The sequence below is a fragment of the Bacillus sp. AFS053548 genome, from assembly GCF_002575105.1.
In the GTDB taxonomy this organism is placed as follows: domain Bacteria; phylum Bacillota; class Bacilli; order Bacillales; family Bacillaceae_G; genus Gottfriedia.
In genome coordinates this window covers 114,631-172,301 of record NZ_NUHI01000006.1, presented here as the reverse complement: position 1 = coordinate 172,301, position 57,671 = coordinate 114,631, and the positions used below count along the sequence as shown (strand labels likewise).

66 protein-coding genes and 2 riboswitches (1 of these 68 running past the window's edge) are annotated in these 57,671 nt (G+C 32.2%); of the genes, 12 read left to right on the top strand and 54 right to left on the bottom strand.

Features of this window, described 5'->3' with window-relative positions; all coding sequences use genetic code 11:
• The 3 genes in view from CN946_RS04675 to CN946_RS04665 are tightly spaced (at most 9 nt apart) and all read right to left on the bottom strand, a layout consistent with a single transcriptional unit that may run on beyond the window.
• Nucleotides 1–19: the beginning of a CPBP family intramembrane glutamic endopeptidase gene (locus CN946_RS04675; protein WP_098860099.1), read on the bottom strand. It extends 566 nt beyond the left edge of the window; the window shows 19 of its 585 coding nt (coding positions 1–19); it begins with the start codon at nucleotides 17–19; its stop codon lies beyond the left edge, outside the window.
• Nucleotides 20–28: 9 nt separating this feature from the next.
• The gene (locus CN946_RS04670; protein WP_098860098.1) at nucleotides 29–1,546 is read right to left on the bottom strand and encodes a RecQ family ATP-dependent DNA helicase; all 1,518 of its coding nucleotides are present in this window, start codon (nucleotides 1,544–1,546) and stop codon (nucleotides 29–31) included.
• The gene (locus CN946_RS04665; protein WP_176547207.1) at nucleotides 1,533–2,606 is read right to left on the bottom strand and encodes a YpbB family protein; all 1,074 of its coding nucleotides are present in this window, start codon (nucleotides 2,604–2,606) and stop codon (nucleotides 1,533–1,535) included. The genes CN946_RS04670 and CN946_RS04665 overlap by 14 nt, the downstream gene beginning before the upstream one ends.
• A 320-nt stretch (nucleotides 2,607–2,926) precedes the next feature.
• Here CN946_RS04665 and CN946_RS04660 point away from each other — a divergent pair, with 320 nt between their 5' ends.
• Together CN946_RS04660 and CN946_RS04655 are read left to right on the top strand one after the other, a co-directional pair.
• A complete protein-coding gene (locus CN946_RS04660; RefSeq protein WP_056466764.1) occupies nucleotides 2,927–3,175 on the top strand; it encodes a ferredoxin in 249 nt (82 codons plus the stop codon).
• 308 nt (nucleotides 3,176–3,483) lie between these two features.
• Entirely contained in the window at nucleotides 3,484–4,017 is a 534-nt protein-coding gene (locus CN946_RS04655; protein WP_176547206.1) for a YpiB family protein, read from the top strand.
• Between the two features lie 180 nt (nucleotides 4,018–4,197).
• On the opposite strand, the gene CN946_RS04650 is transcribed toward CN946_RS04655, so the two are convergent.
• The 13 genes from CN946_RS04650 to rluB form a co-directional block, all read right to left on the bottom strand.
• Entirely contained in the window at nucleotides 4,198–4,767 is a 570-nt protein-coding gene (locus CN946_RS04650) for an ECF transporter S component (protein ID WP_098860096.1), read from the bottom strand.
• Between the two features lie 221 nt (nucleotides 4,768–4,988).
• A riboswitch (FMN riboswitch) is annotated at nucleotides 4,989–5,125 on the bottom strand.
• 63 nt (nucleotides 5,126–5,188) lie between these two features.
• Nucleotides 5,189–6,097 carry a phosphotransferase gene (locus CN946_RS04645; RefSeq protein WP_098860095.1) on the bottom strand — a complete coding sequence of 303 codons (909 nt, stop codon included), beginning with the start codon at nucleotides 6,095–6,097 and terminating at the stop codon, nucleotides 5,189–5,191.
• Nucleotides 6,098–6,240: 143 nt separating this feature from the next.
• A complete protein-coding gene (locus CN946_RS23305) occupies nucleotides 6,241–6,387 on the bottom strand; it encodes a hypothetical protein (protein ID WP_175403423.1) in 147 nt (48 codons plus the stop codon).
• Nucleotides 6,388–6,670: 283 nt separating this feature from the next.
• Nucleotides 6,671–7,240, bottom strand: a complete 570-nt coding sequence (locus CN946_RS04640) for a cob(I)yrinic acid a,c-diamide adenosyltransferase (RefSeq protein WP_098860094.1) — start codon at nucleotides 7,238–7,240, stop codon at nucleotides 6,671–6,673.
• 29 nt (nucleotides 7,241–7,269) lie between these two features.
• Nucleotides 7,270–8,055 carry an ABC transporter ATP-binding protein gene (locus tag CN946_RS04635; protein ID WP_098860093.1) on the bottom strand — a complete coding sequence of 262 codons (786 nt, stop codon included), beginning with the start codon at nucleotides 8,053–8,055 and terminating at the stop codon, nucleotides 7,270–7,272.
• Entirely contained in the window at nucleotides 8,052–9,104 is a 1,053-nt protein-coding gene (locus CN946_RS04630) for a FecCD family ABC transporter permease (protein WP_098860092.1), read from the bottom strand. The genes CN946_RS04635 and CN946_RS04630 overlap by 4 nt, the downstream gene beginning before the upstream one ends.
• A complete protein-coding gene (locus tag CN946_RS04625) occupies nucleotides 9,070–10,029 on the bottom strand; it encodes an ABC transporter substrate-binding protein (RefSeq protein WP_098860091.1) in 960 nt (319 codons plus the stop codon). The genes CN946_RS04630 and CN946_RS04625 overlap by 35 nt, the downstream gene beginning before the upstream one ends.
• 125 nt (nucleotides 10,030–10,154) lie before the next feature.
• A riboswitch (cobalamin riboswitch) is annotated at nucleotides 10,155–10,327 on the bottom strand.
• Nucleotides 10,328–10,474: 147 nt separating this feature from the next.
• Nucleotides 10,475–12,259, bottom strand: a complete 1,785-nt coding sequence (locus tag CN946_RS04620; protein WP_098860090.1) for an ATP-binding protein — start codon at nucleotides 12,257–12,259, stop codon at nucleotides 10,475–10,477.
• On the bottom strand, nucleotides 12,259–12,978 hold the full coding sequence (locus CN946_RS04615; protein WP_025672290.1) for a response regulator transcription factor: 720 nt from the start codon (nucleotides 12,976–12,978) through the stop codon (nucleotides 12,259–12,261). The genes CN946_RS04620 and CN946_RS04615 overlap by 1 nt, the downstream gene beginning before the upstream one ends.
• 229 nt (nucleotides 12,979–13,207) lie before the next feature.
• Complete coding sequence (gene ccsB, locus CN946_RS04610; RefSeq protein WP_098860089.1) at nucleotides 13,208–14,374, bottom strand: c-type cytochrome biogenesis protein CcsB; 1,167 nt, start codon at nucleotides 14,372–14,374, stop codon at nucleotides 13,208–13,210.
• 20 nt (nucleotides 14,375–14,394) lie between these two features.
• Nucleotides 14,395–16,011: a cytochrome c biogenesis protein ResB gene (resB, locus tag CN946_RS04605; RefSeq protein ID WP_098860088.1), complete on the bottom strand. Its 1,617-nt coding sequence runs from the start codon at nucleotides 16,009–16,011 to the stop codon at nucleotides 14,395–14,397.
• Between the two features lie 28 nt (nucleotides 16,012–16,039).
• Nucleotides 16,040–16,567, bottom strand: coding sequence for a thiol-disulfide oxidoreductase ResA (gene resA, locus CN946_RS04600; protein ID WP_098860087.1), 528 nt, complete (start codon nucleotides 16,565–16,567; stop codon nucleotides 16,040–16,042).
• A gap of 281 nt (nucleotides 16,568–16,848) precedes the next feature.
• A complete protein-coding gene (gene rluB, locus CN946_RS04595; RefSeq protein WP_098860086.1) occupies nucleotides 16,849–17,577 on the bottom strand; it encodes a 23S rRNA pseudouridine(2605) synthase RluB in 729 nt (242 codons plus the stop codon).
• Between the two features lie 233 nt (nucleotides 17,578–17,810).
• Between rluB and CN946_RS04590 the strand changes: the two genes are divergently transcribed.
• Nucleotides 17,811–18,089: a hypothetical protein gene (locus CN946_RS04590; RefSeq protein WP_098860085.1), complete on the top strand. Its 279-nt coding sequence runs from the start codon at nucleotides 17,811–17,813 to the stop codon at nucleotides 18,087–18,089.
• 67 nt (nucleotides 18,090–18,156) lie between these two features.
• On the top strand, nucleotides 18,157–18,429 hold the full coding sequence (locus CN946_RS04585; protein WP_056466812.1) for a hypothetical protein: 273 nt from the start codon (nucleotides 18,157–18,159) through the stop codon (nucleotides 18,427–18,429).
• 499 nt (nucleotides 18,430–18,928) lie between these two features.
• On the opposite strand, the gene CN946_RS04580 is transcribed toward CN946_RS04585, so the two are convergent.
• The 13 genes from CN946_RS04580 to CN946_RS04520 all read right to left on the bottom strand — a co-directional run bounded on the left by CN946_RS04580 (nucleotide 18,929) and on the right by CN946_RS04520 (nucleotide 29,764).
• Nucleotides 18,929–19,402 carry an S-ribosylhomocysteine lyase gene (locus CN946_RS04580; RefSeq protein WP_098860084.1) on the bottom strand — a complete coding sequence of 158 codons (474 nt, stop codon included), beginning with the start codon at nucleotides 19,400–19,402 and terminating at the stop codon, nucleotides 18,929–18,931.
• Between the two features lie 28 nt (nucleotides 19,403–19,430).
• Entirely contained in the window at nucleotides 19,431–20,072 is a 642-nt protein-coding gene (locus tag CN946_RS04575) for a class I SAM-dependent DNA methyltransferase (RefSeq protein ID WP_098860083.1), read from the bottom strand.
• The gene (locus CN946_RS04570) at nucleotides 20,073–21,227 is read right to left on the bottom strand and encodes a bifunctional cystathionine gamma-lyase/homocysteine desulfhydrase (protein WP_098429727.1); all 1,155 of its coding nucleotides are present in this window, start codon (nucleotides 21,225–21,227) and stop codon (nucleotides 20,073–20,075) included.
• Between the two features lie 3 nt (nucleotides 21,228–21,230).
• Nucleotides 21,231–22,151, bottom strand: coding sequence for a PLP-dependent cysteine synthase family protein (locus CN946_RS04565; protein ID WP_098860082.1), 921 nt, complete (start codon nucleotides 22,149–22,151; stop codon nucleotides 21,231–21,233).
• A 643-nt stretch (nucleotides 22,152–22,794) separates the two neighbouring features.
• Nucleotides 22,795–23,325 carry a spore maturation protein gene (locus CN946_RS04560; protein WP_098234498.1) on the bottom strand — a complete coding sequence of 177 codons (531 nt, stop codon included), beginning with the start codon at nucleotides 23,323–23,325 and terminating at the stop codon, nucleotides 22,795–22,797.
• A complete protein-coding gene (locus CN946_RS04555) occupies nucleotides 23,326–23,919 on the bottom strand; it encodes a nucleoside recognition domain-containing protein (protein ID WP_098860081.1) in 594 nt (197 codons plus the stop codon).
• Nucleotides 23,912–25,066 carry a D-alanyl-D-alanine carboxypeptidase family protein gene (locus tag CN946_RS04550; protein WP_141546859.1) on the bottom strand — a complete coding sequence of 385 codons (1,155 nt, stop codon included), beginning with the start codon at nucleotides 25,064–25,066 and terminating at the stop codon, nucleotides 23,912–23,914. The genes CN946_RS04555 and CN946_RS04550 overlap by 8 nt, the downstream gene beginning before the upstream one ends.
• 136 nt (nucleotides 25,067–25,202) lie before the next feature.
• Nucleotides 25,203–26,126 (bottom strand): superoxide dismutase, encoded by a 924-nt coding sequence (locus CN946_RS04545; RefSeq protein ID WP_098860079.1) that lies wholly within the window; start codon nucleotides 26,124–26,126, stop codon nucleotides 25,203–25,205.
• A 151-nt stretch (nucleotides 26,127–26,277) separates the two neighbouring features.
• Complete coding sequence (locus tag CN946_RS04540) at nucleotides 26,278–27,264, bottom strand: aromatic acid exporter family protein (RefSeq protein ID WP_098860078.1); 987 nt, start codon at nucleotides 27,262–27,264, stop codon at nucleotides 26,278–26,280.
• 167 nt (nucleotides 27,265–27,431) lie between these two features.
• A complete protein-coding gene (locus CN946_RS04535) occupies nucleotides 27,432–27,926 on the bottom strand; it encodes a DUF3907 family protein (RefSeq protein WP_098860077.1) in 495 nt (164 codons plus the stop codon).
• Nucleotides 27,927–27,944: 18 nt separating this feature from the next.
• Nucleotides 27,945–28,340 (bottom strand): hypothetical protein, encoded by a 396-nt coding sequence (locus tag CN946_RS04530; RefSeq protein WP_098860076.1) that lies wholly within the window; start codon nucleotides 28,338–28,340, stop codon nucleotides 27,945–27,947.
• 72 nt (nucleotides 28,341–28,412) lie between these two features.
• Nucleotides 28,413–28,994 carry an SMC-Scp complex subunit ScpB gene (scpB, locus tag CN946_RS04525; RefSeq protein ID WP_098860075.1) on the bottom strand — a complete coding sequence of 194 codons (582 nt, stop codon included), beginning with the start codon at nucleotides 28,992–28,994 and terminating at the stop codon, nucleotides 28,413–28,415.
• A complete protein-coding gene (locus CN946_RS04520) occupies nucleotides 28,994–29,764 on the bottom strand; it encodes a segregation/condensation protein A (protein WP_098860074.1) in 771 nt (256 codons plus the stop codon). Before CN946_RS04520 ends, scpB begins: the two co-directional genes overlap by 1 nt.
• Nucleotides 29,765–29,972: 208 nt before the next feature.
• Here CN946_RS04520 and CN946_RS04515 point away from each other — a divergent pair, with 208 nt between their 5' ends.
• Together CN946_RS04515 and CN946_RS04510 are read left to right on the top strand one after the other, a co-directional pair.
• Nucleotides 29,973–30,089, top strand: a complete 117-nt coding sequence (locus CN946_RS04515; RefSeq protein WP_084006686.1) for a YjcZ family sporulation protein — start codon at nucleotides 29,973–29,975, stop codon at nucleotides 30,087–30,089.
• 111 nt (nucleotides 30,090–30,200) lie between these two features.
• On the top strand, nucleotides 30,201–30,704 hold the full coding sequence (locus CN946_RS04510) for a DUF309 domain-containing protein (protein ID WP_176547205.1): 504 nt from the start codon (nucleotides 30,201–30,203) through the stop codon (nucleotides 30,702–30,704).
• 388 nt (nucleotides 30,705–31,092) lie between these two features.
• On the opposite strand, the gene CN946_RS04505 is transcribed toward CN946_RS04510, so the two are convergent.
• The gene (locus tag CN946_RS04505; protein WP_025672354.1) at nucleotides 31,093–31,452 is read right to left on the bottom strand and encodes a GNAT family N-acetyltransferase; all 360 of its coding nucleotides are present in this window, start codon (nucleotides 31,450–31,452) and stop codon (nucleotides 31,093–31,095) included.
• A gap of 329 nt (nucleotides 31,453–31,781) precedes the next feature.
• Between CN946_RS04505 and CN946_RS04500 the strand changes: the two genes are divergently transcribed.
• A complete protein-coding gene (locus tag CN946_RS04500; RefSeq protein WP_098860072.1) occupies nucleotides 31,782–32,408 on the top strand; it encodes a cupin domain-containing protein in 627 nt (208 codons plus the stop codon).
• A gap of 396 nt (nucleotides 32,409–32,804) precedes the next feature.
• On the opposite strand, the gene CN946_RS04495 is transcribed toward CN946_RS04500, so the two are convergent.
• Nucleotides 32,805–33,242, bottom strand: a complete 438-nt coding sequence (locus tag CN946_RS04495; RefSeq protein WP_056466860.1) for a peptidylprolyl isomerase — start codon at nucleotides 33,240–33,242, stop codon at nucleotides 32,805–32,807.
• 222 nt (nucleotides 33,243–33,464) lie between these two features.
• Here CN946_RS04495 and CN946_RS04490 point away from each other — a divergent pair, with 222 nt between their 5' ends.
• Nucleotides 33,465–34,298, top strand: coding sequence for a DUF1002 domain-containing protein (locus CN946_RS04490; protein WP_286133818.1), 834 nt, complete (start codon nucleotides 33,465–33,467; stop codon nucleotides 34,296–34,298).
• A 472-nt stretch (nucleotides 34,299–34,770) separates the two neighbouring features.
• Here the strand turns inward: CN946_RS04490 and CN946_RS04485 are convergent, their stop codons facing one another.
• The 11 genes from CN946_RS04485 to CN946_RS04435 all read right to left on the bottom strand — a co-directional run bounded on the left by CN946_RS04485 (nucleotide 34,771) and on the right by CN946_RS04435 (nucleotide 42,813).
• Nucleotides 34,771–36,231, bottom strand: a complete 1,461-nt coding sequence (locus tag CN946_RS04485; RefSeq protein WP_098860071.1) for a spore germination protein — start codon at nucleotides 36,229–36,231, stop codon at nucleotides 34,771–34,773.
• The gene (gene spoVAEA / locus CN946_RS04480) at nucleotides 36,228–36,791 is read right to left on the bottom strand and encodes a stage V sporulation protein SpoVABEA (protein WP_049819788.1); all 564 of its coding nucleotides are present in this window, start codon (nucleotides 36,789–36,791) and stop codon (nucleotides 36,228–36,230) included. Before spoVAEA ends, CN946_RS04485 begins: the two co-directional genes overlap by 4 nt.
• Before the next feature lie 3 nt (nucleotides 36,792–36,794).
• Nucleotides 36,795–37,145: a stage V sporulation protein AE gene (spoVAE, locus tag CN946_RS04475; RefSeq protein ID WP_098429714.1), complete on the bottom strand. Its 351-nt coding sequence runs from the start codon at nucleotides 37,143–37,145 to the stop codon at nucleotides 36,795–36,797.
• Nucleotides 37,146–37,156: 11 nt separating this feature from the next.
• Nucleotides 37,157–38,164 carry a stage V sporulation protein AD gene (gene spoVAD / locus CN946_RS04470; RefSeq protein ID WP_097979051.1) on the bottom strand — a complete coding sequence of 336 codons (1,008 nt, stop codon included), beginning with the start codon at nucleotides 38,162–38,164 and terminating at the stop codon, nucleotides 37,157–37,159.
• A gap of 13 nt (nucleotides 38,165–38,177) precedes the next feature.
• Entirely contained in the window at nucleotides 38,178–38,630 is a 453-nt protein-coding gene (spoVAC, locus tag CN946_RS04465) for a stage V sporulation protein AC (protein WP_069031810.1), read from the bottom strand.
• A gap of 12 nt (nucleotides 38,631–38,642) precedes the next feature.
• On the bottom strand, nucleotides 38,643–39,059 hold the full coding sequence (locus CN946_RS04460; protein ID WP_098860070.1) for a stage V sporulation protein AB: 417 nt from the start codon (nucleotides 39,057–39,059) through the stop codon (nucleotides 38,643–38,645).
• Nucleotides 39,052–39,675 (bottom strand): stage V sporulation protein AA, encoded by a 624-nt coding sequence (locus tag CN946_RS04455; RefSeq protein ID WP_098860069.1) that lies wholly within the window; start codon nucleotides 39,673–39,675, stop codon nucleotides 39,052–39,054. Before CN946_RS04455 ends, CN946_RS04460 begins: the two co-directional genes overlap by 8 nt.
• Nucleotides 39,676–39,962: 287 nt before the next feature.
• A complete protein-coding gene (gene sigF, locus CN946_RS04450; RefSeq protein ID WP_056466881.1) occupies nucleotides 39,963–40,718 on the bottom strand; it encodes an RNA polymerase sporulation sigma factor SigF in 756 nt (251 codons plus the stop codon).
• A 12-nt stretch (nucleotides 40,719–40,730) separates the two neighbouring features.
• Nucleotides 40,731–41,171, bottom strand: a complete 441-nt coding sequence (gene spoIIAB, locus CN946_RS04445) for an anti-sigma F factor (RefSeq protein ID WP_025672021.1) — start codon at nucleotides 41,169–41,171, stop codon at nucleotides 40,731–40,733.
• Complete coding sequence (gene spoIIAA / locus CN946_RS04440; RefSeq protein ID WP_069031806.1) at nucleotides 41,171–41,521, bottom strand: anti-sigma F factor antagonist; 351 nt, start codon at nucleotides 41,519–41,521, stop codon at nucleotides 41,171–41,173. Before spoIIAA ends, spoIIAB begins: the two co-directional genes overlap by 1 nt.
• Nucleotides 41,522–41,649: 128 nt before the next feature.
• The gene (locus tag CN946_RS04435; protein ID WP_098860068.1) at nucleotides 41,650–42,813 is read right to left on the bottom strand and encodes a D-alanyl-D-alanine carboxypeptidase family protein; all 1,164 of its coding nucleotides are present in this window, start codon (nucleotides 42,811–42,813) and stop codon (nucleotides 41,650–41,652) included.
• 192 nt (nucleotides 42,814–43,005) lie between these two features.
• On the opposite strand from CN946_RS04435, the gene CN946_RS04430 reads away from it, so the two are divergent.
• From CN946_RS04430 to CN946_RS04420, 3 genes are read left to right on the top strand one after another with little or no spacing between them, the layout of a single operon-like run.
• Nucleotides 43,006–43,389 carry a GntR family transcriptional regulator gene (locus CN946_RS04430; protein WP_098860067.1) on the top strand — a complete coding sequence of 128 codons (384 nt, stop codon included), beginning with the start codon at nucleotides 43,006–43,008 and terminating at the stop codon, nucleotides 43,387–43,389.
• Between the two features lies 1 nt (nucleotide 43,390).
• The gene (locus tag CN946_RS04425) at nucleotides 43,391–44,269 is read left to right on the top strand and encodes an ABC transporter ATP-binding protein (protein ID WP_176547204.1); all 879 of its coding nucleotides are present in this window, start codon (nucleotides 43,391–43,393) and stop codon (nucleotides 44,267–44,269) included.
• Entirely contained in the window at nucleotides 44,262–45,263 is a 1,002-nt protein-coding gene (locus CN946_RS04420; protein WP_098860065.1) for an ABC-2 transporter permease, read from the top strand. Before CN946_RS04425 ends, CN946_RS04420 begins: the two co-directional genes overlap by 8 nt.
• A 77-nt stretch (nucleotides 45,264–45,340) precedes the next feature.
• Here the strand turns inward: CN946_RS04420 and CN946_RS04415 are convergent, their stop codons facing one another.
• Nucleotides 45,341–46,639 (bottom strand): NCS2 family permease, encoded by a 1,299-nt coding sequence (locus CN946_RS04415; protein ID WP_098860064.1) that lies wholly within the window; start codon nucleotides 46,637–46,639, stop codon nucleotides 45,341–45,343.
• Between the two features lie 361 nt (nucleotides 46,640–47,000).
• The gene (locus tag CN946_RS04410; protein WP_098860063.1) at nucleotides 47,001–47,300 is read right to left on the bottom strand and encodes a hypothetical protein; all 300 of its coding nucleotides are present in this window, start codon (nucleotides 47,298–47,300) and stop codon (nucleotides 47,001–47,003) included.
• A gap of 257 nt (nucleotides 47,301–47,557) precedes the next feature.
• On the opposite strand from CN946_RS04410, the gene CN946_RS04405 reads away from it, so the two are divergent.
• Entirely contained in the window at nucleotides 47,558–48,031 is a 474-nt protein-coding gene (locus CN946_RS04405; protein ID WP_098860062.1) for a hypothetical protein, read from the top strand.
• A gap of 124 nt (nucleotides 48,032–48,155) precedes the next feature.
• Here CN946_RS04405 and CN946_RS04400 read toward each other — a convergent pair whose 3' ends face one another.
• The 10 genes from CN946_RS04400 to spoIIM form a co-directional block, all read right to left on the bottom strand.
• On the bottom strand, nucleotides 48,156–49,100 hold the full coding sequence (locus CN946_RS04400; RefSeq protein ID WP_098860061.1) for a nucleoside hydrolase: 945 nt from the start codon (nucleotides 49,098–49,100) through the stop codon (nucleotides 48,156–48,158).
• Between the two features lie 198 nt (nucleotides 49,101–49,298).
• Nucleotides 49,299–50,606 carry a pyrimidine-nucleoside phosphorylase gene (locus CN946_RS04395; RefSeq protein ID WP_098860060.1) on the bottom strand — a complete coding sequence of 436 codons (1,308 nt, stop codon included), beginning with the start codon at nucleotides 50,604–50,606 and terminating at the stop codon, nucleotides 49,299–49,301.
• Nucleotides 50,607–50,702: 96 nt separating this feature from the next.
• Complete coding sequence (locus CN946_RS04390) at nucleotides 50,703–51,521, bottom strand: purine-nucleoside phosphorylase (RefSeq protein WP_098860059.1); 819 nt, start codon at nucleotides 51,519–51,521, stop codon at nucleotides 50,703–50,705.
• A gap of 13 nt (nucleotides 51,522–51,534) precedes the next feature.
• A complete protein-coding gene (gene deoB / locus CN946_RS04385) occupies nucleotides 51,535–52,716 on the bottom strand; it encodes a phosphopentomutase (protein ID WP_098860058.1) in 1,182 nt (393 codons plus the stop codon).
• Between the two features lie 283 nt (nucleotides 52,717–52,999).
• A complete protein-coding gene (locus CN946_RS04380) occupies nucleotides 53,000–53,701 on the bottom strand; it encodes a TerC family protein (protein ID WP_098860057.1) in 702 nt (233 codons plus the stop codon).
• A gap of 324 nt (nucleotides 53,702–54,025) precedes the next feature.
• Nucleotides 54,026–54,772, bottom strand: a complete 747-nt coding sequence (gene map, locus CN946_RS04375; RefSeq protein ID WP_098860056.1) for a type I methionyl aminopeptidase — start codon at nucleotides 54,770–54,772, stop codon at nucleotides 54,026–54,028.
• 278 nt (nucleotides 54,773–55,050) lie between these two features.
• The gene (gene xerD / locus CN946_RS04370) at nucleotides 55,051–55,929 is read right to left on the bottom strand and encodes a site-specific tyrosine recombinase XerD (RefSeq protein WP_098860124.1); all 879 of its coding nucleotides are present in this window, start codon (nucleotides 55,927–55,929) and stop codon (nucleotides 55,051–55,053) included.
• A gap of 54 nt (nucleotides 55,930–55,983) precedes the next feature.
• Nucleotides 55,984–56,202 (bottom strand): YqzK family protein, encoded by a 219-nt coding sequence (locus tag CN946_RS04365; protein WP_056466929.1) that lies wholly within the window; start codon nucleotides 56,200–56,202, stop codon nucleotides 55,984–55,986.
• 202 nt (nucleotides 56,203–56,404) lie between these two features.
• On the bottom strand, nucleotides 56,405–56,854 hold the full coding sequence (gene fur / locus CN946_RS04360) for a ferric iron uptake transcriptional regulator (RefSeq protein WP_056466931.1): 450 nt from the start codon (nucleotides 56,852–56,854) through the stop codon (nucleotides 56,405–56,407).
• 67 nt (nucleotides 56,855–56,921) lie between these two features.
• Nucleotides 56,922–57,572 carry a stage II sporulation protein M gene (gene spoIIM, locus CN946_RS04355; protein WP_069031790.1) on the bottom strand — a complete coding sequence of 217 codons (651 nt, stop codon included), beginning with the start codon at nucleotides 57,570–57,572 and terminating at the stop codon, nucleotides 56,922–56,924.
• Between the last annotated feature and the right edge of the window lie 99 nt (nucleotides 57,573–57,671).

Sequence of the window (57,671 nt, the reverse complement as noted above, 5' to 3'; positions counted from 1 at the left end):
GGTTTAATTCGCTTTCCATATAGATTCCTCACAGCCCCAATTTATTTCTTAATTCTTGTTCCCATGAAAGTACGTTAGTATTTTCATATTTATCGTGATCATTTGAACAATACTCTTCAAAAGATATACCACAAATATTACAGCAATTTATTGGTCTCTGTCCTAACATTTCATCAAAAAGTAAAAGATATTTTTCTCGATAACAAGTGGATGAAGATAGAAAATCGATCATCGCTTTAAGTTTTAAATATTTTACTTTTTTCCGCTCCGAAATTAACACTTTAATCGATTCTAATAAGTCATTATTTATTTTTTCTATCTGCAAGTTTTCATCTACGATTACATTAAACTTAACCATTTCAGAATGAAGCGTTGTCCACTGTATTTCACTAAATTGAAAAACTGCTCTCCAATTAGACACTAGCGTTTCAGTCAATTTGAACGGATTTTCTTCCAATCTTTTTAAATACGCTAGAAAAGACTCAACTTGATTTACAGAAAGGATTTCGTCATCAATTAACCTTAGTGGTAATTCATGATCTTCTTCACAAACTATTAGTATTGCTATACTTGGCTCACCATCTCGGCCGGCTCGTCCAATTTCTTGAAGATAATTCTCGATATTTGAAGGATACTGATAATGAATTACAAACCTTACATTTGGCTTATTTATCCCCATACCAAAAGCACTTGTACAAACTATGATATCTATTTGATTTTGAATAAATTGTTGTTGAATTAAAATTCTTTGTTCATGTTCCATTCCACCATGATAATAAGCGACTTTGCATTTAAATTTTTCACTTATGGTATGTGAAATTTTCTCGCAAGTAGCTCTTGTACCACAATAAACGATGCCTGGACCTGTTAATTTAGAAAGATGGTCGGTTAATGACCTGAGCTTTCCTGTTTCCGAATCTACTTTTTCGACTTGAATAGCTATATTCTCTCTATTAACTGAATTGATATATTTTTGAACATGTTTTAACTGTAAAGTTTCGATTATTTCTTCCCGTACATTTTTGCTAGCTGTAGCGGTTAAAGCTAAAACCGTCGGATTATTTAACTTCCGCTTTATTTCCCCTAAAGTTTTATATTCTGGTCTAAAATCATGCCCCCACTGTGATATACAATGTGCTTCATCAACAACAAATAACGAGATCTTAGACACAGAAAGCTTTTGAATCAAAAATTGATTTTGTAACATTTCAGGCGATACAAAAATAAACTTATAGCTGCTAATATTATTAAATAAATATTTTTTTTGCTCAAAACTTCTAAAGCTATTTAGTGCAATTACTCGTTTATCTCCAAATGCTTTAATCTGCTCTACTTGATCCTCCATAAGGGAAAGTAATGGTGAAACGATTACTACAACGCCTGGCAATAGTAGGCCTGTTAATTGATATAATAATGATTTCCCCCCACCTGTGGGGAGCATTGCTAAAACATCCTTCGAGTTTAACAAGTCATTAATAATTTCTTTTTGGTTATTTCGAAAACTTGAATAACCGAATTTTTCGTATAGAACTTTATTTAGGTCCATGTAAATCACCCATTCTTGCTAGAGTAATACGAATTTGAAAATATGTTACCTCATTTAATAAAGCTTCTTTAATAATTTTTAATTTCCTTGTATTTAGTTCAATAATTTTATTTTTTATTAAAGTAAATTGATTTGTTGTAATAAATTGATTTATTGGAAATAATTTATCACCTAATACACACTCAACTATATGATCCTCTATTGTACTAATCTTTAAATTACGAATCACCGCTATTTCTTGAATTGTTTTACCATCAGAAAATAATCGCTTTGTTTCAATAGAGGTATTCGTAATATTAGTACTTTTATCTCCATAAATAAATTTACTTAATAAAGGATAATTATTGTTAGGTTGAACTAAAATAGTGATCATATGATGCAAAGTATTAATCGAATTGAGATAAATTTTTTCAACACTCACTTTGTGTTCTGATGCAATTTGTTCAAAAGTCATGCCATAAGCATTTGCTCCAGACAATCGTTTCACAAATAGTAATGCGTCTTCATCACTTATATTTTCTAAAATAGTATGCAATTCTTTGTAAAATTGATTAACTAGTTCGTTTTTATTCCCATTATAATTTAGAATCTCATTTTTTACCCATTCTTGTATTTCTTGGTCTTGTATAACTGCCCTAAAATATTTTAAATTCATATTCAGATTGGAAACTGTTTGAAAAAACAATGAAAATCTTTTCCAAAATATCTTTTGAATACTAGAAAACCTTAGTCCGTTTATATATGTAAATTCCATAAACTGTAATTTTTGATTTGCTAGATAAGCTTGACCATTTTTATTTAACAAATAGATGTTCTTATTTTCAGACTGACCTATATACCCCTTAACCTCTAACCCATTTATAATTTCTTGCATATTCTGAAGAGTAAGGAAATGAAAAAGTCCGAAAAATGATGTGACTTGATAAAAATGAGAATCTTGAATAATTTGAGCACTTTGTTTACCTTTTAATAAATACATTATACCTTGGATCGTTCGTTCACCATTATATCGATTAACTAAAAAAAGGATGATTTCTTCCAATGTAGATAGCTTAAACATCATAAACCTCTCAAATAAAATTATTCCATTAATATATTTAAATATTTTTTCGAATAATAATTAGTAGTACAAAAATATTTGTGCATTTTTTCTAAATTGTTTTTATTTCTTCTAGCTTATCATATGTATCAATAACCAAACCATTTTAAACATATAAAAATCATTATTTATTTTATTTGGGATTTCATCATTTCTCGTTTTTTTGAAAACCTTGTACAATTATATTGAAAAGTTTTGGAAACCGTTTTAAAATGTTTACAGGTACATTACAAAAATAGTATCTGTAACAAAAACAGGGAATAATTTGGGAGGTCAATACAATGGCAAAATATACAATCGTTGATAAAGACACTTGTATCGCATGTGGCGCTTGTGGCGCAGCTGCACCTGATATCTATGACTATGATGATGAAGGGATCGCATACGTTACTCTAGATGATAACCAAGGAATCGTTGAAATTCCAGACGTTTTAGTTGATGACATGATGGATGCATTTGAAGGATGCCCAACAGATTCAATCAAAGTTGCTGACGAATCATTCGATGGCGACGCTTTAAAATTCGAATAGTAAAAACTGCGGCGAAGATATTTCGTCGCTTTTTTTATTTTTTCAAATAAAAAAAACACGAGCGTTACGGATAGCTCGTGTTCTTTAATAGGCGCCTTGATTACTTCATTAAGAAAGAAAAATATGTCATAGAAACATCCCGTTTTGTCTTCTGCTTTGATCCTCAATATTTTTTGAATTAGATCAAAATATACATAGGTCAGGGTGCCAAAGTATTATGATGGAGCTAATTATTTCCTTAATTTACATATTCAGAATTATCTAACAACTTGCTATAATAAATAAAACATCAAGAGAGGATGAACAGCATGGAACAGATGACAGTTACCGAGAAAAAGACGTTTTTAAACAAATTTTTAGAAAAAAAACAGGTAAAAAAAGACATCGAATTGATTTTACAATTTCTCCTTGCTGTTGATGATGTACTAACAAATATCTCGTTTGTAGATGATGCAAAGAGTACACCAAATGGCATTGTAATTAATTTTCGAAAGGATGACTACTCACACCCTCAGGTTTCGTATTACGAAAATAGTAAGAGGTTTGATCTGTCGTCGGAATCGGTTTACCATAAACTTCGATTACATGGAAAGGAAATACCGTTTTATCTTGAGTTGATATTTGATGTGATGCCGATCGAGTACGCTTTGATCTTAGATACTAATCCGTTTTCGACAACTTCCATTGATCCAAGCGAAGAAGTGCAAGCAGAAATCGATGCGTTTCTTTCATCACTTGTAGCACAAACATCACAAAAACTTCTGCTTTGTCAAATCGACAAAGCACTTGATGAACGCAATGAACAACTGTTTCTTTTTCTAACTTCTCAGCTAAAAAATTAACAAATAAACCATCTATCATTCGATAGATGGTTCTCTTTTTTACGAAATAGTTTTTTCTCGTAAACAAAATAAATATGGTTTACAAGATTCGAACCGATCTTCTTTTACTGCTTTTCGTTCGAATAGAGGTACATAAAACAAAAAAGGGTCTACCAAAATTTAGTAGACACTTTCATTTATTTATACGTTATGCACATTTATTCTTTGAGTTAACCAAACCTTTAATTTAGGGTAGATCACTAAGAATAAGATCATGATTAATAAACCTTTAATTGCATTAAATGGCATAATTGATGCAACAATTACTTCATTTGGTAGCTTAAAATTCATGAAATGTGCATATGCAGGTAATAACACAAAATAATTTAAAAGACTTAATATTCCAGTCATCACTACAGTACCGACGATCAATCCAAGAGTTAACCCTTTTACTGAACGGTATTTTCTAAAGAAATACGACGCAGGTAAAATGTATAATACACCCGCACTAAAATTAGCAAATTCTCCAATTGGTACACCCGTCATACTACCATTAATAACATAATGTAGGATGTTTTTTATTAACTCTATTCCTATTCCTGCTACAGGACCAAAAACAATTGCTCCGATTAATGCTGGTACGTCACTAAAATCAATTGTAAGCCATACTGGAAATGCAGGAAGTGGAAAGTACAGCATCATGAGTACATAAGAAATACTGCTAAGCATTGCCACTATCACCATTTTATTTACTTTGTTGCGTTGTTGCATATTACCTCTCTCCTTTTTCCCGATCATATCAAGAAAAATGAAAGGTTCGCTTAAGTTACGTTATTATTTGCACATATTATCATAAGTCCGAAATAAAAAAGAAAAATAGTATAAAATTATGCAAATAAAATAAAATCCCCTATTTTAATTTTCAAAATAGGGGAGAATTTTCAGCACGCCAAATAAGCGTTCAAAAAGAAGAAATTTTTGAACTTGCGAACCTCCATCTTCTCCCATCCAGACTATACTGTCGGCTCTAGAATCGCACTAGATCCTGCCAAAAAAATCAGGCTCGCGGGCTTATAAGCAATGCTTAATTACCGCCGGTGGGGAATTTCGCCCCGCCCCGAAGATAGATCGTTTATTAAATTACAGTTTAATGTTACTAAAATAAATACAGTTTGTAAATAAAAATCTCCTACTAATCATTTAAAGCATTCATTAGGTTTTCTTGACAAAAATTTACCAACAAATCATCATTTTGATCGTTCGCATATAACAACAGCACAACTGTTGTAAAGACGGCTCTAAACTGTGCTAGTTTTTTTGACGCTTCTGATACATTACCATAAATCTCAAAAAACTTCCCTCTCATATCGCTCGGAATTAGACTATAAATAATTGATAAATCTAATTCACGATGACCAATATGAGCATCACCCCAATCAATAATTCCTTTAAGTTGGTTTTGCTCATTAACAATCATATTCTTAAAATGCAAATCACCATGAACAAGAACTAATGGTGTCTCACTTTTAATTTCAACTAGGCTTTCAATATAATGATTAATTTTCTGTTCATCTTGAATTAGTTTCTTCTGTATTGCCTGTTGTATATATTTTTTAGCCTGAGGTTTCCGAAAGTTTATATCTAATCTCTTCAACTCATCATACGGTAAATCAATATCCTTTAACTCATCGAAATTTATTGAATGCAAATTTTTCAAGAAATTCGCGATTGGTTCAATCATAAAAATTCTTTCTGTTCTATTTAAATTAATTGGAGGCTTTCCTGCAATAAAATTATATCCTAAAAATGGCCAAGGAAATAATTCAGTTGGTTTTCCATCGAGTATCGGTACCGTTGTTTTCAATTCAAAATGATTAAATATAATTGGGAGTAATTGTCTTTCAACATTTAAAATTGCTACAGCTATTTCTCTTCGCGGAAATCTTAATAAAATTTCATCATTTAAACAAAAAACAGTATTATCAAATCCTTCACCAATTTTTTTTATAGCGTTTATTTTTATTTCAGGGAATTGAATCTTTACAATTTCTTTCGCTAATTCAGCTCCCATTACAATTGCTGGATCCCATATATTAGTCATTTTTTTCTCCTTAAAATCAAAAATAGAACTTCACATTTAAATGTACTTTACCAAATTTATTAGTAAATTACATTTATAATGAAGTTCTAAACCAATCGGTGCTTTCAACACTAAATATTAAACTTTTAAGTCAAAATAAACGGCTAAGGATTTGAAACAATTTTTAATTCATGAAAATTTTTATCTAAGATTATATCCTTTAATTTCTCTCGATTTCCTCCGATAAATAAAAGTCCAATCGTTAAAACGAACACAACAATCAACAAACATCTCCTAAGAAAATCAAACATTATTTGCCTCCTCCCCCTGATAAATGTGGAATGTGTTTAGTCAGTCAAATAACTCGTGGACTGACACTAGTAATACAGAAAAAAAATAGACTAAGCGCATAAATCATTTCAAATCTTTAACTCTTTTTTATGTATATAACTTAAGAAGTATTGAGCAAATCGAAAATGTAAACACCAAGAAGTACTTTTACCTCAAACATTCTATGATTGAAAAAACTTATTTATACAAAAAAAATAGCGATTGATTAGAAAAATTTAACCATTCAATCGCTATTTTTCTTATTTATTTTTTATCAGTTCTAAATACGATTGCTCCTCGTTCGTATTCAACATCCTTAATATTTAAACGTGTATTAATTAACCTTGCAAGTGCAAAGAAATAATCAGATAATCGATTCAAATATAAAAATACTGGAAGATGAATATTTTCTTGCTTCATTAATGTTACGACCGTTCTCTCGGCACGTCTCGTTACCGCTCTTGCTTGATGAATGATTGCTGCAGGTTTTGACCCACCTGGTAAAATAAAACGCTGTAATGGGGGTGTTGCTTCCATATATTCATCAATTATTGTTTCAAGCTCTTCAACCATTTTCTCTGTCGTTTTAAAAGGGATGCTATCCTTTACTACTGCCAAATCTCCACCGCAATCAAAAAGTTCATGTTGGATCTTTTGAAGTGAATTGTAAATATCTCTCGTATCATCATGATCTAAATATGTCATTGCGTACCCAACGATTGTATTTACTTCGTCAATTGTCCCGTAAGACTCTACCCTTAAATCATCTTTATCAACTCGTTTGCCTACTAAGCTAGTCTGACCTTTATCCCCAGTTTTTGTATAAATTTTCATGAAAAACCTCTCCTTTTTTCAATTTTAATTTACAATACATTACTTTTATAAATAATGACCTTTTTATTTGTTTCGGGATTATCTAAAATTTGAAAAGATGTGTCATATAAACCTTTTAATAAATTTTCACTTAATACTGAGTCTGTTTTTCCTTCGATATAAATTTTTCCGTCCTTTAATCCTAATAATCGATCACAGTAAAGACTTGCTAAATTTAAGTCATGAAAAACCGTTACAATCGTTTTATTCTCTTGTTTTTGTAATTCCTTTAAAACGTCTAAAATTTTAATTGTATGCATTAAATCTAAATGGTTACTTGGTTCGTCTAAAAAGATATATGGTGTTTCCTGAGCGAAGCATTGAGCAAGAAATACTCTTTGACGCTCACCACCACTAATTTCATTTAATAAGCTTTTTTCCATCTTCTTAGTACCAGTCATCATCATTGCATTATTGACAGCAGTTTCATCGATTGTGGACCAGCTAGGAAAAAAGGAAGACGAATGAGCAAGACGACCAAGTTTAACTGTTTCTTTTACCTCATAAGAATATGTATAGGAATTTTGTTGTGATAAAACAGCAATCTTTTTTGCTATTTGTTTATTAGACATACTAGTAACAAATTCTCCATCCAACATTACATTTCCTTTAGACGGCTTAAAAAGTCCACAAAGAATATTTAAAAACGTTGACTTTCCACTCCCATTTGGACCAATAATTCCTAGCCATTCTCCTTGTTTAATAGAATAAGACAGTTCATCCAAATCAGTATGAATTCCATCATATGAATATGAGATATCTTGACATTTGATCATACTTTTCCCCTATTTCTTTTCAAAGATAGTAATATAAAAGCAAATATTGGAGCACCAATTAAAGATGTAATTACCCCGATTGGTAACTCTCTTGGGGCTAATACAACTCTTGATAATATGTCAGACCCGATTAAAAATATTGCGCCATTGATCATCGATAATGGAAGTAATTTTTTGTGTAATGGCCCTACCATAGTTCTAGTAAAATGCGGAACAACTAATCCTACAAATCCAATTGTTCCCGATACTGCTACTGCTGCACCAGATAAAATACTACCTGTTAACAAAATTAAATAAGTGGATTTTTTTACATCAATTCCGATATGTTTTGCATTTGTACTACCAAATGTCATCGCATCTAACTGCCTATTTTGACTAAATAAAATTAAGAAAGAAATGATTAAAAACGGTAATAAACTAAGAGAGTACTGAATGCCCCTTCCACCAATATTACCCATTAACCATCCAATTACTACACGTAATTCATTATTTGAAAAAGTTATAAATAATGATAATAATGCAGAACAAAATGAACTTATTATAATGCCACCTAATATAATTGTCTCTACACTAAGAGATCGATCTAGTTTTCTAACAAATAGTATTAATAAGATGAGTGTGCCAAACCCAAATAATATACTAACAAGTGGCAATGTGAAATATGTTACAAAAGGTAAGCTTATTTGGAAAAACAAAACTATAACAGCTCCTACAGAGGCGCCTGAAGAAACACCTAAAGTAAAAGGATCAGCTAATGGATTTTTAAGTATTCCCTGAAATGCAACACCTGCCAACGAAAGGCACGCACCGACTAATCCAGCTAACATAACCCTTGGCACTCGTATATTCATGACAATTGTTTGAATATCAGCTGGAACATAATCTGTTTTAAATAGAGCATCTGAAAAGCTAGAAATAATAGAAGAAAAGGGAATCGATGTAGAACCGATCGAAACCCCTAAAATAAATAAAAAAATTAATAAGATAATTGGAATTAAAAAGATTGAATATGTATTATTTATAAAGCTCTGGGTAAACCGCCTTTGCAATTGCTTCGACTCCCTCTGCAAGTCTTGGACCAGGTCTAGATGTTGTATCTGAATTTACATCATATACACGGTGATTTTTAATTGCGTTTACTGTTTGCCAGTTTTTTCTAGCCATTACAGTTTTTTCTAAATTTGGAACATAATATCCATAAGTTGTTAAAATCACATCAGGATTCGCTTTAATTGCTGATTCCTCACTATACTTAACCCAACCTTTTTCACTTTCAGCTACGTTTTTAGCATGAACAATCGAAAGCATTTCATCTAGGAACGTACCTTTACCTGCTGTATATATTTCTGGTGGTCCTGATATCTCAAGCCAAACCTTTGGATTTGTAGTTGCTTTAGCTGTTTTTTTGCTAATTTCATCTAATTTTGTTTTCATACCAGTAACTACTTTTTTCGATTGCTCAGTTTTTCCCGTGATTTCTCCAACTTGTTGAATTGTATCATACACATCATTAATAGTTGCAGCATTTTTCACGACAAAAACATTAATCCCCGCTTGTTTTATCTGTTCTAAACCGTCAGCAGAAATTCCTAAACTTGATTCATGTGCTAAAACTAAATCAGGTTTTAATGAAATAATTTTTTCAACATTATATGTCATATCGGCATTATTTCCGCCAACTTTATCAATTGACTTTACTTCTTTTGGATAATTGTCAAAATCTGTTACCCCTACTACATCCTTGCCATCACCAATAGAAAACAAGATTTCAGTATTACTTGGAATAAGTGATACTATTCTTTTAGGTGCCTCTTTAAAGCTAATTTCTTTGTTCGTTGCATCTTTTACAGTCATTGGAAAAATTGCTTGTTCACTCTTACTTACATTCGATTTTTTTTGTGTCGTATCATTATTACAACCAAATAATCCTAAACACAATAACATAATGATCAAACTTGATAAAAACTTCTTCATTTAAATCCTCCTAATATATTTGGAAAGCATAAAAAAAACCCCATTCATTTTGAACGGGGCTGAAACAACATTTATATACAAGAAGTCTTGCAACTGCTGCTTCAAATTCTTACTCCCCGAAGAATTGAACAAGGATGAATTTAGCAGGTCTACTGACTTTGTTTCAACCTACTCCGACCTTCCCATTCATTCGAACAGTGGCTATTCGTTTCGTCCACATTACAGTTGCGGGGACAGTTCTGGATTATACCAGATTCCCTTTTAAGCAAAAACTTGCACTAAACTCATCATTATTTCATTAATTCAATCGTAAGATAAATTTGGTAAGAATTCAATTATTTTCTTTAGATGTTTATTATTTTACTAGCCTTTTTTTGTTTTTTTATGTGTTTAGCAGAGATTTTGTCTCTAAACTTAATGGATATATGTTTTATATGAAACAAGATTACTCTACATCTTTTTCGTTCATTCGTAAATTATGCGGTATTTTAACTTTAAATGTCGTTCCCTGTCCTACTTCACTATAGACCTGAATCGATCCACCATGTGCTGTTACAATATTTTTAACGATTGATAAACCTAAACCTGTGCCACTTCTACCTCTTGTACGAGCTTTATCCGCTTTATAAAAACGTTCAAATACAAATGGTAAATCTTCATTTGAAATGCCTGCACCTGAATCAATAAAATTAAATGTAGTTGATCGTTCATTTTGATTTACAGAAACAATTATTCTTCCATTTTCATTCGTATGTCTTATAGCATTATCAATTAAATTTGTAAAAACCTGTTCCATTCGATCCTCATCTATGTAGATATTTAAATGTGAGATGTTGTCGATTTCTCCAAAGAGCTTAATATTTTTTTCCTTTGCTAAACCTTTAAACTTGCGTAAAATTCGATCTACAAATTGTACTAGAGGAACGTACTCTCTATTTAATTCAGTAAAGCCGTTCTCCATTCTTGCTAAATCTAACAAATCATTTACTAATCGACCCATTCTAAGTGACTCATCATAAATGATTTGTGACAATTCTTGCATTTCTTCCTTGGATTCTGCTACACCATCAACAATCGCTTCACTATAACCTTGTAATAAAGAAATAGGCGTACGTAGTTCATGAGAAACATGAGCTATAAAATCTTTTCTCATCTTTTCTAAACGTCTTTGTTCTGTAACATCCCGAATCACCGCTACAACGCCTCTTATATTTGTTTGATTATAAAGGGGCGACATTAAAACTTGCCAATTACCTTGATCGAAATTTAATTCTATAAATTGCTTTTTCTCACTTTCGACTACTAATACAAATAAATCTAATAGTTCCTTCGTTAAAACTAGAGAAGAGGGTTCTTCAAACTGATCATCATTAAGCATTTTCAAAAAACGTTCAGCTGGTGGATTTGATGTCACGATTTGACCTTCTTTATCGATCGAAATTACACCATCTACCATACTTGTAATAATATTAGAGACTTTCTCTTTCTCTTGTTTTAATGCATTCATATTAAAATTTAATTGTTTACTCATCTTATTAAATGAATACGCAAGTTCTCCAATTTCATCATTTGAATGGATTGGTACTTTTACATTAAAATTTCCTGAAGTCATACTACTTACAACTTCTTTCATCTTTCTAAGAGGTGCTGTAATTTTAGAAGAAAGAAAGAATGAGAAAAATGTTGTTAACACGATCCCAATCGATGCCGCGAGCAAGACAAAATTAGTCGTTTGATGAATCATCACTTTTACAGGTTGTAATGTTTGGTATATAAATACAGCTCCATTTTTGGAGTTAGTATGTAACGGAACACCCACTACTAATTTTTCTCTCTCACTATTTTCGCCATAAACAAGTCTTTTACTGACCTCTTTATTATCAGTTAACGTTTTATTTAAGATTTCATCATTTTTTATTTCTTTAAAAGGTAGCTCCTGTATCCCATATGTATTATTTGAATACCATGGCTCTTGACCGTCAATAGAAATGATTACTCTTGAATATCTACTAACAATATTATTTGACAAATACTCAATATTGGAAAGTGGCTGACCATTTTCTATTAATTGTGCAATTTTCGTGGCATCATCTTTCATATTCTGTACTTGAAGGTCAATATAAAATTTTTCAAAAAATCCTATTAATACAAAGGTCAAGAATGATAATACAAGAGAGACTAGTAAGATAATTGTCAGCCAAAGCTTCCCAACTAAACTTCTTACGATCATTACTCCTGACCTACTTCAAATTTATAACCGACTCCCCAAACAGTGACGATCATTTTCGCAGCATCCTCAGAGCTTTTACTTAATTTTTCTCGCAGTCGTTTTACATGTGTGTCTACGGTACGTAAATCGCCGAAAAAATCATATTGCCAAACTGATTTTAATAATGTTTCACGATCAAATACTTTGTCAGGTGCCTTAGCTAAAAACAACAGTAGTTCGTATTCTTTTGGCGTTAAACTGATCTCTTCCCCTTCAACAATTACTTTATGCGCGTCATTATCAATCGTTAGATGCGGAAACACAACGATATCCTTCGCTGAAGAATTGTCTGAAGTAAATACTGGTACAGGTGAAGAACGTCTTAATAGAGCTTTAACTCGAAGAACGACTTCACGTGGACTAAATGGTTTAACGATATAATCATCTGTCCCTACTTCAAAACCTTGAACTCGGTTTGTTTCTTCACCTTTTGCTGTTAACATAATGACTGGAGTTGTCTTTGTTTTACGTAATTCCCTACAAACTTCAATTCCATCAATTTTAGGCATCATCAAATCTAGTACGATTAAGGAATATTCATTCTTTAATGCTAAATTTAATGCATCCTCGCCGTTTTCAGCTTCATCAATACTATAACCATCACGTTCCAAATACATTTTTAATAATCGTCTAATACGATCTTCATCATCTGCTATTAATATTTTTATATTTTGATCCATAATTTCGACCCCCTCTTCATAATTTTACATAATAAAAATTGTATATTCTAGTATAATTTGTGAACATTTTTACATAATTCATAGAATTTATTATTTCCATAAAATAGTGAAAAAAAACTAGGAAGTAAGTGTACCATTTCTAGGAAGCCAAATTTATATTTAGATTGAAAATTTAAATTAGAAAAAGCCCTGTAAAGGAAGGTTGATCCTTTACAGGGCTTTTAATTAATTACGCATAAGAGTGTAAGCCTGCAATGATTAAGTTAACAGCAATTAAGTTAAACATAATGATTGCAAATCCTAGTACGGCTAACCAAGCAGATTTTTCACCTTGCCAATTTCGTTTGAAACGAAGATGTAAGAACACTGCATAGAATAACCAAGTTATTAATGCCCAATCTTCTTTTGGGTCCCAACTCCAGAACTTTGTCCAAGCAATTTGAGCCCAAATCATAGCAAAGATTAGTCCACCAAGTGTAAATACCGGAAAACCAATTGCTACAGCACGGTATCCGATTTCGTCTAATAATTCACTATCGACTTTTTGTACAAAAGGCTGTAAAAATGCTCCAATTCGTTTTCTTATAATTAAACGGATGATTGCATATAATGCTACTCCAGCAAAAATTGACCAAATTACAGTGTTCAATTTTTTAGCATTAACCATCGCTGGCACTTCTGCAAGGGCTTCAAATCGATCTTTTGTTGTCAATTCACCTTTATGTGGACCAACAATTGATGGAAGATTATAGATCATTTCTTCTTGTACTTTATCTTTATTAATCCAATTATATTTTGCTTCGTATCCAGATGCATTAAATGCTGTTGAAATAATAACGAAACCAACAACAGTTACTAAGAAATATAAAACTGCTTCTAGCCAAAATGTTTTCTTTGTTGATACTTTTTGATCAATATTTTTAATTAAATAAATTAGTCCTGTAATAAAGCTAATTGCTAGAATAGCTTCCCCCAAAGCTGCTGTCGTTACATGGATATGTAACCAATAGCTTTTTAAAGATGGAACTAATGGTTTAATTTCATGTGGAAATACTGATGCATAAGCAATGATGATTATTGACAACGGTAATGCGAATAATCCAATTATATTTAAGCGATACATAAAATAAATCATGATAAACGCAAAAATTAACATCATGCCAAAGAATGTAATAAATTCAAATAGATTACTTACAGGTGCATGTCCAGCAGCAATCCATCTTAAAATAAAATAAGTAATTTGCGATAAGAATCCAATTAATGTAATCGTAATACCAATTGTACCCCATCTATTAGGACCATTATCATTTGTTTTCATCGAGCCGCCAAAAAAGAAAGTAGCTACAATATAACAAATAAACGCGATAAATAAAAAATTACTACTTAGCTCGTACATATTTTCCCCCTAGTTAAACACTATTCATTAGCTTGTTGATCAATCGGCAATTGTATTTTTGTGTCTCCAAACACTTTCTTTAATTCCATCTTTAAACCATAATAGTTTTTATTTGTAAATGCCGCAACCCAAACTTCCCCATCTTGATTTTGGATCCAAACGCGTCGGTGATACCAATACATACCTTGAATTACACCGATCATAAAAATTGCTCCTCCAAGTCCTAGTAACCAAAGAGTTAAATCTTTACGTACTGTTAAACCTGTTGAATCTTTTGTTTCAATACCTGCAAATGACATTTTATACTTGTTTTCACCATTTGGTTCAATATTTTGTTTGATTGCAACAAATGCTACTTCACCTTTTGGTGTTTTTGGAGTAGTCATTTTAAATACAAACGCTGGATTGTTCGGTTTTCTGGTTTTTGTATCAGGTTGACCATCAGAGTTAAAATAGAAATCTGGAAAATAGTTTTTAAGTTCTACTTTATATCCATTTTTCAAGTCATATACTTCTTTAGGATTTTGTAAATCTACTGTTATTGGCCCTAATTTTTCACCAGTTTGTTTATTTTGTAATGTAAATAAAAATGCACTAAATTCACCAATTCGATAATCTACTTGATATAAAGCGAAGTTTTGGAACTTTAGAGGTTCATTAACTTTAATACTATAATCTTTTACTTTTTTAAGTTTTGGATCTTCTCCTGGTATTAAATTTCCTTCGCGTTTATACAACGTCACATCGGCTTGATAGTTTTTTGGAATTTTATCATTTCCAAAGCGCTCAATCGCTTTTTTATAAACTTTACCCTCTTTATCTTTATCATACGTTTCCATATGGAAATCATTTAATTTAATATAATAGTTTTGGTTTGTACCAACGACAGGTTTTAATTCGCCTTCTTGAACCCAAAGCGCCTTGTCCATATACATTCCCGGTACATATCTCATCATTACCCCAATAAGGAAGATAATTAACCCTATATGGTTTACATATGGACCCCAACGAGAGAAACGACCTTTTTCTGCTAAGATATTGCCGTTTTCTTCACGAATTTTATAACCTCTTTTACGTAAATTAACTTTAGCTTTTTCTATCTCGTCTGGAATATGATCAACTCTACTAATTCCAAACATTTTTTGTCTTTTTAAAAAGTTTGGGTGTCTAGTAACAGTTTGTTTGTTTAGAGCTTTATAGAGTGGTAAAATTCGATCTAAACTACAAATTACTAGTGATATCCCAATCGAAGCAACAAGTAACATGAACCACCAAGAGTTAAACGTATTATCCAAACCAATTGCATCATATATTTTACCAAAGATTCCATATTCATCTTGATAATAAGTTGCAGGATTCGCAGTAGGCGGTAGTAAATCTCTTTGCGGAAAAATAGTACCTAATGCTGCTGCTACTAGCGTAATTAGTATAATTATAACAGCTACTTTTACAGATGAAAAAAACGTCCATATTTTATCTATATAAGTTTGATTATTAACGATTGATCTTCTAGCAGTCCCTTCATAGCGCATATCAAGTATTTCGGTTGCTTTTTCATCTTGCGGTTTACCACATGACTCACATATTACAGTACCTACATGATTAAGATGACCACATTCACATTTAAAAGTCTCCATTTTATTTCCCCTTACTAATGTACACTCATCATTTTGGTAATATTTCTTTAATATAACTTTCAAAAGAATTCGGTGTCATTTGACCAGTTACGATTCTCTTTATTGTCCCATCCGGACTTACAAAAAACGTAGTTGGTAAAGGGTTAACACCATATATATTTAAAACCTCTTGATCTTTATCTATTCCGACTGGAAAATTTAGTTTATAATCGCTTACAAATCTTTGTACTGAAAATTTCGATTCATCTGCGTTCATCGCAAGTAACTCGATTCCTTTTCCCATATATTTCGAATAGATTTCATTCATAAAAGGCATTTCTCGCTTACATGGCTCACACCAAGTACCCCAAAAATTAACAATTACGCCTTTTCCTTTTTCATCTGAAAGAGTATATCTCTTACCAGTATTCAGCTCCGTCATAGCAAAGTTTGGTGCCTTACTTCCTTTAGTAATAACTTCATCTTTCTTAAAGAAATTTATGTAAAAAGTATAACCAATTGCACAAACCAAAACTAATAAGATAATTGTTCGTATTAACGTTCTATTTTTCATCATATATACAGTTCCTCCCATATGATAGAATATCATTATTTCCTATTCTTGAATAGAAATTTGATACGTTTCAAAAAAGACTAAATTTTCAATCTTTTATACAAAAATATTACTTGTTTCAAGCAAAGAAAAAACTCGGTATTTACCGAGTCGTAGTGGAAAAAATAGTGTATCAGACTGAATTAAAACACAGTTTCTAAAAGTGTTAACCAGATTATAAAAAAGTACTATTAATAGGTAAGGTAAGCAAATAAGAATACAGTGCTCTATCGTCTGACTTATTATTAGCGTGGCTTTGCTGTAGCCATTGCTCTTAGTTTTTTCACTTCATGAGGTGATAGTTCTCTTGCATCACCAGGAGTTAATCCAGTCAAATCTAAAAACGCATATCGTTCACGTTTTAACTTCATAACTGGTGTGCCAATCGCCTCAAGCATTCTCTTGACTTGACGGTTTCTTCCTTCATGAATGATCAGTCTTACAATTGCAGTATTTTTGCCTTTATCAAGTGAAATCATTTTAACTTGAGCTGGAGCCGTCTTCCCATCTTCAAGTACAATTCCTCTTTCTAATTTACGTAACTGCTCTTTAGTTGGAATCCCTTTTACTTTAGCGATATATTCTTTATCTATTTCATATTTTGGATGTTGAAGTATATTTGAAAATTCTCCATCATTTGTTAATAGAATAATACCTGATGTATCAAAATCCAATCTACCAATTGGATAAATACGTTGTTTAATCATTGGAAAAAAGTCTGTTACAACTTTTCTACCTTTATCATCTGAAACACTTGAAATTACACCTGATGGTTTATATAAAACGAAGTAAACTGGTTCTTCTTTATCAATCGGAATCTCTTCCACTTCAACACGATCGTTACCACTTACTTTTACACCTAACTCAGTAACAACCTGACCATTCACTTTCACTTTTCCTTCTTTAATTAACTCTTCTGCTTTGCGACGAGAAGCAATTCCCGCTCTAGCAATAACTTTCTGTAATCTTTCCATTCGATCATTTCACCTCTTCAACCATCATACAGATTTATACAATTGAAAACAAGTGGTAACTACAAGGTTTTTTGTGAATAAAGTGCGTTAAACGCCAAATCTAAACCATAATTCCATTTTTCAAGTCGTGCCCCATCGTCATTCTTCCCCAGTTCCTTATTCCTTCTCTCAATATCATATTTTCAAAAATCTATCATATAATTTACTAGATTTGCAGAAATGAGGTAATAGATATGAATTTAACTTTAAAACACTCCTCAGCCTTTGACCGTTCTAAAATTATTACGCCAGGTAGTGTGCTTATTACTAAAAAGAATGAAACAATCTATATGCTAGTTTATGAAGAAAATGAAGACGATTTTCCATATGTTCTCGTCTCATTAACCGATGCAAGACTAGTCCAAAATTATGACATTATGCCAACCCTAGGAGATATTGAAGATTGGATTGGTGAAATCACAATGGTAACTCAAAAAAACAAACTATCTATTACAATTCAAGCAAATTACTAGTTTGCTGTTTAATCTATTAGAATCCCGTCAATAATATAATAAGTAAAATGAAAAAGGAGCTTACTATATGAATTATTCTTTTAATCCTGCAGTAAAATATAATTCAGTTGGTTCGTTTAAATTAGGCGATGTATTTTTCACTTCCGATAAACCTTCAAAAGCATACAAATTAATCTATGACTCTACAGAAACTAACTACCCTTATATTTTATTATGCTTAGATGATGCCATTTCAATTCAAAGCTTTGATGATATTCCAACAATTGAAGATATTGAAGAAAATATTGGCGAAATTAAATTCACTGTTCCAAAAGAGAAACTACTTCTTGTGATCAATTAATAAAAAAACGTTATAAATTAGTTTATCAAAAACGCCATCAAAATTAAGGTGACGTTTTTTCATTCTTTTGAAAAACGATTTTTCCAACTAGGGGGTCTGCATTAGTTTTATTACTATGAGATGCCCACTTTCCTAGGGCGAGATAACAATTTATCTTTTTTAATTAATATTTTATTAATTGTTCATTTTTCAATTCATTAGACAATTAACCTTCGAGACTTTTGTAGATTTCACTCAAATTTATGTATGATTCTTGATCTTATTTGCAGTTCACTTCATTTTAATTGCAGTTTTGACTTTTTTATTTGCTGATCCGACATTTTTAATTGCAGTTTCACCTTTTTTATTTGCACTCAATTCATTTTATTTGTAGTTTTGACTTTTTTAATTGCAGATCTGCTCTTTTTAATTGCAGTTTCATCTTTTTTATTTGCACTCTACAATTTTCATATTCCAACAATATAAAAAACGTCATCCATTAAGATGACGTTTTTCACTATTAAGCAAATACGCTTTCCAACGTTTCGTCTGTTTGTTCGCTCCAATATTTTAACCATTTTTTTGCGCCTTCAAGGTCATGAAGTTTTGCTTGGCCGCATTGAAGCTCATTTGCAGCAGGTACTTCTTCAACCTGTAGTCCAAGTTCAGCTGTTTTACGTAATAATGTGATTACTTCTGAAATTGAAGGTGTACCAGCTATTATTAAATAAAATCCTGTTTGGCAACCCATTGGTGATAAATCAATAATTTTAAAAGGGTCACCAGCAGGCACAGCTTCACGAACGTTCAAAGCTAATAAATGTTCTAAAGTGTGTATTGTATCCGGCTTCATTGCTTGCTTATTAGGTTGGCAAAAACGAATATCATATTTTGTAACTATTCCGTCTGTACCAACTGCATGAGTACCACAGTGTCTAACGTAAGGAGCAACAACTTTTGTGTGATCTAATTCAAAACTTTCAACTGATGGCATATTTTATTTCCTCCTACATTACATCTCTCTATATTTTTGTAGCTTCAACGATCCATACAAAATCATTATATTGTTCGAATTTCACATCAAATCCATTTTTTTCAAAATGTGAACGAACAACTGGAATTAATGGATAATATTCTCTAATTAAATCATCTCTTAGATTGATATAATTTGCATTTTCTGCTTTTGTAATTTCATTCTTATAATCGTTTTCTGTTAAAAACATTGTATCCGCAAATACGATTTTCCCATTTGAGTTCAATAATGAGCTATATATTTTAATAGCTTCATATTTTTCTTGATCAGTTAAATGATGAAAAACGTATGAACTTACAATTGTATCGATCCCAGCCTGTGGTTTTGGAAAATCAATTAAATCTCCGTCGTGAATTGTAATATTTTCGCCTAATTTCTTTGAGGCAATAATTCTCATCTCAGGAGATGGTTCGATTGGAAATACAGTTTTTCCTTTGTCAAGAAGTAACTTTGTTAAATTCCCAGTACCAATACCAAATTCAAGGACGCTGTTCCCACTTCTATTAACAATTTCATTCAGTATTTCATCATAACGTCGAAATGCTTCTTTATATTCTGGGTCATGGCCTTGAACAAAAGAATCGTAACTTTCTGCCCAACCAGTAAAAACATCTAAAAACTCTCTACCCATTTATCTCACCTTTGATGTCTGAAATATTAATGCTTGTTCTAGGTCTTCAATTAAATCTTCTAAATCTTCTAGACCAACTGATAATCGAATTAATTCATCAGAAATTCCTGATGCAATTCGTTTTTCCCTTGGTATTGAAGCATGCGTCATTTTTGAAGGGATACCTACAAGACTTTCAACTGCACCTAAACTTTCAGCTAATGTAAACCACTTTAATTTACCTACAAATTCTTCTGGATCTAATCCTTCTTTTAATTCAAAAGATAACATGCCACCAAATCCACTGCTTTGTTGTTTTGCTAATTCATGATTTGGATGTGTCGATAATCCAGGATAGAAAACTTTATTTACATTTGGGTGATTCGATAAAAACGTCACAATTTCATGCGTATTTCTTTCATGCTCTTCCATTCTAATTCCAAGTGTTTTAATACCACGTTGTAATAACCAGCTATCGTTAGGTCCTAAAACTCCACCAATCGAGTTTTGATAAAACGCTAATTCTTCAGCTAACTCTTCTTTATTCGTTACAACAATTCCAGCTACTACGTCACTATGTCCTCCAAGGTACTTAGTTCCACTATGAACAACAATATCAGCACCTAATGTAAGAGGTTGTTGCCAGTATGGAGTAGCAAAAGTATTATCAACAACCGTTAATAGGTCATACTCATTTGCAAGTTTTGCAATTGCTTTAATATCAGTAATTTTTAATAATGGATTACTAGGTGATTCAATAAAAATTGCTTTTGTATTTGGTGAAATAACATTTTCAACTAAAGTAATATTACTTGTATCAACAAATGTAGCTGTTATGCCTAAATTTGATAACACTCTTGTAAGTAAACGGTAAGTACCACCATAAACATCATCGCCAACTACGATATGGTCACCAGTCTTGAATAAACTAAACACAGTATGAATAGCTGCCATTCCAGATGCAAATGCAAACCCTGCAACACCGTGTTCAATATCTTTCATTAACTCTTCAAGAGCATGTCGTGTCGGATTGCCTGTTCTGGAATATTCAAATCCCCTATGTTTGCCAACAGCATCTTGTTTATACGTACTAGTTTGATAAATTGGAACACTAACCGCACCAGTTGTTTCATCTCTACTAATTCCCCCGTGTATTAACGCCGTCTTTTTCTTCATATTTTATCCCTCACTATATATGTTTTTACTTAAGTATCTTTCACTACTATCTGGGAAAATCGTTACGATTGTACTCCCTGGTTTTGCTTTTTTTGCTTCTAATAAACTTGCATATAACGCAGCTCCTGATGAACTTCCAACTAAAAGTCCTTCTTTCGTTGCTAGTTCTTTTACTAAACGAAATGCGTTAGAATCAAGTACTGTATGAATTTCATCAAATAAGTTTGTATCTACAAAGGCAGGAATGAATTCCATTCCAATTCCTTCTGTATCATGTGAACCTGGCTTTCCGCCATTTAATATTGATCCTTCTGGTTCAACAATAACTGTTTTTACATTTTGTAATTTATCTTTTAAATACTGAGCTGTTCCAGTAAAGGTTCCTCCACTACCAGCTCCAGCAACAAATACATCTATTTTTCCATCGAGTTGGTCAACTAACTCTGGACCTAATGTTTTGTAATAGGTTCTTGGATTCGCTTCATTACTAAATTGTGAAGGTACAAATGAATTCGGTATTTCTTTTGAAAGTTCATTCGCTTTTTTAATTGCACCTATCATTCCATCTTCTGTAGGAGTGTTCACAATTTTTGCTCCAAGTGCTTTCATCAATGTTTGTTTTTCAATACTGAATTTTTCAGGAACAACAAATATCACATTTACGCCAAATTTTATAGCTGCTAATGCTAAACCAATTCCTGTATTTCCAGCGGTTGGTTCAATTACTGTACCACCTTTTTCTAATTTACCTTCATTAAGTGCACTTTCTAATAATTCCATTCCAAGTCGATCTTTTACACTTCCACCTGGGTTACAGAATTCTAGCTTTGCAAATAGTCTTGTTCCTTTTGGTAAAGGGAATGTTGTAATTTCAAGCAATGGTGTTGATCCGATCAGCTCGTGTACTGATTTTACAACTTTCATAATTTCAAGCTCCTTTATGTCACAAAAAGGTTAGTTTCTTCCAATCCATTATATGCAACATGGGTAAAATTGAATGTTGTCTTAATACCAACTATTCTTATTGGTATTATAAGATATTAATTTTAAATGCGCAATAAAAAAGTACTTTTATCCTAAAATAAAAGCACTTTTTCATGCTGTTGAAAAACAACCTTGTCATTTAGTTTTCAAATTTTCGTAAAAGGATTAAGGTGATGTTGATTTCCACTACGGGATGCTCGCTTTCCATGGGGCGAGACCTGAGCCTCCTCGGCTAGCCTGCGGGGTCTCAGCCTTNNTCCCATAGGAGTCGAGCATCCCTTCGTTCCAATCAACTTATTCATCAAAAAATGGTTACCCTAAAAACCTAATTTAATATCCTTTACTTAGAGTAGCATAACTGCTTGTTTCAATTAAAAATTAGCTCTTAAATATTTTTAACTTTCAAGAATAAACAATTACTAGAGTTTGTTTATATAATAAAACTGCTCAAATATATTAATTATTAAAATCATTATTAATCCATCAAAAAATAAATTAAATTATAATTAGGTTTACTTAAAATACGTTTGACCATTTTTATTTCAACACTCTGAAAAGTACTTTTTAATCGTATGGGTTTTAATTAAGAAAAGAACATTGTCACAAAAATGATTGAAAAAATAATACTGATTGCATCTGCAATTAATCCTACTTTTAATGCATCACCCATTTTACGGATACCTACCGCTCCAAAATACACTGTTAGAACATATAGCGTTGTATCTGTACTACCTTGCATAGTTGAAGCTAGTCTTCCGATAAATGAATCCGGTCCATATGTTTTAATTAAATCCGACGTAATTCCTAAAGCAGCGGAACCAGAAATAGGTCGAATAATTGCCAGTGGAAAAACTTCTGCAGGTATACCAAGTGAACTTAATAACGGGCGCATAAGTTCTACACAAAACTCTAGAGCACCTGAGGCTCTAAAGATCGAGATGGATACTAGCATACCTACTAAAAATGGAATTAATTGCACAGCAATTGTTACACCCTCTTTTCCACCTTCTACAAAAGATTCATACGTCGGCACCTTTTTCCATGTTCCATGTATTAAAATGGCAGCGATAATAAATGGAATGATATAAAGTGAGATCGTATTCATATATCCCATTTATTTTCTCCCCTTTCGATTTCGCCTACTTGCAAAAAAACTATTTACTGCGATTCCCCCAATAAATGAAACGACCTGTGCAAGTATAGTAACACCTACTATTTCAGTCGGATTTGAAGAATGATAAGACATTCTAACACCTATGACAGTTGTAGGAATTAAAGTGATTGCACTTGTATTTAACGTTAAAAATGTAATCATGTCATCACTTGCTTCATTACTATTTCTATTTAATACTTTTAGTTGTTCCATCGCCTTTATACCTAATGGTGTTGCAGCATTACCTAAACCGAATAAATTGGCCACCATATTTGACATAATATAACCAAGTGCTGGATGGTCTTTAGGGATTCTCGGGAATAAGAATGCTAGAAATGGTTGAAATAATTTCGAAAGAATTTTTAATAATCCTGATTCTTCTGCTATTCGCATTAGACCTAACCAAAAAACAAGAACACTAACTAGTCCAATAATAATGGTAATTGCTTGCTTTCCTCCGTCAAATACTGCTTTATTTACTTCGTCCATAGTGCCATTAATCATCGCAAAAATAAAACCAATTATTGTAAGAGCAACCCAAATAATATTAACCATCAGAGTGCTCTCCCATTAAGTTTAATAAAACTTGTTTCCCATTTTGGATTATTTCTTTCGTAAATACTTTGACCTTACTATCACTATAAAAAATATTTCTAAATCCAATTTGTTCACCTTCTAATTCGATAATCGCTTTACCAACAATTGCATCATTAGCGATTTTTTTCTTTGTCGGCTTTTGCATTTCAATTGTGATTCTTACTTGATCTCGCTCTTTTTTATCTAATGGATAAGAGAAGTCATTTTTCATATAAACATGTCCTTTATATTTTTTATTTGTGACCTCTTTAATTCCACCTTTACTTAATACTTTCGTTAAAGGATAGTTACTGAAACCATATTCGAATAGTGACATATGATCTTGCCAATCTTGGCCATCATTTAGTGTTACAACAATTAAATCCATTCCATTTTTTGAAGCAGTTGAAACAAGAGTTCTTCTTGCTTTTTTAGTAAATCCGGTTTTTCCTCCAGTACTATACTTGTACATAAAAGTAAGCAACTTGTTTTTATTCTTCCAAACATAATCCCAAGATTCTGCCGTATTTGGGGCACGGTGTACTTTTGTACCTGCAATTTTTGCATATTTAGGATTTTCCATAGCGTATCTCGTTAATAACGCCATATCATAAGCAGATGAGTAATGCTCTTTTCCTTGTTGATCTAGACCTGATGGATTGCTAAAATATGTATTACTCATTCCGATTTCTTTTGCTTTCTCGTTCATCATATAAACAAAGCTTTCGATGCTACCTCCTACAGCCTCGGCAATTGCATTAGCCGCGTCATTACCAGACCTAAGCATTAAACCATAAACTAAATCTTCCAGCTTAATTTTTTGTCCAGGTTTTAAATAAATGGATGATCCTTCTGTTTGAACTGCTCTTGAACTAATTGTTATCGTGTTTTGCATTTTACCGGACTCTACAGCAAGTATTGCAGTCATTATTTTTGTAATGCTGGCAATTCTTTCAGAGTCATGCATTGCTTTACCATATAAGATTCGTCCAGTTTTTTGATCCATCAAAACAGCATTTCTAGCACTAACTCCTCCAAATGCTTCAACATTATTCGTCGGAATAATAATCCCGATTAAAAATAAGCCAATGATTCCTACTACTAGCCATTTTTTCATCTTTCGCATCAACTCCACAGTTAGTCCTAATTAGTACAAGTTTACGAATTACATTATAAAAAAATGACTTATTTTAAGAAAAAAAGTGCTGAACTTGTTCAGATATATAACCTGAGCAATTCCAGCACCTACTATTTTTCTCCAATTAATAAAAGGGTTGCCATTTTAATTGACTAGCATAATCATATCGATAATTTACATCCGGCCAATTAACTATGTTCCAAAAATTTGTAATGTATGCGTCTTTATCAAATTTATACTGTAAATAATAAGCGTGCTCCCAAACATCCAAAACTAGCAATGGAATTGTATCCCATTGAGTAAAGAATTGATGTTTTTCTGTTTGAAGGATCTCCAACCGATTCGCTCTTGGAACCCAAACTAAAATCGCCCAACCGACACCTTCCACTTTTTTAGCAGCTTGTGTAAAATGTTCTTTAAAGTCTTCATAACTTCCGAAGTCATCTTCAATTTGTTTTAAAAGTACTCCATGAGGTTGCCCTCCACCTGATTTACTTAAATTATTCCAAAATATAGTATGCAAATAGTGACCCGACCCATGAAATGCAAGCTCTCTTTCCCAATGCTTTAATAAATCGTATTCCTTATTTTTTCTTGCCTTTTCTAATTCAAGCTCAGCTTTATTTAAACCATCTACATAACTTTTATGGTGCTTATCATGATGCAGCATCATGATCTCTTTTGATATATATGGCTCGAGTGCATTATATGGATATGGTAAAGGTGGAAGCTCATGTTTACCAATCCCTACTCTCTCTTCGACTTCTATTACCCGATACGCATAGCTATCATCATATTCCTCTTCATTTAAAATTGAAATTAATCGTTCTTGAATGTCGTCCACATCCATACTAATTTCATCTAAAAAGGAATTTTGATCTACATAATGACCTTTTGTCCCCATTCTGTTTAACAAGAGTTTTACTTTATATTCTAATAGTTCTTTTTCTTGAATATGGTCAAATCTTTCAGACAGCAACTGTAATACATTCGCACACCAGATTTCTACCTCCTGAAAGTAAGTGACGAGTTCAGATTGATTTAACATCATACACCTCCATCAGAGAAAATAAATTTCTCTTCTACTTTCCATTGTATGATATTAAATTTATAGCTATTACCGGTATTCACGTGTTTCACGCGATAATTGGAATTCGTATAAATAAGATATTAATTCCACATGTACTTCTAAGAAATGATTAGTTTAGCTTCTCTAAAACAATCTGATTTTCTGAGTAAAACTCCATTTTTAATGAAATCACTTTTTCCAATTCATAAACAATCATCATTAAACTAGCTCTAGTCTCAAACTCATCCCTTGATTCAGGTAATGGCATCTTTCTAAAGTCATTCATCATATGACTGAATTCCCCTAATAATTCAATCCCCGTAGATTTTTCTTTTAAGTAAACACCTGTGTCCTCAAAAAATTCAGCGATAATTTTTGAATGCGGATAATTTAACGCAACCTTTTTTAATAAAGGAATGATTTGGTTCGATATGATTTCTAATTGACGTTCTCTCATTTCAAAATAATTAATATAATATAAGTTTGATTTTATAAAGCTATTTTCAACTTGCCTATAAGCTAATGTTTTCGCCGTTTGTAAAAGTATTTTTGTTTCATACATTAAATCATTTTGTGAATCTTCATCCTTACCCTTCATTTTTAATGCAATACCAAGCAGTAACATTTTAAAATTTTGCTCGATTTTCTTTTGAGATTCAATCATCTTCTTCTCAATACTCGGCATATATGTATTCATTATTAAAGCAATTAAGATCCCAACTGCTAAAATTTCAACTTGATTAATTAAGAAAGATATTGATTTATTGTTACTCACATAGATTTGCAAAACGATCACTGAGCTTGGAATGATTCCCTCCTGTAATCTTAATGTGACTAACAAGGGTATAGTTAAAAGAAAATAAATGACAACTGTTAATGGCGTATAGCTTAAAAATTCAAACATCATCCATCCAATTAACATTGCAATTACTGATGCAACAAATCTTTGAATTGCAACAATAAATGATCTGCGTTTTGTATTTTGAATACTTAATAATGTAACGACAGCTGCAGTACTGTAATTTTGTAAATGTAGAGCTTCTGCAATTAATAGGGATATACCACTTCCGATTGCTGTTTTGATTGTCCTTTGTCCAATTGAATACATTTGTTTCATTTTTAATCCTCTTCTCTTACAAAGAAATTTCTATAGTATTGTAACGTATCTTAGATAAAAATTACTAGATATATCCAATTTTTTTGAGTTTTTTACAAAATGAAAAGACTAGAAAATTTCTAGTCTTTGTCTTTTAACATTACTATTTACATTTAACTATTTTCTAATTACTGTTTGTATTGTTGCATAAGTTTTGTTGAATAATCTGTTTCATAATACTCAAGTTCTTCTCGCATTTGTTGAAAAACTTTTTCTAATGACGAAAATAGGTCTTGGACTGTACCTGGTACAGCTTTATAGAATGTAATTGCTTGATTACCAGTGTATGCTGCACGACTATTTTCATACCATGCATCGTTTTTAGGAGAGAAGAATTCTGCGATACATCTGTGATAAATTTTATGTAAAGTATCTTCAGCAGTTGCTTTATGGAACTGTCCACTTAAAATTTTCTCACAAACTTCTTTAGCATCTTCACAATATACTGTAATTCTACGTAATGAAGAAAGTATTTTTTCTAAGTAGTTAGGATCCACTGCTTGGTTTTCATGTTGAAATGACGGTAAAGAATTCTTATTTAAAAACAAATTACACTCTAGACCAACAATCCCTAATTGATTACCAACAATTTTTAATTGATGCTCTACCATCTTATTCGACATTTTTTTCCCTCCGTTAAATTAGATCGATATTTCAATTTTATTTGAATTTTGTTTAATACTTCTCACATATCCTACCAACTTATCAAAATCAGCACCTTGTAGCTCTTTTACAAATTGATCTAATTCATTAATATATATTCGCTTTCTTCCACGATAATCAGGATTTTTAATAATTAGCGCAAGTGCCACTATATCACGGAAATCTACTGATTGATCACCATTTTCATATAATCTAGTTGTTTTTAAATCACATACTTCAGAAAGTTGTTCTTCAAAAAAGCGAACATATAAGACAGAAGTAACAATTTTTTGACCATTATATTCATATTCAACTTCAGAACGATTAAAAAAATCTTCTGAAGTATTTGGTTGAGCCTTTACTAATTCATACCCAAGACAATTATAAATTAACAATTCTTTCACCCTCCAAGATCTCCATAGTATTAGTTTAACATAGGATACATAAAGATTTGCAGAATTTTTTAACTAATCTTGTTTTTCAAATTTACTAAAAAATAAATCTGCTTCTTCTTCAACCTCTTCCATTTTTAAATCTTGTGGTAGTGGAGGTAATTCTTTTATATTTTTTAGACCAAAATAATCTAAAAACTCAGAAGTAGTTCCATATAAAATTGCACGTCCAGTACCTTCCGCACGTCCAACTTCTTTAATTAAATATTTAGAGACAAGAGTTTGAATTGGTTTTTCAGTCTTAACTCCACGAATATCTTCAATTTCTGTCCTCGTGATAGGTTGTTGATATGCAACAATCGCTAAAGTTTCTAATGCTGCTTGTGACAACGAAGAGTTCGATGGACTTTCAACTAATTTTTTAAAAAACTCACCATGTTCCCTCTTTGAAGTAAGTTTATATCTGTTAGCTAATATTCTAATTTGTAATCCTCTGTTAGGATTTTCATATTCTTTTTTTAGACTCTCAATTAATTCTAGAACATCTGACTGACTTAATTCTAAAGTCTCAGATAGCTCGACAATCGATATTCCTTCATCGCCAGCTACAAATAAAAGTCCTTCAAGAACTCCTACTAAATTTTTTTCCTGTTCCATTACAAGTACACCTCAGCTTGCTTATCTTCAAAAACCTCTCGTGATGTTAGAAATATTTCTGAAAAGTTTTGTTCCTGTTCTACTACAATGTCTTTTGTTTTCATTAACTCCAAAATCGCTAAAAAAGTAACTACAATACTTTCTTTATCATTATATGGAAATAAACTGATGAAATTTGTTCTCTTTTTTATACTTTTTAAGTAGGTAATAATTTCACCCATTCTTTTTTCGATCGATATTTCCTCACGAACAATTTTAGTTTGAAGCGGTTCTTGTAGCTTTTTACGTTTAAATAGCTTTTGAAGTGCACCAAACATATCGTAAATCGTAACATCAGTCGGCATGATAATATCTTCTGGTCTAGGTCCATATTCGGACAAATCAACCGGATTTCGGGTAAAAATCATCGCACGTTCGGATTCTTTTTCCTGAAATACGATAGCCGCTTCTTTAAATTGCTTATATATAATTAATCGATTCATTAGTTCTTCTCTAGGGTCTTCTTCAAGTACAGCATCCCAATCAGCTTGTTCTTCATGATTAGGTAAAATACTTTTACTTTTCATCGCAAGTAATTCAGCTGCCATCACTAAATATTCACTTGCAATATCCAATTCTAATTCTTTCATTGTATGAATATATGAAACATATTGATCTGTTATTTCAGACACAGGTATATCATAAATATCAATTTCAAATCGTTGAATTAAATGAAGTAATAAATCTAATGGCCCTTCAAATGCATCAATTTTAACTTCATATTGCTTCACAAACTACTCACCAACTTACTTTAAAATAAAAATATACTCTATAACAGTATAAAGTATTATTTCATAAAACTATATAACAGAAAAGGTTTTTTCATCGATGAAGTTACTTTGTTCCTAAATTTTTAGTTTTACGCCTATACCATTTTCTAAAATTTTTCATAAGATATCAGTGCAAGAAGAATTTTTTTTTTGGTAAGGAGGTTATTTCATGAGTAAAGGTGCTGTTTCTCCAGAGTTCGGCGGTTTCGGCCACGGCAGAGGCTTTGCTTTAATCGTAGTATTATTTATTTTATTAATCATCGTAGGATGTGCTTTCGTCTGTTAATTTAACCCCGTGAATAAACAAAACGTGAAAGTCTAGACATTAGTTCTAGGCTTTCTTCTTTTTAAATAATTCCATTTCTGATAAAATTTTAGTAATAAAGAGGTGAAAAACTTGGTCCATTACAATAAAAACGAGCGATACATAAAATATTTATGTCATTTCCATTTTGATCAAGATTTTTTTGAATGTCATGAAATTCTTGAGGAACAATGGAAACTTGAATTAAATCATCAATATAAAAAGGTCTGGTTAGGTTTAATAAGATTATCAGTAGTGTTATATCATTATAGAAGAAGAAACTTTACTGGTGCAAAAAAATTATTTCGACACGTTATTATCTTTTCAAATGATTCTAATTTATTGGAAATGGCTGGTATTGATCAATTACGCTTTCAACAAATCATATCAGATTTACAGCTAAACCTTCAAAACGAAACAGAATTTCACCCTTTCAATCTCCCGATATATGACCAAGAATTGATTGAAAGATATCAAAATCAAGAAGAAAATTACTCGACTTTTACGGAAGATTTAATTAATAAACATTCTACAAGAGATCGAACAGATGTCATTTCGGAAAGATTAAAGCAATTAGAATTACGAAGAAAAATTTAGAGTTATAGGAAAAGGTGCTCAAATAATTGGGCACCTTTTTTTAGTGTTTCGAAATGGAAGTTGAATCATACCTAGCCATGGCTGGTTTATGAAGCAAAATACTCATAACTGGTTTATGAGTAAGCAAAATAGTAATTTCTTGGTTCGTACTTACTCATGAATGGTTTATGAGTAATCTAAATAGCAATTTCTTGGTTCGTATTTACTCATAACTGGTTCATGAGTAAGCTAAATAGTAATTTCTTGGTTCGTACTTACTCATAACTGGTTCATGAGTATGCAAAAATAGCATGAAGTTTAAAAATCCTTACTCTTGAATGTTCATAGAAGCATTTTTATTACAACGCCAACGCAAAAAAAGGTGCTCAAAAAAAATGAGCACCTTTTTTTATAATACTTTCAAACTAACATGGCAATGTTCAATAAATGAAGCTACTTCTTGCGTTGTTACGATTGTATAGTCTGTATACTGAGATCTAATAGCATCGTAAAGTGAAGTTGCAATACCTTGATTTCGGAATGAAGGGTTTACACTTAAATGTTTAATCATAATAACCTTATCTGGTAGTAGTTGTATTCCAATAATCCCAACAATATCGTCTAATTTCCAAAGGAACAAATGATTATCATCTTTAGTTTCATAATCTTTAATCGTATTTACTAAGCTCTTCACATTCTTTTCATTCGGCATAAACGAAAGCAGGCCCATTGCAATTTTCTCATATGTTTTCTTATACCTAATTAACATGTTAACCCCTCTTAAAAATTATTAAAACTCTAATTAGCATCTAAACCAATACATAATATATGATTGATTATCCCTCTATATTACGGTAAATATAAAAATTCGTTCCTAATATATCAATATTTCAAATATATAATTCTCACATTTTTCTGTCAAGTCAGAAAACCAGAGAGAAGGAAAAACGGGATATATGGTATAGGAGGAATTTAGAATGATTTAGTGTTCTAGCCTTGTATACTTCTTGCCATTCCAACCTTATAGGCTTTTGTCACCAATTAGCTAAATTTGAATAAAGTAAATTTTAGTTAGAGTTCTATAAAAGGGTGATCATTATGAGGTTGGATTTAGATTATACATCGCCAAATATTCAATATACTTATGATATAAATAAAAACCATGCCTTTGTGAAGGATAATCAAAACTTTATCAATCAATTAAGTGTTAATGATTTGAATACTTTGGATAATTTGTCTTTATTAGATATATATTTAAGTGTAAATAATGTTGTAGAGCCACATTATCATCAAAATTCATCAGAATTAGTATATTGTATTTCTGGCGCCGCAGTTGTATCGATTTTGAATCCTTATACAAAGCAACTATTAAATTTTCCAATTACTCCTGGTCAAGTTGCAAACGTACCACAAGGCTGGTGGCATTATGAAATTGCAAATGTTGACAATACTCATTTATTAGCAATATTTAATGCACCTTCCCCTGATGTAATTTTATTCTCTGATTTACTGAAATTTACACCTTCAAATATCGTCTCACATACTTACTGCCTTGATGAAAACCAATGGAAAAATGCAACAGCAAATTTACAACCTTCTATATTTATAGGACCACCAAAAAACTGTAATCGACAAGTTCAAAATCAGCATCAATTTGCAAATCAGCAGAACCAAAATTATTATCAAAATTCTTATTATAACCAGCATTATTATCAACAGCGTTGAAGATCAAGGTGAGACCAGTTAGTGCAATTAAATTCAAGTGAACTGCAATTAAATCGGAGTATGTGCAATAAAAAAAGCCAAATCTGCAATTAAATTTGGGAAATCTGCAATTAAAAATAAGAAAACTGCAAATAAGACGATGAATCATGTTGAATTAGATGATAGGAATCAAGAATAGTGAAGAAATAACATGAAAATAGAATGTGAAACACTAAAAACTAAACATTTTTCAAAAAATACAAAAATTAATCTTCTAATTTAATGTTCAATAAGTCGTCCGAACTACTATGAAATATTTCACCGTTTAATCCATCATGAACATGTTAAAAAACCACAAGGAAAAATTTTCCCCTTGTGGTTTTCTTCATTTGAAGTCTTTTTAGAATATTGGTTTGACTATTCTTCGTCCCAAACCTTAACTTCTTGCATAACATCGCCATTACGCATTCTTAAAACTGTATCCATACCTTCGATTACTTGACCGAATACTGTATGTACGCCATCTAAATGTGGTTGTGGCTCGTGAACGATAAAGAATTGGCTACCACCAGTATCTTTTCCAGCATGTGCCATTGATAAAGATCCAGCTTTGTGTTTTAATGGGTTACCAACAGTTTCACATTTAATTTTGTATCCTGGGCCACCTGTTCCATTACCGTTTGGATCTCCACCTTGAGATACAAATCCAGGAATTACACGGTGGAAAGTTAATCCATTGTAGAAACCTTCACGGATTAATTTTTCAAAGTTTTCAACTGTACCTGGTGCATGCTCTGGGAATAATTCGATTAAAATTTGTTCACCATTTTCAAATGTAATACTTGCTTTTTTCATAATAAAAATCCTCCTTATGTATGTACAATTTCATAAGACTTAATTGTCCTATATTTTTCATTACTGAATAAACTAGTAACGCTGATATAATCATACAAAAAACAAAAAGTAATGACAAGTTTTCTAAAAGTACTATAATAGTGTTGTAAGATGTAAAATTTGGATTATTGTAAAGGGAGTGTCTCTTTGTTAAAAAGAAAGTTATTAGCGTTCACCATTTCAATGGGATTATTAGCTATGCCTTTATCGGTATTTGCTGATTCTGTTCCTGGTGATACGATTGTTACTCTTGGACAAAATTTGTCTGAAACGCAAAAGAAATCATTATTAGCTGAAATGGGTGCACCATCTGATGCTAGAATTGTGACTGTTTCGAATCAAGAGGAGCATAAATATTTAGATGGTACTGTACCTAGTGCTCAAATCGGTACTCGAGCTCTTTCATCTGCTATGATTACAATCGGTGAAAAAAATACAGGTATCGTCGTTCAATCAAATAACATTTCATGGGTTACTAACTCAATGTATACAAATGCTTTAATCACAGCTGGATTAAAAGATGCAAATATTGTCATTACTGCACCATTTGAGGTCTCTGGTACAGCTGCTTTAACTGGGATTATGAAGGCTTATGAGCTAAGTTCAGGTGAAGTTATACCTGATGATGTTAAAAAAGTAGCAAATGAAGAAATGGTTAAAACTGCCAAACTTGGTGATTCAGTAGGTAATGAAAAAGCTGTACAACTTGTCACTAAAGTGAAAGAAGAGCTTGCTAAAAATCCAAACATGTCAACTGATGAATTAAAATCATTAATTGATCGAATAGCAAAGGATCTTGGTATTACATTAACTGCAGATCAAAAGGCTAGTTTGATGTCTTTATTTGAAAAAATGAAAGATTTAAATATTAATTGGGATCAAGTAGGAAACCAATTAACAAAAGCTAAAAATAAAATTTCAGATTACCTAAATTCTAAAGAAGGTCAATCTTTTATTCAAAAACTTAAAGATTTCTTCTCCGCATTATTTGATGCGATTCTTTCATTCTTTAAATAATAATGAAACAAACCCGGTTACTTAAAAAAGTAACCGGGTTTATTGTGTTAAAAGCGCGCTGCACTGCAAAAAAAGCTCAGACTGTGCAAATAAATCATGAGGTGCACTTAAAATTTGATTATCGCAATTAAATTTGGTAAAACTGCAATTAAAATTTGAGTATCGCAATTAAATTTAACAAAACTGCAATTAAATTCTATAAAAGCGCAATTAAAAATAAAAGTTACCCATACCAGTACGGGTATTTCAAGTTAAAGAAAATACAATATCAGCTTATATTAAATGGATAGCTCTAATTTTTTCTATTTCCAATAAAAATTAGGCTAATTACTATCAAAAAGTTCGATTTTATCTACTACAAATGCAAAGCGCTGTTGAGATACCTCCCCAGCGCTAGTACATTTTTGTGGCCGTCTATTTATCAGTTAATCTGACTCCTAGGACAGCCCCCCTCTTTTATTTCATAAGCAGATCAAATAGTAGCATCACCGATTGTTTTTCCACCTTTTTGATGTTGACTTTCACTAGCTTTTGTACGGATAACTAAATGCCAGAAGGCTCTTCCATCAAATGGAATAAATGGCCAAAAATAAGGTGTATTTAAAGTGTTGAGGCTTGCTAAAAACAGTATAAATAGTGTTGAACCAATCATAAAGCCTTTAACCCCTAATATTGCAGTTAAAATTAATATAAAGAATTTGGCCAATTTATTTGCAAGTGCTAGCTCATAACTAGGCGTCGCATATGATCCAATCATTGACACAGCTGTATATAGTACTACTTCCGGTTGGAAAAGGCCTACATCAATTGCGACTTGCCCAATTAATACTGCTGCAATAATCCCCATCGAAGTGGAAACTGCATTTGGTGTATGTATACTTGCCATTCTCAGAAATTCAATCCCCATATCGGCAATAATTAATTGTAAATAAATTGGAATATTACTTGTTTCTTTTGGACCAATATAACTTAATGATTTTGGTAATACCTCTGGATAATTACATAATAGCAACCAAAATGGTAATAAAAAGATTGACATAAAAATTCCTATATAACGACACCATCGAAGGAATGTTCCGACTGTAGGAGTCTGTCTGAATTCTTCAGCATGTTGCATATGGTGGTAATACGTTGCAGGCGTAATGATTACACTCGGAGATGTATCCACGATAATACATACATGTCCTTCGAGAATGTGGTTTGCAACAACGTCAGGTCTTTCCGAATATCTAACTAAAGGAAAAGGATTATATCCTTGTTTTAAAATAAATTCCTCTAATTTCTTATCTGTCATTGTAAGACCATCAACGTGGATACCTGTAATTCGATCCCGAACTTCTTTTACAAGTTCCGCATGCGCTAAGCCTTCTATATAGGACAAACAAATATCTGTCTTAGAGCTTTCACCTACCTGAAGAATTTCATTTCTTAAATTTTCATCGCGAATTCGTCTTCTAATTAGGCCAGTATTATTAATAATGTTTTCAGTAAAACCATCTCGTGATCCACGTACTACTCGCTCAGTATCTGGTTCTGTTGGACCACGTCCAGGATAACTCCTAACATCGACTGCAAGTCCTTTATCTTCTCCATCAACTAATACTACAATTAAACCTGATAATACTTTCTTAATAACATCTTCAAATGTTAAAACGATTTCTACTGATTGATGGACAATTGTATCCTCAATATTTTTAAACATTGATTTATTTTTCTCGACTTTTTCTAACCCAATTAAGTCATCTAAGAATCTTTGAATAAAACTTGTATCCGTTAATCCGTTAACATAATATAGATTAACTTCAACTTTATTTACAAAAATCACACGTTTTCCGACATCAAAACTTACTCCATAACCGATCCGATCACTAATTGTATAAGCATTTGTAACTAGTTTATTTGTAAGTTTTGTCGGCTCTTTTTTCGTAGTCATTGGAGTTCACTCCTCTCGAGGATATATTCAATTGCTTTTCTTGTAATGGGTGAACCGATTTCTATATCATCTCTTCCACCCATTTTTCCAATATCGCCGATTCCTAAAATGAAAGGAATATTTAGTTGATCTAAATTATAAACGGTGTCTCCATTTATTCTTCCGATTTCAATATCAGGTACTCCATACTTATCGACACCGTATTCCGTTAAATTCCCTTCGTTATCAATACTTACATCTACTTTTGTCCATTCTTGATGATGTGTATTTGATGCTACTGCTAGTGCAGCAATAACTTCAATATGTTTATCACTTGCTACATATTTTAAAGCTTTTTCTCCAGGACCTTCTCCCATAAAGCCACTGTCATCAAACAATACAAATACTGGTTCCTTTTGTGCTTGCATTATGATTTCAACCATTCTCTTTCCAGAGAACTTAGTGGGATTACCTTTCGATTGTGATATTGTGCATCCGCCAAATTGTTTTGCCAAATACTCAATACTCCGATGTGCATAAACATCTCCGTCGGTTACGATAATGATCCTTTTCTTTTTCATAAGTTAACCTTTTGGCTTAAAAATAAGTGCTATTATAAATGAGAATAAAATTGCTGCTGAAATTCCAGATGAAGTTAGGGAAAAAATCCCCATTCCAATACCAATAAATCCGTGATCACTTGCTTCCGCCATCGCTCCATGTAATAAAGAATGGCCAAAACTAGTAATTGGAACGGTTGCACCTGCACCAGCAAATTTTATTAGCTTATCGTAAATGCCAAACCCATCTAAAATTGATCCAATTACTACAAATATGCACATCACATGCCCTGGTGTTAATTTTGTGAAATCAAAAAGTAATTGGCCAACTACACAAATTAGACCTCCTACTATAAAAGCATTAACAAAATCCATCTGAACACCTCCTAACAGCTTTCGAAAACGACAGCATGTGAAATAGTTGGAATTGATTCTTTCTGTTGAATCATTGTTGGGCTTAAAAGAGCTCCGGTTGCCGCTACTAAAATTCGTTTATAAGTACCTTTATTTAATTCTTGAAATAAATGACCATATGTTACAACTGCTGAACAAGCACATCCACTTCCCCCAGCAAAAACTTCTTGATTTTCTCGATCATAGATTAGCAATCCACAATCATTGTATTTTCCAGCCATATCATATCCTTCTTCTCTAACAAGTTGTTCGCAAATAGGTGCGCCTACAGCTGAAAGATCTCCAGTTACGATAAAATCATAATCATCAGGCGTCGTATTTGTGTCCTTAAAATGTTGTACAATTGTATAGGCTGCTGCTGGTGCCATCGCAGAACCCATGTCGAATGGATCTGTCAAACCTAAATCCTGAACTGTACCAATTGTGGCGCATTTTACTTTTATTTTGCTTTTTTTATTTGAAAGGAGAACACTTCCTGCTCCAGTTACTGTAAAAGTTGCAGAATCTGGTTTTTGTCCACCGTATTCTGTAGGATATCTATATTGCCTTTCAGCAGTAGCATTATGGCTACTTGTTGCTGCCAATGCCATTTTTGCGTAGCCACTATCGATTAACTGCGCACCAAGTGCAGCCGTTTCCATAGATGTTGAGCATGCACCAAACATACATAAAAAAGGAAGTTGCAATTCCCTTGCCATAAAGTTCGCAGTAACATTTTGATTTAGTAAGTCACCTGCTAAAAATACATCGATATCTTCTACGGTTTTGTTTGCTTTTTTTAGTGCAACTGAAATTGCATTTCTCATTAATGCTCTTTCTGCCAATTCCCAATTATCTTCATTACAATGAAGATCTTCATAAGCATAATCAAATTTGCCACCTAACAGTCCCAAGTTTTCTCTTGGTCCAACAGCGGTTCCAGATGCTTGGACATAAACACCATTTTGAAACTCCCAAGTTTGTTTACCGACTAAAGCCATATGTACTCACCTCCTAAAGGAATACTTTAAATGCGTATCGAATCATTCCAACGACGTATGCCGAAACAACTCCATAAACAATTACACAACCAGCTAGTTTAAACATATTTGTTGCAACCCCTAGAACGAGACCTTCACTTCTATGTTCCATAGCTGCACTCGTCATAGAATTGGCAAAGCCTGTTACAGGAACAGCAGATCCTGCACCTGCAAATTGTCCAATTTTGTCATATATACCAAACCCTGTAAGTAAGCTAGAAATTAATACAAGTGTAGCTACTGTTGGATCACCTACATTTTTTTCAGTAAAGTTAAAATAGTTAATATAGATTTTCGTAATACATTCACCTAAAAGGCAGATAAATCCACCAACTAAAAACGCTTTAATACAATTTTTTAATACCGGTTTTTTCGGTTGGTATGGTTTTATATTCTCTTTATAATTAGCTTTTAATTTCCCACTCATTTCATCCATCCTTTACTCTATAAAATAAATCCAATGAAATAACGACCCAAAAACTTTACCTAGTGCAATTGCCATTAATAAGTACACAATTTTCTTTTGAATGCCAATCCGTTTCGCTAAGATGGGAAAAACGTTTAATACTTCGGTTAACGCTGCAGCTAACATTCCAATAAAAATACCTGCTAACAGCCCAATAAATATTGAAAAGATATTCGGCAAATTAAAAACGGTATTTCGCAAACTAATCCAGCAACCAAAGATTGCTCCTAAAATAACTGCAAACTCATAAGCTCGAATTTTTTTAATCGTTTTTGTTAACTGCGTTAGTCTTGGAATAATTCCAATAACCGATAAAAATGCTACAAAGCCCGTACCAACAGCAATACCTCCTGAAAAACCTACAAACACTATAAACAATTCTCTAATCATCGGTATTTACACTTTTGTTTGGCTTTTTATTTTCGTTTACTAACACATATTCATCCATTGAGCGTTGGTACTGAAACATTTCTACTTCAAGAGGACTCGGTTCTTCGTTTAATCTAGTCTTAAACCATTGATTAAAAAATAAAATCATCCCAATTCCTAGTCCAAAAGAATATGGTACTTGAAGTAATAAAGGTTTATGATTATGTTCTCCTGTAATCATATAGTAAATTCGTTGTTGAACCTGTTGCATGCTAACATCTTCGTGGAAATAAATAATTGCTAATGAAGAACCTGTAAATAACAAGATCCAAACGAAACAAAACAGAAAAAAACGATCCTTTGAAACTTCATTTTTAAGTTCTATTATGCACATTGTCACTCCAACTAGCTCGAACGAAATATCAGGTTCAATTTCAAGAATTAATGGTAAAAGCTCTAGAATATCAATAACTGTATGTGTACCATCCTCCTTTTTTGATTCATGTACAATGATGTTTTGAATTCGGGTTAAATCAACATTAATCCCTTGTAATCGTGCAATCTCTCCTAGATGTACACGTTTACCTACTTGTACAACGATTCGATTGATTAATTTAATATATAACACCTTATTCATACTTTCCCCTCAGTTTCAAAGCTTTATGAATTCAATTACAACTAGTATGTGAAAACTTCCCAAAAATATAAGTCCAGTAAGATTGATCTCCAGTAGTTCGGTAAGTAAAAATAGGAAAAGTTTGTCGTCAGTCCTATCAAAAAAAGCATCTGATAATGGGACTTGAAGATGTTCATCTTTATTTGAAACTAGAGTTACAGTAAAAACTCAAATATAAAGACAAAATAAAAAAGCTGAAAAATCGTATTGTTTTTCCTACGATTCTTCAGCTTATTTAGCTCAAGATTTTATTTAATTTTGTCTTTCATTTGTTGGAGAATCTTTTTCTCTAGTCTTGAAACTTGCACTTGAGAAATTCCTAATCGTTCAGCAACTTCTGATTGAGTTTGATCTTTATAATATCGTAAATAGACAATTAATCGCTCTCGATCATCTAGTTGTTTTATCGCTTCTTTTAATGCAAATTTTTCAAACCAATTTGTTTCATGGTTATCAGCAATTTGATCTAACAATGTAATCGGATCACCATCATTTTCATACACCGTTTCATGTATTGATGAAGGAGCTCTACTTGCCTCTTGTGCAAGTACGACATCCTCTGGTGTAATTTCCATATGAGTAGCAATCTCGTTAATTGTAGGCATTCTTCCAAGCGTTTTACTTAATTCTTCTTTTGCTTTTCGAATCTTATTATTCGTTTCCTTTAATGAACGACTCACTTTAACCGTTCCGTCGTCTCGAATAAATCGTTGGATTTCTCCGATAATCATCGGAACAGCATATGTAGAAAATCGTACATCATAAGATAAATCAAATTTATCTACCGATTTCAATAATCCGATACAACCAATTTGAAATAAATCATCTGGTTCATATCCGCGGTTAATAAAGCGCTGAACAACTGACCATACAAGTCTCATGTTGTGCCCGACGATGCTGTCTCTAGCCAATTGATCTCCAGCCTGACTACGCTTAATTAACTCTTTTAATTCATGATCCTTTAACTGCGCACGGGGTTGATCTTGCTTGACTTCTACGTCCATAGGCGATTCTCCTTAATTACTTAAAACATTGCTATTTGATAAGTACTTTTTAACGGTAATCGTTGTACCAACATTAATAGTGGACACAACTTCACATTGATCCATGAAATTCTCCATAATCGTAAATCCCATGCCGGATCTTTCTAAATCTGGTTTTGAAGTGTATAAAGGTTGCATTGCTTCATCTAAATCAGCAATACCTATACCTTCATCTCGAATTGTTAAAGTTACTGTCTGATCTTCAAGTAGAACTGAAATGAATACGATACCTTCAGGATTATTTTCATAACCATGAATAATCGCATTTGTAACAGCCTCAGATACGACAGTTTTAATTTCTGTTAATTCATCTAATGTAGGATCTAGCTGGGTAATAAATGCAGCTACAGTTACACGAGCAAATGATTCATTTTGACTTAATGCGGAAAATTGAAGGTTCATTTCATTTCGCATTATGCCACCCCCAATACATTAAGTCCATTTGACTCATCATCAGCTAAATGAACAATCTTAAATAAACCAGACATATCAAACAACCGTTTAATTGATGGAGAAATTGAACATACAACCATTTCTCCACCTTTATTTCGAATAACTTTATATCTACCTAAAATGACACCTAAACCAGAACTATCCATAAACGTTAAATGCTCAAGATTTAATAAAATATGTTTGATAGTCTGTGACTCTAATACCTCATTTACTTGTAAACGTAAATCCTCAGCAGTGTGATGATCTAGTTCCCCTGCAAGTCTTACACAAAGGATTGCATTTTTCACTTCAAGTTCAATATTAAGACTCACTACAATAACCTCCTTATTTGACGGTTATTTTAGAGTTCTTTAAAACTAAACCGAATTCCTTCACGTATGACAAAACTAGTGGCAAAACGCCAAATCTTTTAGTAATACTCGAAATTAGTCGGAAAAAATCAGTTGAATCCTCCAACAGTACGCTTAAATAAATCGTACCAATTAGCTTTACTTACCGATTTATTAGCAACCAAATCTGTTTTAGATAAAACTTTGCTACCTTGTTTTAATATTAAAACACCGACAACTTGCCCTTTTTTAATTGGGGCTTGAATATTTTTGTTCAGCTGAATATCTTTCGTAATTTTATTCATCGCTTCACCCTTCTTCAAAACAACTGAAACTGGGCTTTTAGTGATAACATTTACACCTTTAGACTTACCTTTGCTAATACTAAGCCTTTCGATATTCTCACCTTGTTTAATTAACTGTTTTACTTGATATTGATTAAATGCATAATCAAGCAAATTTGTCATTTGTGCATTTCTTTCTTTAGAAGTTGGTGCACCCATAATCACGCTAACTACTCGCATGTTGTTCTTCTTAGCAGTTGCTGTTAAACAATATTTTGCTTCTGCAGTAAATCCAGTTTTCAAACCATCCGCTCCTGGATAAAAACGAACTAGTTTATTCGTATTAACTAACCAAAATTGTTTTTCAGTATCTTTTCTCAAGTAATCTTCATAAGTACCAGTAAACTTTGTAATTAATGGATATTTTAAAAGCTCTCTTCCCATGATTGCCATATCATACGCAGATGAATAATGACCAGGTGCTGGTAGCCCAGTTGGGTTTTCAAAATGTGTATTTTTTAATCCTAACTGTTTTACTTTTTTATTCATTAGAGCGACAAACGCCTCTTCTGTACCTGCAATTTTCTCTGCCATTGCCACCGATGCATCATTTCCTGATGCGATTGCAATCCCTTTTAACATTTCTTTTACTGTCATCTCTTCGCCAGGTTCTAAAAAGATTTGTGATCCGCCCATTGACGCAGCATGTTCACTTGTCATAACTTTTTCATCTAACCTGAGTTTTCCTTTATTGATTTCTTCCATAATAATAAGCATTGTCATAATCTTAGTCATACTTGCTGGTGGAAGCTCTTTTCTAGCGTCTTTTTCATATAAGATTTTCCCAGTATCTTGTTCAATAATTACGGAAGATAATGCACTTTTTGCCAAACTTACATCATTATTTTGTGTCTCTCTTGCATTTACTTTAGGTAGTGATAAAGAAAAGATCATAACACTACTTAAAAGAGTTAGTAATACCCTTTTCATCTATAACCCTCCATTCTTTTCATACATATTTTTTCCAAATATAAGTAGTTTAATCAACCACAGAAGAAAATATTAGAAAGAATGGAACTATTTACATACATGAAAACATATGATATAAGTAAAGTGTATTAATTACATCCATACACTTAATACACTCCATACACTTAAGAAAACATTTGAGGTGGTGATCTCTTGATTATTATTTTAGACCCAAGAAGCCATTTACCCCTTTGGGAACAAATTGTTCTACAAACAAAAGAACAAATTCTAAGAAAGATTTTGGTAAATGGCGATAAACTTCCTTCCGTACGTGAATTAGCAACTACATTGGTGATCAATCCAAATACTGTTAGTAGAGCCTATCAAGAACTAGAGCGCACTGGAATCATCGAAACGATAAGGGGTAAAGGAACATTTGTAATTGGTTTAACAAAAGAGACTGTTTCAACAGATACCCTTTTAAAATATAAAAATAAACTTTCTAATTTATTAATTGATTGTTTAACAGATGGCGTAAAAGAGGAAGAAATAATTAATTGGGTAAAAGAGTTTTATTCTAATAAAGGAGCTGAATAGTTTGTTGAAAATCCATCATTTAAGTAAAAAACTCGATGAAAATGAAGTGTTAAAAAATCTAAACTTTCAAATAGAAAAAGGTAAAATCACAGGCTTAATCGGTAGAAATGGAGCTGGTAAAACGACTCTTTTAAGGACAATCGTTGGCATCCTATCTCCAGACGAAGGCTCAATAAGTATTGACGATGAAGAGATTAACGAATCACCTATCACAAGAAGACAAATTGCATATATGAGTGATTCTACAAATTTCATTAATCAATATAGTGTGAAAGAGCTTATTACGATCTATGAAAATTCATATCCAAACTTCAATAAACACAAATTTCTAGAAGCATTAAATAAATATAAATTACCTAATACAACTCTACGTAAATACTCAAAAGGGATGAAAACACTTATCTATTTATTATTAACCTTTTCTACAGATGCCAAATATGTCATTTTAGACGAACCAACTAATGGTTTAGATCCAGTCGTTAAACGGACTGTTTTGCAATTAATCATTGAATATGCAAGCACAAACTCAGTCGGAGTGATTATTTCATCACATCATCTCGCTGAACTAGAAAAAATAATTGATCAATATTTATTTATTAAGGATGGAAGAATTAATTCAATCTCTACAATGGAAGAGAGTACGAGTCAATTTTATAAATTACAAGTAGCATTTGAAGATGGCTTACCTAAAATATTTGAAGATGACCCATCTATTTCTGTATTCTCAAAAACCGGCAAAGTAGCAATTATCATTATTAATGGAAATAAGAACGAATATATAAAACGAATGGAAAATGAAAATCCGCTTCTATTAGAAGAACTTCCATTAACATTAGAGGATTTATTTTTCATAAATGATGGAGGGGACTTATATGTTTAGTAAAGCATTGTGGCTAATAAATTCCAAACAATCTAGACTTGCACTTATTTTATTATATCTTGTCTATCTGATTATTCTTCCATTTAGCTATTACAATAACACTGATGAATTAAATCTAGCATTACTAACTAATCCTAGTAATCCGTACCTTTATATCACTGACTTTAGTATGCTAGCATTTATTTCACCAATCATCGTATTAATATTAAGTATTTTATTAATAGGAATTGGACGAAATACTGGAGGAATTGATTTCCAATTTTCGCTTCCTTTCTCACCTAGACAACTTTATTTATCAAAATGGGTATTTGGAATTGCCCATATTTTTTTGGCGACTGTTGGATTAATTATTTTAACTCTATTAATCCATTACAATACTAATCTACACAAATATATTGATGTTTCATCATTTGTAACTATTTTTTCAGTCATATTCCTATTTACGATTGCTTTTTTTACAATTGGTCTATCGATTGGAACAATTACAGGTCATTATTTTTCTCAAACACTTTTCACTATTTTTACGATTTTCTCACCTAGTATTATCTATTTTAGTATTTATTCAAACTTAAATGGTATCTTTAACTATAAATTATCTGGCAATAGCTTTGAAAAAACGATTACTAGTTGGTCTATTCCATATCAAACAGGCCCACTATATATTTCAAAAGATTTTAATGAAAAAATCGTTCATTATCCAACTATAGACTCCGGAAATTTAACGATCATTACCCTTTATATCGTTGCATTTCTACTAATCGGTTTATTATGTTATAACAGATATGCGAATGTCAATAATGGCAAATTATTCGTTTATAAAAAATTCGGTTTATTCGTAAACGTCTTATTTGTATATCTTTCAGCGACATTAATCGCTTTATTAACATCTACCATTGCAAATGGAAATAACACGTTTATTTACGTGATTGGATTAATAATTGGTACCGTTGTTGGCTATTTCTTCTATAAACGTTTAAATAAATTTTTTGATTAATGTTTTGCAAAATCTAAATTTCAAAAAACAACAAATTAAAAAGCGCTGGTTCTTGGTAAAAGAATCAGCGCTTTTTTTTATGAAATAAAGTTCAATGCAAATCGTACAAAGAATAGTGCAGAAATTGCCACCATATATGGTGTAATTTCAGTTTTCTTACCTGCTGCCATTTTTACTAATGGATAAGCAATAAAACCGAATGCAATTCCGTCAATAATACTATATGTTAAAGGGATGAATGCTAAAATTAAAAAGGCTGGTATTGCCTCAGTAGGATCATCCAATTGAATATCTGTAATATGTTTAACCATTAATGAACCGATTATGATTAAGATTGGTGCAATCGCAGATGTTGGAATATATGCTATTAATGGCATAAAGAGTAAACATCCTAAAAATAAAAATCCAGTTACAACAGAAGTAAGACCTGTTCTACCACCAGAACTGATACCTGCACTACCTTCAACAGCAATAACTGTTGGACTAGTCCCAAGTAAACCGGATAAAATAATACCAAACGCAGTTCCTTGAACAACCTTTTGTTGCTTATGCTCTTGGTTAATCATGCTTAATTGACCATGAATAATACCGATTGATTCGAATAATACAACCATTGTTAACGAAAATACTGCAATCCAAAATGGAAAACTCAACACATGAGCAAAGGTCAGTTGTCCGACAACTTCACTAGCAGATTTCATTGTAATTTTAGTTGTATCATGTGCTTTTTCAATTCCACCATGTAAAATGAATGAAATGATTGTACCTAAAATAACCGTAATTAAAAAGTTTGCAGGTACATTTTTAATAAAAAGATAAATTGCAATACCTAGTGTAATAACTGTTGCTAAAACATCCACGTTTGTAAAATTTGCAATCGAAACAAACGTACTTTCATTTTTTACAACAATCCCACCAGCTTGAAGACCGATAAACGTTAAGAAAAATCCAATTCCAACTGTAATTGCACTTTTTAGTGATAATGGAATCGCAGTTGTTAATTTCTTAATTAATTTTGTGAATGATAAAATTGATAATAAGATTCCACTTACAAATACAACAGCAAGTGCTTCTTTCCAATTCATTCCCATTTCTCCAACCATTGTATAAGTAAACAATGCGTTGATGCCCATTCCCGGAACTAATACTAAAGGTGAATTACTCCATAATCCCATCATAACGCTTCCAAAGAAAGCTGACAAAATTGTGGCAATCATTGCACCTTGGAACGGTATACCTGCATCATGCAAAATTGTACTATTAACGGACAAAATATAGACAAGTGTTAAAAATGAAACTGCACCTGCAATCAACTCCGTTTTAATGGTCGTACCGCTACCTTCAAGATTAAACTGTTTGTTCAATAAATTTTTCAAAGAAATTCCTCTCTTTTAGTGTCTCCCTCTCCCACCCATGCAACAAGGCACGATTACAATTATACTAAATTTAATCAAATAATTAAACAAGAAAATAATTTTCTTTAGAATTTAGATTACAAATGCTTCACGATTACAACAATACTAATAGGTTCTCAACTTGTAAAAACTTATAGTTATTTAGTGTTTCGTTTAGTAATTTTTTTGATGAGCAAGTTGTTTGGAACTAAAAAAGTACTGGATTCATATTAGAAATACTTTGGCCTGAGACCTCAAGTTGTTAAGCAACAGCTTAGGTCTCTCCTGCCAGGATGAATGCGAGCATTTCTAGTAGTAATCCCCGTACTTGAAACAATAAATATTAAGCATTTCCGTAATAATCAGCTATATAGATAAAACCTTTTTTTCGAAGGATATAATTTTCTTCATTTAAAGAATAACATTTTGCGTGTTCATTTTTTAGGAACTCCTTATCACCTTGATTATGTTCTTGGTCATCTGCAATTTCAGACTTTACGGCTAAAATAGGATGGCCATTAAAAAATACATGAGTCCTTAATGCAATGGAGGGTGAAGAATGTAACACAAAAAATAAAATGAAGGGTATTAATATTACCGGACTAAACATCAGAATTATTTCTTTCCACGTCGTTTGCCTCATCTTTACACCTCTTAGTTTCACTATTTATTTTTCTTTATAACGTGATAATTCGCTAAAAATTTTTTAACTCCTGTTCGGCAATCACCATCTATTTGAAATGGATAGCCGATCATATAGTAGAACTTATGTATCTTAAAAATACATTAGTTGTATACCTTTTATGTTAAAACACAATAAGGATTCATTAATTTTCCCTATATTTTTTTAGTTTCATCTCGTAAGATGGAACTAGATAAAGAAATTAGGAGTGTGTTTTTTTGAAGGATTTATTTAAGAAAGTGTCAGCAACAATTGGTTTTACATTGCTAGTAACAAGTCCCATTATCTTCCCAATGTTGTTTTTTTTATTTGGAATGTCTACTGACTCCGATGGTACTGGGGCTGGTGGGGAATTATCAGGATCATTTTACTTTACGATGTACTTGTTTATATTTTTTATTGCCATCATACTGATCACTTCTATTATTACTAAATTGATAATCAATAAAAGTATTATATTAAAGCTTATTAGCTGTACTGTTTTGTTGTTTTTACCCTTTATTTTACAGAAATTTTCATACACTGAAATGTATGGCTTCCTATTCATTCCAATAGGGGTTATTTTATTAATCACTTTAGCTATCTATAATAGACTTGATACGTGGAAAAAGCCTTTTGTATGGTTTTTAATCATCTTTCCATATATCATTTTTGCACTTATGTTATTAGGAAGCTTAAGCTTAAGTATTTAAAAAAATAATAATATAACAATAAGCAAAAACAAACCCTTGCATAATATGGCAAGGGTTTGACAAAAGTTGCGATAAAGCTAAAGTTTGAATCCATTAATTTGATAATTCTCTATTAATTTTTAAACTAGAATTTCTCCCCAGTCATAACTGACATAAAATCCTTATAAAATCCTTCATAGTCTAGGCCGACTGCGATGTGTTGTTGTGGTCTTCCATCAAATTTCTCAGGAGTATCAGTTACTCGAAAGTCTGCAATACTTTGACCCCTAGCCGCATCGGTAGAATCAATTACAACAGAAGATTGATAGAATTTAAATAAATCGCTACGTATGACTGCCATGAGAGTTACCGCATCATGAACTGGACTCCCCTTTATGCCAGGTACCTTCTTTTGATAGAAGTTGAAATAATAGTAATCTAATAATGGTTTTACAAGATCAGTTTTTCCTTTAGAATGAATATAATTGGCCATTGAAGGAGTTACGATGGCATTTTGCGTTACATTTAAGGGGAAAATATATGCACCATTTACATACTTCATAACGATATTAGCTGCTAACGGATCACCGTGAAAATTCGCTTCAGCTACTGGTGTAACATTTCCAGGATAAAGAAAAGCCCCGCCCATAATATAGTAAGAATTCACACTTTTCATCAAATCTTCGTATAAGATAAATAAGGTCGCTAGCGAGGTTAACCTCCCAGTATTCACTATTATTAGTTCATCCTTATGCTGCTCAATCAAATTAATCACTTCACAAAAGTTCTCTAAGTTCTCTAACTTTAATCCTGGATCGATTGGACCTAAACCGAACGGACCATGTATATCAAGGTAATAGGTCGGGATTTCTCCCGTCATTGGTTTCTCAGCACCCCCATAGACTTTAATATATTCTTTTCCTGACCTTTTAAGTAAAAACCGAACATTCCTTGTCGTTTCTTTTTTAGATACATTCCCATAATCAGCTACAATCCCAATTATATCAATATCTTCTGTTAATCGTGCATAAACCAAAGCGATCGCATCATCAATTCCTACATCACCGAAGAATAACACTTTCTTTCCCATTAGCTTAGCTCCCTCTAAATCAAAACTTTGGAACATTTTTTATTATTTATTCCTTTGATATAAAGGTATGTTCTTATCTATTTGAAAAGTATAAAAAAAGACCATATATTATTAACTTGAAAAGTAACCTGCCATTTTATTGAATAAGAAGAACAAAAAAAGCTATTCTCACCTTTAGAGAATAGCTTTTTAAAATTTTTAAGCTTCCATAATTAAATCGTAAACTAATGTAGGTTCTTCTACTTTTTCAGTAGAAATTTTAATGTTTTCTAGTAAGTCTTTTTCAACTTCACTAATATCTTCTGTGCTTGAATATACAGTTACTAATGAATCTCCTTTTTTAACTGCTTCGCCTACTTTTTTGTTCAGCATTAATCCAACAGCTAAGTCAATTACTGATTCTTTTGTTGCACGTCCTGCACCTAATTTCATAGCTGCTGTTCCAACTGCATCAGCGACGATTTGTGAAACATAACCATCTTGCTTGGCTACTACTTCTTGTACATATTTAGCTTGAGGTAGTTTTGATGGATCATCTACTACTGAACCGTCTCCACCTTGAGCTACTAAAAATGCTTTAAATACTTCTAAAGCTTTTCCGTTTTTCATATTTTCTAGAAGTTTAGCTCTTGCTTCTTCTATTGTTTCAGCTTTTTTAGCTAATACAACCATTTGGCTACCTAATACTAAGCATAATTCTTCTAAATCTTTTGGACCTTCACCTTTAAGAGTGTCAATTGCTTCTTTCACTTCTAATGCATTACCAATCGCAAATCCTAATGGTTGGCTCATATCAGAAATAACTGCAACTGTTTGTCTTCCAACGTTGTTACCAATCTTAACCATCGCTTTAGCTAAATCGCGTGCATCATCAATATCTTTCATAAATGCACCTGCACCAGTTTTAACATCTAAAACAATTGCGTCTGCACCAGCAGCGATTTTTTTACTCATAATTGAACTTGAAATTAATGGAATTGAGTTAACAGTTGCTGTTACATCACGTAGTGCATATAACTTTTTGTCAGCAGGTGTTAAATCTCCTGTTTGTCCGATAACAGCTAATTTAATATCATTTACTTGTTTAGTAAATTCTTCTTCTGTTAATTCAACATGGAAGCCTTCTACAGCTTCTAATTTATCGATTGTACCACCAGTGTGACCTAAACCACGTCCACTCATTTTGGCAACTGGAATATCTAAAGAAGCTACTAATGGACCTAATACAAGTGTAGTTGTATCGCCTACTCCACCAGTTGAATGCTTATCAACTTTGATTCCTTCAATATTAGAAAGGTCAATTGTATCACCAGAATGTACCATTGCCATTGTTAAATCACTATATTCTTTTTCAGTCATACCCTTTAAGAAAACTGCCATTGCAAAAGCACTCATTTGATAATCAGGTACACTACCATCTGTGAAACCTTTGACTACAAAATTAACTTCTTCCGTTGTTAATGTTTTTCCATCACGTTTTTTTTCGATTAAATCTACCATTCTCATTTTTGAAACGCCTCTTTCTAATTTGTATATATTACTTCTAATGAAAAGTGACTTCCACATAATGTAGAAGTCCTTTTATAATCGTTAACTTTTGAATTAACCGATTTTAAGAATAATCTCTTTTACTAAAGATAAAAATGATGCTCTTACTCTTTGTGTTGTTTCAATAACTTCTTCATGGTTTAGCGGTTGATCTAAAATGCCCGCTGCCATGTTTGAAATACATGAAATACCTAGTACTCTTAATTCAGCATGACGTGCCACAATTACTTCAGATACAGTTGACATTCCAACAGCATCAGCACCTAATGTTCTAAACATGCGAATTTCAGCTGGAGTTTCATAAGATGGTCCTGTCAGTGCAGCGTAAACTCCTTCTTGAAGTTTTACATCTACTTCACTAGCAGCATTTTTTGCAAGTTCTCTTAATTCACGGTCATATGGATAAGACATATCTACAAAACGAACGCCTAGCTCTGGGTTATTTGGGCCAATTAGTGGACTAGTACCAGTAAAATTAATATGGTCTGTAATTAACATTAAATCACCAGGTTCGTATGAAGTATTAACTCCACCTGCTGCATTCGTTACGATTAATTTTTCTACACCTAATTCTTTCATGATACGTACAGGGAATGTAACTTTTTCCATGCTATATCCTTCGTAGTAGTGAACTCTTCCTTGCATTGCTACTACTTCAATACCGTGTATCGTTCCAAAAACTAGTTGTCCTTCATGCCCTTCTACTGTTGATGTTGGGTATTCAGGAATCGTATGATACGGTATTTTTTCTTGATTTTCTATTTCATCAACAAGAACTCCTAAACCTGATCCTAAAATCAATCCAATTTTAGGCTGTCTGTCAACTTTACTTTTAATAAACTCAGCGGCTTTATCGATATTTTCTTTATTCATATGTAACTCCACCTTATCTCAATTTTTCAAAAAAACTTGATCCATGTGATGGCATTGCAACTTTAAAGTTTTCTGCAATGGTTGCTCCAATATCAGCAAAAGTTTTTGGTATTTCTAATTCTTTACCTTCTGAAAACTGTTTACTATAAACTAGTAAAGGAACATATTCTCTTGTATGGTCTGTACCAGTATATGTCGGATCATTTCCATGATCGGCAGTAATCATTAATAAATCATCTTCTTTTAATAAATCAAATACTTCAGGTAATCTTGCATCGTATTCTTCTAATGCTTTACCGTAACCTAGTGGATCTCTTCTATGACCGTAGACTGCATCAAAATCAACTAAATTTAGGAAGCTTAAACCGGTGAAGTCCATTTTTAATGTTTCAACTAATTTATCCATACCGTCCATATTTGAAACAGTACGTAATGCTTTCGTAATTCCTTCACCATCGAAGATATCAGCAATTTTACCGATTGAAATCACATCAAAATTTGCATCTTTTAACTCATTCATAACAGTACGTCCAAATGGTTTTAATGCATAGTCATGGCGATTTGGTGTACGTTTGAAGTTTCCAGGCTCTCCTACAAATGGTCTCGCGATTACACGACCAATCATGTATGGATCATCTAATGTTAATTTACGTGCAATTTCACAATAACGATATAAATCTTCTAAAGGAACAACTTCTTCATGAGCTGCAATTTGTAAAACAGAATCAGCAGATGTATAAACGATTAAATCGCCTGTCTTCATATGCTGTTCACCAAGTTCAACTAATATCTCAGTTCCTGAAGCAGGTTTATTTCCGATTATTTTACGATCAAAATGGGTTTCTAATTCGGTTATTAATTCTTTAGGGAATCCATCAGCAAAAACTTTAAATGGCTTATCAATGTGAAGACCCATGATTTCCCAATGTCCTGTCATTGTATCTTTTCCAACTGATGACTCTTCCATTTTTGTGTAATATGCAAGTGGCTTATCGGCCTTTGGAACCCCTTTCAATTCTCTAATATTACTTAAACCTAGTTTTGCCATGTTCGGCATATGTAAACCATTCATTTCTTCAGCAATATGGCCTAGTGTATCTGATCCAACATCATTAAATTTTTCTGCATCAGGAGCTTCTCCGATCCCTACAGAATCCATAACAACGAGGAACACTCTATTAAATTTTCTATTCATTTGTTTTCCTCCTAACTCATCGAAACAAACTGAAACTTAAATGATAGCGTCAGATGTCTGACAACTAAAGTATACTTATTGTCCTAATTCTTTTCAAGAATTATATTTTCCAATTTGTGTCTATTGATACTATAATTCCCCAGAATACTGTTAATTTGACATAAATATTTCATAATTATTTTCTTTTTTTAGTCGCTAATAAAAATGATATGCTAAAATTTCCTCTTACATACTGATTGCAAAATAAAAAGCCCAAGCTTTATAAGCTGGGCCTTTTAAAGTATTATGCTGTTTGATTTTGTGAATTTGCAACTTGATGTTTTTGTGCTTTTCTTCTAGCAACAATTGTACCAGCTCCAATTACGATTGCAGTCATGACAATTTTGAACGCTAAAGCAATATATTGATTTTCAAAAGCATCGTGAATCATCTTTTCATGCGTAATCATACCAGCTGCCGTCCAAGCTAAAATACCTGAACCAATTGTTGTAATAATTGGGAATTTGTTCATAATTTTCATTAATAATGAGCTTCCACCAACAATAATTGGAATAGAAATTAAAATACCAATTACGATTGCAACTAAGCTACCATGTGATACACCAGCTAAAGCTAAAACATTATCAAGACTCATTAATGCATCTGCAATGATGATTGTTCGAACTGCTCCCCATAATGTTGCACCACTTTTAACTTCGCCGTGTCCAGAGTCATCGACTAATAATTTAAAAGCAATCCATAATAACATTAAACCACCGATTGCATAAATAAACGGAATTTTTAATAAATACACGATTACTGCTGCAAATACTATACGTAGTCCAATTGCACCTAATGTACCAAATAATACTGCTTTTTTCTTTTGTTCAGCTGGTAAGTTTTTCGCTGCTAATGCGATTAGAATAGCATTGTCACCACTTAATAACAGGTCGATAAAAATTACATTCAATAGTACGCCAATACTTAATCCACCTAATAAATCCATGACTCTTCCCCCTTATGAAACTACTATTTTTAATTAAACAACCTGTACCCGTGACTACAAAATAAAAAGACCTTTGCCAATAGTTGTAGTTCTACGGCAAAGGTCTTGCTGAGCACACATATGTATGCCAACAAAGCCGATGAGAATTTCTTCTCATGTAATGACGACTTTGTTTCAGGATCTCTCCTGACGCTACTCCCCTTTGGAGTATTCGATTGTTTATTAATAATATAATAGTATTCTAGCTAGTCCATTATGTCAATAGATTTTTAATTGGTTTTTAATTATAGTTTTTATGCTTTCATTATCAATGTAATAATTAACTTATTGCTTCGTCAATATCTTTGGTCCATTACTTGTAATCGCTAAAGTATGTTCATATTGTGCTGAATTTTTTCCATCTCTTGTTCTTGCTGTCCAGCCATTTGAATCCATTGTTGATTGCCATGACCCTAAATTAATCATCGGTTCAATCGTAATGACCATCCCTTCACGTAGTCTTAAACCTTTACCAGCTATACCGAAATGAGGAACATATGGCTCTTCATGAAGAGTTGGTCCTATGCCATGTCCAGTAAAATCACGCACAACAGAATAACCTAAAGACTCAGCATAAGATTGAATTGCAAAGCCAATATCACCAATACGGTTTCCTACTACAGCTTGCTCTATGCCTTTATATAAGCATTCTTGCGTGACTTTTAATAAGTCTTTGTTTTCTTTAGCTATATTTCCTATACCGTATGTCCAAGCCGAATCAGCAAGCGCACCATTTAAATTTACCACCATATCAATCGTTACAATATCTCCATCTTTTAATGGTTTTTTACGAGGGAATCCGTGGCAAATCTCATCATTAATTGATGCACAAGTTGCATATTCATATCCTCTGTAACCTTTTTGTTCCGGTTTCGCACCATTTTCAGCTAAAAACTTTTCTACAAATTGATCGATTTCCCAAGTTGTAATCCCTGGTTTAATTATTTTAGCAATTTCCTTATGTGTAGAAGCCAATAAAGTACCTGCTTCATTCATTAAGTTTATTTCACGTTCAGTCTTAATCGTAATCATTTATTTCATCCTTTCAAGTCACCTAGTTTCAGTTCATACATGATTAATTTAATATATTATGCTTTTCACATTATAACAATCATTTTACAAGAAAAAAGAGCTTAATTTAAGCTCTTAATGTGTAAACAAAATTCTAATAATCTGATTTTCAGACTTATTGTAAGCGCTTGTCTTTCGAGGCGCGAAGCCTGATGAGGAGCGGAGTACCTTTGACAGTAATGAGCACCGCATACAGGCGAAGCAACGAAGAAAGCGAGCGTTTGGCGGGCAGTCTGAAATTAAGCTCTTGGATGAAACTCTTTATAAACATCCTTAAGTCTATTTTTCGTTACATGTGTATAAATTTGAGTTGTAGATATATCTGCATGTCCAAGCATTTCTTGAACTGATCTTAAATCAGCGCCATTTTCTAATAAATGTGTTGCAAATGAATGACGTAAAGTATGCGGTGTTAATTCATGTTGAATATTTGCTTTTTCAGCTTGTTTTTTTAAGTTTTTCCAAAATCCTTGTCTAGACATTCTATTTCCATGATGATTTAAGAAAAATGCATCATTATTTTTTTTACCCTTTAATTCATTTCTTGACAATTTTAAATAATTTTCAATTGATTCAATCGCAAGCTTACCTAAAGGAATAATTCGTTCTTTACTTCCTTTACCTAAACATCGCACAAATCCCATTGTTAAATTAATGTCAGATAGATTTAATGATAATAACTCTGACACCCGCATGCCAGTAGCATACAACAATTCTAACATTGCTTTATCTCTTAAGCCAAATGTAGTGTGTTCAGGTACTTCTAATAAAGCCTCTACTTCCTGTAGTGATAAAACCTTTGGAAGTACTTTTGGCGCTTTTGGAATTTCTATTAATAGTGAAGGATCGTCTTTCATCCCATCAACCTCACGAATTAAAAATTGATGAAATGAGCGAATTGTTGCTAGTTGACGAGCCATTGTTCGAGCCGTTAAATCTCTTTCTTTTAAATATTTTAAATAACTAATAATATGTAACCTAGTTATATTTGAGAGACCATTTATATTTTCAACAACGTCCAAATATTTTCCGTAGCTTTCTAAATCCTTACCATATGATAGAATTGTATTTTTAGATAAACCTTTTTCAACTTGGATAAAATGGATAAAATCCTCCATTGCAAAATCAAATTCTTTTTTAAAAGGTGTTTTATCAGTCGTTGTCACATTTCATTACTCCCCGTTTTGATAAAACCGTACCAATTGGTTAAAAGCACCATCCTTTTTATGAATGTCCACCTTTAACATTGAACCTTCTGGTCGGTCATATCGATGCATATTTTCATATTCAGAATGAATCCATTGAATAGCAAAATAAAATAAAATTGTACATGTAATGAATAAAATTGTAACTTTTATTACATTAAAAACAATACTTGCTCTTTTTTTCATATGACCACCACCTTTTGCTAGAAGTAAAGACATCATTACTACATACTATGCAAAAATTGGACAAATCATACTTTAAAAAATCAACATTAATCATTCAGTGTCATTTTTAGAACATGAAAAAGAGCAGACTCTTTTTATTGAACTGCTCCGTCTTTTAAGAATCAAAAAATAAAATGATTTTAATTAGATTAAAATCATTTTACTACTCTTCGTTTTGATCATGGCAACGATGACATACACCATGAAATGATAATCGATGATCTTTAATTTTAAAATTCCAACGTTCTTCAACTGTCTTTTCAACTTCACTTAATAGATTTTCATGAATTTCATCTACTGCTCCGCAAACCGTGCAAATTAAATGATGGTGAAAATGTTGTGCACCTTCATGTCTTAAGTCGTATCTTGAAACGCCATCACCAAAATTTATTTTATCAACAATTGTTAACTCAGTTAGTAATTCTAACGTACGATAAACAGTAGCAAGTCCAATTTCTGGCGATTTTTCTTTCACTAGGAGGTAAACATCTTCTGCACTTAGGTGATCTTCTTCGTTTTCTAATAAAACACGAACAGTGGATTCCCGTTGTGGTGTTAATTTGTATCCTGCTAAATGTAGTTGTTTCTTTATTCGTTCAACTCGTTCTTCCATTCTTTTCACTCCCTCGCCACTTGATAATAATTATAACAAAGAAAGAGAAAGTGTCAAAAATTATTTGTTAATTTTTTGAAACAATTATTTCTGAGATGGCTTTTAAAAAATAAGTTGAACCATATGCCTCAATAATACTTGCAATACTTAAGCAAACCGCAACTACTCCAAAGACAATAGAATACGAGACTAACTGTTTCATAATTGGTTCATTATCATTTTTAATAAATTGTTTTCGAATCATTCGAATAGAAAGCTGAACTGCTAAAACTGTTAATAGTATATATAATGGTAAAACGATAACATTTTGTGGAAAAACAGAAGAAAATGCTAATAAAATACCATGCCAACCTAATTGATTGACTAAAAAGCCAACTGTAAATCCAACTACCAATCCTTTCATAAATAATAAAATAAGAATGATTGGTAATCCTATAATTGAGATCCCTAAAACCCAAATCAATGCTAAAAACTTCAAATGAGAAGAATAGCTAGAAAGGAACACTTCATTTCCGCTAATATAATCTCCATTATTAACTTGTCCAAAAAAATGTGTAATAAAGGATAGAATATCCTGCTTTTGACTCACATTCATACTATTTACGATGACTGCTCCAAATACTACACCAAAAAGTAAGATCACACTAACAAAAATATAGAGTGACAAATAATCTTTAACATGTTTTTTCATCGTTGATTTGACTGAGCTTCTTGTCATGATATCATCTCCTGCACTATATTCTCTCTTCATTTTATGAATGGACAAGTAATTTATTCTATTAATTTATAAAAGTTGAAAATTAATAATAAAGAAAAA

Coding starts and splice junctions, on each gene's coding strand:
- CN946_RS04620 (WP_098860090.1), bottom strand. CDS start 12,259: ATGATCGTAAGAAGTTTAGTTGGGAAGCTTTGGCTGACAATTATCTTA.
- CN946_RS04505 (WP_025672354.1), bottom strand. CDS start 31,452: ATGTTAATTAGGTATAAGAAAACATATGAGAAAATTGCAATGGGCCTG.
- CN946_RS04410 (WP_098860063.1), bottom strand. CDS start 47,300: ATGAGGCAAACGACGTGGAAAGAAATAATTCTGATGTTTAGTCCGGTA.
- CN946_RS04365 (WP_056466929.1), bottom strand. CDS start 56,202: ATGAAAAAAAGAGCAAGTATTGTTTTTAATGTAATAAAAGTTACAATT.
- CN946_RS04500 (WP_098860072.1), top strand. CDS start 31,782: ATGAGGTTGGATTTAGATTATACATCGCCAAATATTCAATATACTTAT.
- CN946_RS04660 (WP_056466764.1), top strand. CDS start 2,927: ATGGCAAAATATACAATCGTTGATAAAGACACTTGTATCGCATGTGGC.
- CN946_RS04670 (WP_098860098.1), bottom strand. CDS start 1,546: ATGGACCTAAATAAAGTTCTATACGAAAAATTCGGTTATTCAAGTTTT.
- CN946_RS04550 (WP_141546859.1), bottom strand. CDS start 25,066: ATGCGAAAGATGAAAAAATGGCTAGTAGTAGGAATCATTGGCTTATTT.
- CN946_RS04435 (WP_098860068.1), bottom strand. CDS start 42,813: ATGAAAAGGGTATTACTAACTCTTTTAAGTAGTGTTATGATCTTTTCT.
- CN946_RS04635 (WP_098860093.1), bottom strand. CDS start 8,055: ATGATCAAATGTCAAGATATCTCATATTCATATGATGGAATTCATACT.
- CN946_RS04615 (WP_025672290.1), bottom strand. CDS start 12,978: ATGGATCAAAATATAAAAATATTAATAGCAGATGATGAAGATCGTATT.
- CN946_RS04545 (WP_098860079.1), bottom strand. CDS start 26,126: ATGTTAAATCAATCTGAACTCGTCACTTACTTTCAGGAGGTAGAAATC.
- CN946_RS04645 (WP_098860095.1), bottom strand. CDS start 6,097: ATGACTAATATATGGGATCCAGCAATTGTAATGGGAGCTGAATTAGCG.
- rluB (WP_098860086.1), bottom strand. CDS start 17,577: ATGGAAAGATTACAGAAAGTTATTGCTAGAGCGGGAATTGCTTCTCGT.
- CN946_RS04490 (WP_286133818.1), top strand. CDS start 33,465: ATGGGATTATTAGCTATGCCTTTATCGGTATTTGCTGATTCTGTTCCT.
- sigF (WP_056466881.1), bottom strand. CDS start 40,718: ATGGACGTAGAAGTCAAGCAAGATCAACCCCGTGCGCAGTTAAAGGAT.
- CN946_RS04650 (WP_098860096.1), bottom strand. CDS start 4,767: ATGCAACAACGCAACAAAGTAAATAAAATGGTGATAGTGGCAATGCTT.
- CN946_RS23305 (WP_175403423.1), bottom strand. CDS start 6,387: ATGTTTGATTTTCTTAGGAGATGTTTGTTGATTGTTGTGTTCGTTTTA.
- CN946_RS04495 (WP_056466860.1), bottom strand. CDS start 33,242: ATGAAAAAAGCAAGTATTACATTTGAAAATGGTGAACAAATTTTAATC.
- deoB (WP_098860058.1), bottom strand. CDS start 52,716: ATGAATAGAAAATTTAATAGAGTGTTCCTCGTTGTTATGGATTCTGTA.
- CN946_RS04400 (WP_098860061.1), bottom strand. CDS start 49,100: ATGGGAAAGAAAGTGTTATTCTTCGGTGATGTAGGAATTGATGATGCG.
- CN946_RS04585 (WP_056466812.1), top strand. CDS start 18,157: ATGAATTATTCTTTTAATCCTGCAGTAAAATATAATTCAGTTGGTTCG.
- CN946_RS04395 (WP_098860060.1), bottom strand. CDS start 50,606: ATGAGAATGGTAGATTTAATCGAAAAAAAACGTGATGGAAAAACATTA.
- CN946_RS04535 (WP_098860077.1), bottom strand. CDS start 27,926: ATGTCGAATAAGATGGTAGAGCATCAATTAAAAATTGTTGGTAATCAA.
- CN946_RS04625 (WP_098860091.1), bottom strand. CDS start 10,029: ATGAAGAAGTTTTTATCAAGTTTGATCATTATGTTATTGTGTTTAGGA.
- CN946_RS04560 (WP_098234498.1), bottom strand. CDS start 23,325: ATGGGATATATGAATACGATCTCACTTTATATCATTCCATTTATTATC.
- CN946_RS04580 (WP_098860084.1), bottom strand. CDS start 19,402: ATGCCATCAGTTGAAAGTTTTGAATTAGATCACACAAAAGTTGTTGCT.
- ccsB (WP_098860089.1), bottom strand. CDS start 14,374: ATGTACGAGCTAAGTAGTAATTTTTTATTTATCGCGTTTATTTGTTAT.
- spoIIAB (WP_025672021.1), bottom strand. CDS start 41,171: ATGCGAAATGAAATGAACCTTCAATTTTCCGCATTAAGTCAAAATGAA.
- CN946_RS04640 (WP_098860094.1), bottom strand. CDS start 7,240: ATGAAAATTTATACAAAAACTGGGGATAAAGGTCAGACTAGCTTAGTA.
- CN946_RS04565 (WP_098860082.1), bottom strand. CDS start 22,151: ATGAAAGTTGTAAAATCAGTACACGAGCTGATCGGATCAACACCATTG.
- xerD (WP_098860124.1), bottom strand. CDS start 55,929: ATGGAGGATTTTATCCATTTTATCCAAGTTGAAAAAGGTTTATCTAAA.
- CN946_RS04590 (WP_098860085.1), top strand. CDS start 17,811: ATGAATTTAACTTTAAAACACTCCTCAGCCTTTGACCGTTCTAAAATT.
- spoVAC (WP_069031810.1), bottom strand. CDS start 38,630: ATGAGTGGGAAATTAAAAGCTAATTATAAAGAGAATATAAAACCATAC.
- CN946_RS04485 (WP_098860071.1), bottom strand. CDS start 36,231: ATGACTACGAAAAAAGAGCCGACAAAACTTACAAATAAACTAGTTACA.
- fur (WP_056466931.1), bottom strand. CDS start 56,854: ATGGAAGAACGAGTTGAACGAATAAAGAAACAACTACATTTAGCAGGA.
- spoVAE (WP_098429714.1), bottom strand. CDS start 37,145: ATGGATTTTGTTAATGCTTTTATAGTAGGAGGTCTAATTTGTGTAGTT.
- resA (WP_098860087.1), bottom strand. CDS start 16,567: ATGATGAAAAATAGAACGTTAATACGAACAATTATCTTATTAGTTTTG.
- CN946_RS04540 (WP_098860078.1), bottom strand. CDS start 27,264: ATGAAACAAATGTATTCAATTGGACAAAGGACAATCAAAACAGCAATC.
- CN946_RS04390 (WP_098860059.1), bottom strand. CDS start 51,521: ATGAATAAAGAAAATATCGATAAAGCCGCTGAGTTTATTAAAAGTAAA.
- CN946_RS04575 (WP_098860083.1), bottom strand. CDS start 20,072: ATGGGTAGAGAGTTTTTAGATGTTTTTACTGGTTGGGCAGAAAGTTAC.
- CN946_RS04665 (WP_176547207.1), bottom strand. CDS start 2,606: ATGTTTAAGCTATCTACATTGGAAGAAATCATCCTTTTTTTAGTTAAT.
- spoVAD (WP_097979051.1), bottom strand. CDS start 38,164: ATGGCTTTAGTCGGTAAACAAACTTGGGAGTTTCAAAATGGTGTTTAT.
- CN946_RS04515 (WP_084006686.1), top strand. CDS start 29,973: ATGAGTAAAGGTGCTGTTTCTCCAGAGTTCGGCGGTTTCGGCCACGGC.
- map (WP_098860056.1), bottom strand. CDS start 54,772: ATGATTACGATTAAGACTGAACGTGAAATAAACTTAATGAATGAAGCA.
- CN946_RS04380 (WP_098860057.1), bottom strand. CDS start 53,701: ATGGATTTATTAGGTGGATTAAGTATTGGCGTACTATTGAATGTAATT.
- CN946_RS04655 (WP_176547206.1), top strand. CDS start 3,484: ATGGAACAGATGACAGTTACCGAGAAAAAGACGTTTTTAAACAAATTT.
- spoIIM (WP_069031790.1), bottom strand. CDS start 57,572: ATGACAAGAAGCTCAGTCAAATCAACGATGAAAAAACATGTTAAAGAT.
- CN946_RS04455 (WP_098860069.1), bottom strand. CDS start 39,675: ATGAATAAGGTGTTATATATTAAATTAATCAATCGAATCGTTGTACAA.
- CN946_RS04570 (WP_098429727.1), bottom strand. CDS start 21,227: ATGAAGAAAAAGACGGCGTTAATACACGGGGGAATTAGTAGAGATGAA.
- scpB (WP_098860075.1), bottom strand. CDS start 28,994: ATGGAACAGGAAAAAAATTTAGTAGGAGTTCTTGAAGGACTTTTATTT.
- CN946_RS04420 (WP_098860065.1), top strand. CDS start 44,262: ATGTTTAGTAAAGCATTGTGGCTAATAAATTCCAAACAATCTAGACTT.
- resB (WP_098860088.1), bottom strand. CDS start 16,011: ATGGAGACTTTTAAATGTGAATGTGGTCATCTTAATCATGTAGGTACT.
- CN946_RS04460 (WP_098860070.1), bottom strand. CDS start 39,059: ATGATTAGAGAATTGTTTATAGTGTTTGTAGGTTTTTCAGGAGGTATT.
- CN946_RS04555 (WP_098860081.1), bottom strand. CDS start 23,919: ATGGTTAATATTATTTGGGTTGCTCTTACAATAATTGGTTTTATTTTT.
- spoVAEA (WP_049819788.1), bottom strand. CDS start 36,791: ATGAAAAAGAAAAGGATCATTATCGTAACCGACGGAGATGTTTATGCA.